The 57671-nt window shown below is 54.9% G+C and carries 39 protein-coding genes, 2 tRNA genes, 2 rRNA genes, 1 pseudogene and 1 riboswitch (1 of these 45 running past the window's edge); of the genes and pseudogenes, 4 read left to right on the forward strand and 40 right to left on the reverse strand.

All coding sequences use genetic code 11. From position 1 onward, the window contains the following. The 15 genes from HMPREF9623_RS02950 to HMPREF9623_RS10800 form a co-directional block, all read right to left on the reverse strand. Positions 1-73 (reverse strand) — tRNA-Ala (locus HMPREF9623_RS02950). A 6-nt stretch (positions 74-79) separates the two neighbouring features. Then, positions 80-197, reverse strand: a 5S ribosomal RNA gene (gene rrf / locus HMPREF9623_RS02955). A 60-nt stretch (positions 198-257) separates the two neighbouring features. Then, positions 258-1788, reverse strand: a 16S ribosomal RNA gene (locus tag HMPREF9623_RS02960). A gap of 713 nt (positions 1789-2501) precedes the next feature. Then, the gene (locus HMPREF9623_RS02970) at positions 2502-4736 is read right to left on the reverse strand and encodes a DNA gyrase/topoisomerase IV subunit A (RefSeq protein ID WP_009532406.1); all 2235 of its coding nucleotides are present in this window, start codon (positions 4734-4736) and stop codon (positions 2502-2504) included. Between the two features lie 18 nt (positions 4737-4754). Then, positions 4755-6686: a DNA gyrase/topoisomerase IV subunit B gene (locus HMPREF9623_RS02975; RefSeq protein WP_009532407.1), complete on the reverse strand. Its 1932-nt coding sequence runs from the start codon at positions 6684-6686 to the stop codon at positions 4755-4757. Positions 6687-6751: 65 nt separating this feature from the next. After that, positions 6752-6822: transfer RNA gene (locus tag HMPREF9623_RS02980), tRNA-Gly, on the reverse strand. A 22-nt stretch (positions 6823-6844) separates the two neighbouring features. Next, positions 6845-7279: a Fur family transcriptional regulator gene (locus tag HMPREF9623_RS02985; protein ID WP_009532408.1), complete on the reverse strand. Its 435-nt coding sequence runs from the start codon at positions 7277-7279 to the stop codon at positions 6845-6847. Positions 7280-7404: 125 nt separating this feature from the next. Continuing rightward, complete coding sequence (locus tag HMPREF9623_RS02990; protein ID WP_009532409.1) at positions 7405-9081, reverse strand: formate--tetrahydrofolate ligase; 1677 nt, start codon at positions 9079-9081, stop codon at positions 7405-7407. Positions 9082-9117: 36 nt separating this feature from the next. Continuing rightward, positions 9118-10365: a sodium/glutamate symporter gene (gltS, locus tag HMPREF9623_RS02995; protein WP_009532410.1), complete on the reverse strand. Its 1248-nt coding sequence runs from the start codon at positions 10363-10365 to the stop codon at positions 9118-9120. Between the two features lie 27 nt (positions 10366-10392). Continuing rightward, entirely contained in the window at positions 10393-11031 is a 639-nt protein-coding gene (locus HMPREF9623_RS03000; RefSeq protein ID WP_009532411.1) for a cyclodeaminase/cyclohydrolase family protein, read from the reverse strand. Further along, positions 11028-11981, reverse strand: a complete 954-nt coding sequence (gene ftcD, locus HMPREF9623_RS03005; RefSeq protein WP_009532412.1) for a glutamate formimidoyltransferase — start codon at positions 11979-11981, stop codon at positions 11028-11030. The genes HMPREF9623_RS03000 and ftcD overlap by 4 nt, the downstream gene beginning before the upstream one ends. Before the next feature lie 344 nt (positions 11982-12325). Next, positions 12326-13363, reverse strand: coding sequence for an ABC transporter substrate-binding protein (locus HMPREF9623_RS03010; RefSeq protein ID WP_009532413.1), 1038 nt, complete (start codon positions 13361-13363; stop codon positions 12326-12328). Then, positions 13360-14154 carry an ABC transporter permease gene (locus HMPREF9623_RS03015; RefSeq protein ID WP_009532414.1) on the reverse strand — a complete coding sequence of 265 codons (795 nt, stop codon included), beginning with the start codon at positions 14152-14154 and terminating at the stop codon, positions 13360-13362. The genes HMPREF9623_RS03010 and HMPREF9623_RS03015 overlap by 4 nt, the downstream gene beginning before the upstream one ends. After that, the gene (locus HMPREF9623_RS03020) at positions 14151-14918 is read right to left on the reverse strand and encodes an ABC transporter ATP-binding protein (RefSeq protein WP_009532415.1); all 768 of its coding nucleotides are present in this window, start codon (positions 14916-14918) and stop codon (positions 14151-14153) included. Before HMPREF9623_RS03020 ends, HMPREF9623_RS03015 begins: the two co-directional genes overlap by 4 nt. Positions 14919-14971: 53 nt before the next feature. Further along, positions 14972-15071: riboswitch (TPP riboswitch) on the reverse strand. 43 nt (positions 15072-15114) lie between these two features. Then, entirely contained in the window at positions 15115-16944 is a 1830-nt protein-coding gene (locus HMPREF9623_RS10800; RefSeq protein ID WP_009532416.1) for a L,D-transpeptidase, read from the reverse strand. A gap of 173 nt (positions 16945-17117) precedes the next feature. On the opposite strand from HMPREF9623_RS10800, the gene asnA reads away from it, so the two are divergent. Then, on the forward strand, positions 17118-18125 hold the full coding sequence (gene asnA, locus HMPREF9623_RS03030) for an aspartate--ammonia ligase (protein WP_009532417.1): 1008 nt from the start codon (positions 17118-17120) through the stop codon (positions 18123-18125). A 222-nt stretch (positions 18126-18347) separates the two neighbouring features. Here the strand turns inward: asnA and HMPREF9623_RS03035 are convergent, their stop codons facing one another. Beyond that, complete coding sequence (locus tag HMPREF9623_RS03035; protein WP_009532418.1) at positions 18348-19313, reverse strand: tRNA dihydrouridine synthase; 966 nt, start codon at positions 19311-19313, stop codon at positions 18348-18350. Between the two features lie 117 nt (positions 19314-19430). Between HMPREF9623_RS03035 and pap the strand changes: the two genes are divergently transcribed. After that, positions 19431-20912 (forward strand): polyphosphate:AMP phosphotransferase, encoded by a 1482-nt coding sequence (gene pap / locus HMPREF9623_RS03040; protein ID WP_009532419.1) that lies wholly within the window; start codon positions 19431-19433, stop codon positions 20910-20912. Between the two features lie 124 nt (positions 20913-21036). Here pap and pglZ read toward each other — a convergent pair whose 3' ends face one another. The 15 genes and pseudogenes from pglZ to HMPREF9623_RS03115 form a co-directional block, all read right to left on the reverse strand. Continuing rightward, entirely contained in the window at positions 21037-23640 is a 2604-nt protein-coding gene (pglZ, locus tag HMPREF9623_RS03045; RefSeq protein ID WP_009532420.1) for a BREX-1 system phosphatase PglZ type A, read from the reverse strand. Between the two features lie 10 nt (positions 23641-23650). Continuing rightward, a pseudogene (locus HMPREF9623_RS12145) lies at positions 23651-25093 on the reverse strand (RNA-binding domain-containing protein). A gap of 54 nt (positions 25094-25147) precedes the next feature. Beyond that, positions 25148-25936 (reverse strand): hypothetical protein, encoded by a 789-nt coding sequence (locus tag HMPREF9623_RS03055; RefSeq protein ID WP_009532423.1) that lies wholly within the window; start codon positions 25934-25936, stop codon positions 25148-25150. After that, on the reverse strand, positions 25923-26369 hold the full coding sequence (locus tag HMPREF9623_RS03060; RefSeq protein ID WP_009532424.1) for a hypothetical protein: 447 nt from the start codon (positions 26367-26369) through the stop codon (positions 25923-25925). Before HMPREF9623_RS03060 ends, HMPREF9623_RS03055 begins: the two co-directional genes overlap by 14 nt. 36 nt (positions 26370-26405) lie before the next feature. Next, entirely contained in the window at positions 26406-29879 is a 3474-nt protein-coding gene (gene pglX, locus HMPREF9623_RS03065; RefSeq protein ID WP_009532425.1) for a BREX-1 system adenine-specific DNA-methyltransferase PglX, read from the reverse strand. An 18-nt stretch (positions 29880-29897) separates the two neighbouring features. Beyond that, positions 29898-33440 carry a BREX system P-loop protein BrxC gene (gene brxC, locus HMPREF9623_RS03070; RefSeq protein WP_009532426.1) on the reverse strand — a complete coding sequence of 1181 codons (3543 nt, stop codon included), beginning with the start codon at positions 33438-33440 and terminating at the stop codon, positions 29898-29900. A 16-nt stretch (positions 33441-33456) separates the two neighbouring features. After that, complete coding sequence (locus HMPREF9623_RS03075; protein WP_009532427.1) at positions 33457-34017, reverse strand: DUF1788 domain-containing protein; 561 nt, start codon at positions 34015-34017, stop codon at positions 33457-33459. A 13-nt stretch (positions 34018-34030) separates the two neighbouring features. Next, on the reverse strand, positions 34031-34636 hold the full coding sequence (locus tag HMPREF9623_RS03080) for a DUF1819 family protein (protein ID WP_009532428.1): 606 nt from the start codon (positions 34634-34636) through the stop codon (positions 34031-34033). A 13-nt stretch (positions 34637-34649) separates the two neighbouring features. Then, entirely contained in the window at positions 34650-34865 is a 216-nt protein-coding gene (locus HMPREF9623_RS03085; RefSeq protein ID WP_009532429.1) for a helix-turn-helix domain-containing protein, read from the reverse strand. Between the two features lie 200 nt (positions 34866-35065). After that, a complete protein-coding gene (gene typA, locus HMPREF9623_RS03090; protein ID WP_009532430.1) occupies positions 35066-36904 on the reverse strand; it encodes a translational GTPase TypA in 1839 nt (612 codons plus the stop codon). A gap of 183 nt (positions 36905-37087) precedes the next feature. After that, positions 37088-37744 (reverse strand): L-2-amino-thiazoline-4-carboxylic acid hydrolase, encoded by a 657-nt coding sequence (locus HMPREF9623_RS03095; RefSeq protein ID WP_009532431.1) that lies wholly within the window; start codon positions 37742-37744, stop codon positions 37088-37090. A gap of 245 nt (positions 37745-37989) precedes the next feature. Continuing rightward, positions 37990-38637, reverse strand: a complete 648-nt coding sequence (locus HMPREF9623_RS03100; RefSeq protein WP_009532432.1) for a potassium channel family protein — start codon at positions 38635-38637, stop codon at positions 37990-37992. A gap of 11 nt (positions 38638-38648) precedes the next feature. Next, positions 38649-40034 (reverse strand): TrkH family potassium uptake protein, encoded by a 1386-nt coding sequence (locus tag HMPREF9623_RS03105; protein WP_009532433.1) that lies wholly within the window; start codon positions 40032-40034, stop codon positions 38649-38651. A gap of 332 nt (positions 40035-40366) precedes the next feature. Continuing rightward, positions 40367-41086, reverse strand: a complete 720-nt coding sequence (locus tag HMPREF9623_RS03110; RefSeq protein ID WP_009532434.1) for a hypothetical protein — start codon at positions 41084-41086, stop codon at positions 40367-40369. Between the two features lie 224 nt (positions 41087-41310). Continuing rightward, the gene (locus HMPREF9623_RS03115; RefSeq protein ID WP_009532435.1) at positions 41311-44043 is read right to left on the reverse strand and encodes a transglycosylase domain-containing protein; all 2733 of its coding nucleotides are present in this window, start codon (positions 44041-44043) and stop codon (positions 41311-41313) included. 196 nt (positions 44044-44239) lie between these two features. Between HMPREF9623_RS03115 and HMPREF9623_RS03120 the strand changes: the two genes are divergently transcribed. Then, a complete protein-coding gene (locus HMPREF9623_RS03120) occupies positions 44240-44905 on the forward strand; it encodes an IMPACT family protein (RefSeq protein ID WP_009532436.1) in 666 nt (221 codons plus the stop codon). A gap of 96 nt (positions 44906-45001) precedes the next feature. On the opposite strand, the gene HMPREF9623_RS03125 is transcribed toward HMPREF9623_RS03120, so the two are convergent. From HMPREF9623_RS03125 to HMPREF9623_RS03150, 7 genes are read right to left on the reverse strand one after another with little or no spacing between them, the layout of a single operon-like run. Then, positions 45002-46345 (reverse strand): tetratricopeptide repeat protein, encoded by a 1344-nt coding sequence (locus HMPREF9623_RS03125; protein WP_009532437.1) that lies wholly within the window; start codon positions 46343-46345, stop codon positions 45002-45004. Continuing rightward, a complete protein-coding gene (locus HMPREF9623_RS11635) occupies positions 46342-46488 on the reverse strand; it encodes a hypothetical protein (RefSeq protein ID WP_009532438.1) in 147 nt (48 codons plus the stop codon). Before HMPREF9623_RS11635 ends, HMPREF9623_RS03125 begins: the two co-directional genes overlap by 4 nt. Continuing rightward, on the reverse strand, positions 46485-47729 hold the full coding sequence (locus HMPREF9623_RS03130) for a bifunctional folylpolyglutamate synthase/dihydrofolate synthase (protein ID WP_009532439.1): 1245 nt from the start codon (positions 47727-47729) through the stop codon (positions 46485-46487). The genes HMPREF9623_RS11635 and HMPREF9623_RS03130 overlap by 4 nt, the downstream gene beginning before the upstream one ends. Positions 47730-47741: 12 nt before the next feature. Then, a complete protein-coding gene (locus tag HMPREF9623_RS03135) occupies positions 47742-50381 on the reverse strand; it encodes a valine--tRNA ligase (RefSeq protein ID WP_009532440.1) in 2640 nt (879 codons plus the stop codon). Between the two features lie 39 nt (positions 50382-50420). After that, positions 50421-51236, reverse strand: coding sequence for a hypothetical protein (locus tag HMPREF9623_RS03140; protein ID WP_009532441.1), 816 nt, complete (start codon positions 51234-51236; stop codon positions 50421-50423). Beyond that, the gene (locus HMPREF9623_RS03145) at positions 51227-52450 is read right to left on the reverse strand and encodes a DUF5716 family protein (protein WP_009532442.1); all 1224 of its coding nucleotides are present in this window, start codon (positions 52448-52450) and stop codon (positions 51227-51229) included. Before HMPREF9623_RS03145 ends, HMPREF9623_RS03140 begins: the two co-directional genes overlap by 10 nt. Continuing rightward, complete coding sequence (locus HMPREF9623_RS03150) at positions 52431-56042, reverse strand: DUF5717 family protein (protein ID WP_009532443.1); 3612 nt, start codon at positions 56040-56042, stop codon at positions 52431-52433. The genes HMPREF9623_RS03145 and HMPREF9623_RS03150 overlap by 20 nt, the downstream gene beginning before the upstream one ends. 94 nt (positions 56043-56136) lie before the next feature. Between HMPREF9623_RS03150 and HMPREF9623_RS03155 the strand changes: the two genes are divergently transcribed. Further along, positions 56137-56661, forward strand: coding sequence for a DUF4364 family protein (locus HMPREF9623_RS03155; protein ID WP_009532444.1), 525 nt, complete (start codon positions 56137-56139; stop codon positions 56659-56661). Here the strand turns inward: HMPREF9623_RS03155 and yihA are convergent. Further along, positions 56644-57267 (reverse strand): ribosome biogenesis GTP-binding protein YihA/YsxC, encoded by a 624-nt coding sequence (gene yihA, locus HMPREF9623_RS03160; RefSeq protein WP_408640644.1) that lies wholly within the window; start codon positions 57265-57267, stop codon positions 56644-56646. The two genes, HMPREF9623_RS03155 and yihA, sit on opposite strands and share 18 nt — an antisense overlap. Before the next feature lie 28 nt (positions 57268-57295). Continuing rightward, a protein-coding gene (gene lon / locus HMPREF9623_RS03165) for an endopeptidase La (RefSeq protein WP_009532446.1) crosses the window boundary here: on the reverse strand, positions 57296-57671 show its 3' end. 2057 nt of this gene lie beyond the right edge of the window; the window shows 376 of its 2433 coding nt (coding positions 2058-2433); the start codon falls outside the window, past its right edge — the gene reads right to left on this strand; the stop codon is at positions 57296-57298.

The raw sequence follows: 57671 nt of genomic DNA on the forward strand, positions 1-57671 counted from the left end.
TGGAGATGGAGAGATTCGAACTCTTGACCCCCTGCTTGCAAGGCAGGTGCTCTCCCAACTGAGCTACACCCCCATAATAATCCGGCGCCCGCCTATTCTCCCATACCGTTACCAGCATAGTACCTTCGGCCGTCTTCCTCTTAACCGTCGTGTTCGGGATGGGAACGGGTGTTTCAAGAAGACGCATCGACACCGGAAATCCGGTGAACCATTAATCAAAAACCAGACAGCACAAACAACCCTTACTCTTTCCTTAGAAAGGAGGTGATCCAGCCGCACCTTCCGATACGGCTACCTTGTTACGACTTCACCCCAGTTATCCGCCCCGCCTTCGGCAGCTCCCTCCCTAAGGTTGGGTCACTGACTTCGGGCGTTGCTGACTCCCATGGTGTGACGGGCGGTGTGTACAAGACCCGGGAACGTATTCACCGCGACATGCTGATTCGCGATTACTAGCAATTCCAGCTTCGTGCAGTCGAGTTGCAGACTGCAGTCCGAACTGAGACGTTATTTTTGAGCTTTGCTTAAACTCGCGTTCTCGCTTCTCTTTGTTAACGCCATTGTAGCACGTGTGTTGCCCAAATCATAAGGGGCATGATGATTTGACGTCATCCCCACCTTCCTCCCGGTTATCCCGGGCAGTCTCGCCGGAGTGCCCAGCTTTACCTGCTGGCTACCGGCAATAGGGGTTGCGCTCGTTGCGGGACTTAACCCAACATCTCACGACACGAGCTGACGACAACCATGCACCACCTGTCACTCCTGTCCCGAAGGAAAGCACCCATTACGGTGCGGTCAGAAGGATGTCAAGATTTGGTAAGGTTCTTCGCGTTGCTTCGAATTAAACCACATGCTCCACTGCTTGTGCGGGTCCCCGTCAATTCCTTTGAGTTTCATTCTTGCGAACGTACTCCCCAGGTGGAATACTTATTGCGTTTGCGACGGCACCGATGCCCTTCGGGCACCAACACCTAGTATTCATCGTTTACCGCGTGGACTACCAGGGTATCTAATCCTGTTTGCTCCCCACGCCTTCGAGCCTCAACGTCAGTTTTCGTCCAGCAGGCCGCCTTCGCCACCGGTGTTCTTCCTAATATCTACGCATTTCACCGCTACACTAGGAATTCCGCCTGCCCCTCCGATACTCAAGCCTTGCAGTTTCCAAAGCAGTCCCGCGGTTAAGCCGCGGGCTTTCACTTCAGACTTGCAGAGCCGTCTGCGCTCCCTTTACACCCAGTAAATCCGGATAACGCTTGCCCCCTACGTATTACCGCGGCTGCTGGCACGTAGTTAGCCGGGGCTTCTTACTCAGGTACCGTCATTTTCTTCCCTGCTGATAGAGCTTTACATACCGAAATACTTCTTCACTCACGCGGCGTCGCTGCATCAGGGTTTCCCCCATTGTGCAATATTCCCCACTGCTGCCTCCCGTAGGAGTTTGGGCCGTGTCTCAGTCCCAATGTGGCCGGTCATCCTCTCAGATCGGCTATCGATCGTCGCTTTGGTGGGCCGTTACCCCGCCAACTGGCTAATCGAACGCGGGTCCATCTCATACCACCGGAGTTTTTACCCCTGCACCATGCGGTGCTGTGGTCTTATGCGGTATTAACAGTCGTTTCCAGCTGTTATCCCCCTGTATGAGGCAGGTTACCCACGCGTTACTCACCCGTCCGCCACTCGAAATGAAGGCTTCCGCCCGAAGGTTTCCATCTCCATTTCTCGTTCGACTTGCATGTGTTAAGCACGCCGCCAGCGTTCATCCTGAGCCAGGATCGAACTCTCAAATTTAAGTTTGTTCGTTCCGGTCAAAATAACGTTGGTCTTTCTCAGTTATTTTACCCGTTATTACTTGGTTTGGTTCTTTTTTGAAATTCTTTTGGAAGCTCACGGACACATTCGAAAGATGTCCGCGAGCCCTCTGTTTTCACAGAGATTTCAGGGTTGTTTGTACTGTCTGATCTTTGATTTTCAAGGTTCTTGGCTCGCCCTCACGAGCAAGCTTGTGTACTATACCACCCCTGTAACCGAGCGTCAAGCGTTTTTCCAAACTTTTTCATTTTTATTTTTGAAAATCGTAAAATCGCATTTCCCCGTCCGTCTTTTTGAGCGTACGGATATCGCCGCAGCCATAATTCAGCCTGCGCTTTTCTTGCCCGCATCTATTATGTGAACCGATTATTCCGTTCCGATAATTCTGCCCAGCGCACCGATTTGTTCTATCCCGCGATCTCATCGGCGGAAAGAAAGAGAGGCCGGGAGGGCCCCCCTACCCGGCTATCTCCGATCTTCTTCCTTCTCTCTGCACCGAAGTCTTATTTCAGTTTTTCACCCTTCGTATCCCGGTGGCCGCTCCGTAACATGAAAGCCGAGCAGGCTACACCTAAATCTTATTTCCGTTTTCACCTTTCGTATCCCGGTGGCTGCGCCGTAACATAAAAGCCGGGCAGGGCTTCCCCGTCCCGGCTCTCTTTTCTCTTCTTCCTTCTCTCTGCACCGAAGCCTTATTTCAGTTTTTCACCCTTTGTATCCCGGTGGCTGTGCCGTATCTTCTCCGGATTGACCTTCTTCCCGTTAAAGACAAACTCCTCCATGGGCGGCAGCAGCAGTGCTCGCTGCACAAAGTCGCTGTCGCCGAGGCGCATACCGCGCACGCCGCGCGCGTTCTTCTTCATTCGCGGCGCTTCTTCGACGTTAAAACGGAGCGCAAAATCCCCCTCACTGAGAAGCAGTGCATCCTGCCGACCTTTGCCGAGCGCGAGAACTGCCACGAGGCTGTCCGTATCGCCGAGTTTGGTCGCAACCACAGTCTTATTCGCGGTCTCGAATTCCGCGCCGTCAACGAGTTTTACATAGCCCTCGCGGCTCACAAAGAACAGCGTGGTCGCGCGGAGACTCCCCGCAGCCGCGACCAGCAGAATTTCTTCCTTTCGCCCGTCGAAGCGACTCACATTGTCAATCGGCACGCCCTTGTCCTTTAACTTGCCGGCCGGGAGCTCGCGCACCTTGACCTGATGCAGAACTCCCGCACTGGTATAGAGCTGTATCCTGCCGCTCGTCATAATCGGGATAACCGCGCGGTACTCGCTTTCGATCTGCTCCCGATTCTTCTCATAGCTCGCAACATCCAGAAGTTTTGCATAACCGAAGCGATCCAGGAGGAAGATGACCTGCTCATCCTCCGGTGCTTTCTCTTCGACCACAGCCTCCTTGCTGTTCTCGAGTGCGGTGCGGCGCGGCACGGCATACTCTTTTTTGATTGCCTCGAGATCTTTGATGAGAAGCTTGTCAAGCTTCGCACGGCTCGAAAGATACCCCTCGTAGGTCTCAATCTTCTTCAAGGTCTCCGCGTGCTCTTTTTCAAGCGCCAGAATCTCGAGACCGATCAGCTTATAGAGACGCATGTCCAGAATTGCCTGTGCCTGGCGCTCCGTGAAATGAAGCTTCGTCGCGTCGCGGAGAAAACTCGGGTCCTTGAAATAGATGCGGCTCGCATCGCCCGCCGTGAGGCAGGCCTTCGCGTCCTCCAGTTTCTTGGCACCGCGGAGTATCGCAATGATCAAGTCGATGCAATCGCAGGCGGCGATCAGTCCCTCCTGCACCTCCTGCTTTAAGCGCTCCTTTTCGAGCAATGTCGCATACTTCTTCTCGGCGTTCTCATACTGAAACGCGAGGTAGTGCTTTAAAATGCCCTTTAGGTCGAGTGTCTCCGGTCTGCCGTCCGCAATCGCGAGCATGTTGACACCGAAGCTGTCCTCGAGCTTGGTCTTCTTATAGAGCATGTTCTTGACGCGCTCCAGATCTGCGTCGCGGCGAAGTTCCAGGACAATGCGGACGCCCTCCTTGGAACTCTGGTTCGAGATATCGACGACCTCCGAGAGCTTTTTGCTCTCCACAAGTGCCGCCACATCCGTTAGAAATTTATCGATGCCCGCGCCGACCATGGTATAGGGAATCTCGGTGATGACCAGCTTGTCGCGGTCGCTCCGCTTCTGCCCGAGCTCCACCTCAATGCGACCGCGCAGCTTGATTTTGCCGACACCGGTCCTGTAAATCAGCGGGAGCTCGCTCTGATTGGCGACAATGCCGCCGGTCGGAAAATCCGGTCCCTTTAAGAGGCCGAGCAACTTCTCGTATTTAAGCTCCGGATTTTTGATGTAGGCGATGCAGGCGTCGCAGACCTCCCCCAGGTTATGCGGCGGAATCGAGGTCGACATGCCGACCGCTATGCCCTCCGCGCCGTTCACGAGGAGGTTCGGAATGCGCACCGGCAAAACCTCCGGCTCTTTCTCGGTCTCGTCGTAGTTCGAGACAAAGCGGACGGTCTTATCGAGGTCGCGGAGATAGACTTCCTCCGCAAACTTCTGCAGCTTCGCCTCGGTGTAACGCATGGCCGCAGCGCCGTCGCCCTCGATTGAGCCGAAGTTGCCGTGACCGTCGACCAGCGGCATGCCGCGCTTAAAGGGCTGGCTCATCACGACCAGGGTCTCGTAGATTGAGCTGTCACCGTGCGGGTGATATTTACCCATCGTATCACCGACAATACGCGCCGACTTCCGGTGCGGCTTGTCGTGACTTAAGTGCAGTTCGCTCATATCGTAGAGCACGCGCCGCTGCACCGGCTTTAAACCGTCCCGCGCGTCGGGAATCGCGCGGGCGGTGATCACACTCATCGAGTAGTCGAGATAGCTCTTCTGCATCTCTTCCGAGTATTCGGTTCGAAGAATTTTCTCTGCCATGGTATTCCTCTCTCGCCGTTATGCGTCGATTTCCGCTTCGTCCGCGTGGTCGTGGATGAAGTCGCGCCGCGGTCCCACATTGCTGCCCATTAAGAGAGCCGTAACCTCGCTCGCGAGGCGCGCGTCCTCGATCTCGACCCGCTTTAACATGCGCTGTTCCGGGTTCAGCGTGGTCTCCCAGAGCTGCTCCGGGTTCATCTCGCCGAGACCCTTGTAGCGCTGCAGGGTGAAGCTCCCCTCTTTGTGCTTTGCCTTGAATTTTTCGAGCGCCTTGTCGTCGTAAATGTAGACGCCGTCCTTGTCCTTGCCGCGCGTCGGAACTGCCTTATAGAGCGGCGGCATTGCAATGTATACATGACCGTCGTAGATGAGTTCCGGCATGAAGCGGTAGAGGAAGGTTAAGAGCAGGGTGTCGATGTGGCTACCGTCGACATCGGCATCCGTCATCAGAATAATTTTGTCATAGCGGAGCTTCGTGATGTCAAAGTCGTTGCCGTAGCCTTCCGAAAAGCCGCAGCCGAAGCTGTTGATCATGGTCTTGATCTCCGCGTTCGCAAGTACCTTGTCAATCGAAGCCTTTTCGACATTCAGAATTTTACCGCGTATCGGGAGTATCGCCTGATACATGCGGTTTCGCGCGGTCTTTGCGGAGCCGCCTGCGGAATCACCCTCGACAATGAAAATCTCACACTTCGCGGGATCCCGCGACTCACAGTTCGCGAGTTTTCCGTTCGAGTCAAATGAAAAGCGCGGCTTTGCCAGGAGGTTGGTTCTCGCCTTCTCCTCCGCCCGCCGTATCTTTGCCGACTTTTCGGCGCAGGCAATGATGGCGCGAACCGTCTCTAAGTCGCGGTCAAAGTAGCGCGTGAGCTCATCGCCCGCAATCGTGGAGACCGCCTTCGTCGCATCCGCGCTCGCGAGCTTGGTCTTGGTCTGTCCCTCGAAAATCGGATCCGGGTGCTTGATGGCGACAATCGCTGTCATGCCGTTTCGCGTGTCCGCGCCGGTGAAGTTCGCGTCCTTCTCCTTTAAGAAGCCGAGCTCGCGCGCATAGGTGTTGATGAGCTGCGTGAAGCGCGTCTTAAAGCCCTGTAAGTGCGTGCCGCCCTCGGCCGTGTAGATGCTGTTGCAGAAGCCGAGCAGCTTCTCTTCAAAGGCATCCACAAACTGGATGGCGCACTCAAGTTCAATGTCCTCGAAGCGCCCCTTGATGTAAATCGGCTCGTGGACCGCTGTCTGCCCCTCGTTCAGCGCGCGGACATAGGCAATGAGCCCCTCGGGCTCGCGGAACACTTCCTGTTCCGCCTCGCCGGGGAGCTTGTTCTCGTAATAGATGGTGATGCCGGGATTTAAGTAAGCGGTCTCGTGGAGTCTCGACTTTAACCAGTCCGCACGGAAATGCGTCTTCTCAAAGATTTCCGGGTCCGGCAGGAAGTTAATTTCCGTGCCGCTCTCCGCCTGCTTTCCGACAATCGGCAGGAGCCCGTTTTTCAGCGCCGTGGTCGGCTCGCCCCGCGAATAGCTGTCCTCGTAAACCACGCCGCCGCGGCTGATGCGTACCCGCATCTTTTTCGAGAGCGCGTTCACGACCGAGGAGCCCACGCCGTGCAGACCGCCGCTCGTCTTATAGGCGCTGTTATCGAACTTTCCGCCCGCGTGCAGGGTCGTCATGACGACGCGCTCCGCCGAGACACCTTTCCTATGCATCTCGACCGGAATGCCACGGCCGTTGTCCCGGACGGTACAGGAACCGTCTTTCTCGAGGACAATGTGAATCTCGCTGCAGTAGCCCGCGAGGTGTTCATCGATCGCATTGTCCATGATCTCGTAAATCAGGTGGTTCAGCGCCTTCTGCCCGACGCCGCCGATGTACATGCCCGGACGCTTTCTGACCGCTTCGAGACCCTCCAGCACGGTGATGCTGTCCGCATTGTACTGTGTCTTTGCCATCTCTCCTCCTTAGCGCCGCGGAAACGGCGAAAAAAAGAGACCGAAGTCTCCCTTCGGTCCCATGCAGCAAGCGACGGGAATCGAACCCGCGTCCCAAGCTTGGGAAGCTTGTGTTCTACCATTGAACCACGCCTGCATACAAATCAGTATACCGGAATTCAAGAGGATTGTAAACCTTCTTTTTTCTTCCGGCACGCCTCGCAATAGCCGTAGAGCACCGTGCCCTCGCATTGCAATGAAAAGCCGTGACCGCGCATCAAATGCTCTCTGACCTCATCCATGAAGTCACAATCCATGTGGATAATTTTGCCGCAGCCGAGACACTTTAAGTGCAGGTGGTCCGCACAGTGCCGCCCCTCGACTTCGAGCTGATAGACAGCCTTCTCGCCCTTCTCCGCGACATATTTGAGAATCTTCTTTTCCTCGTACAGGCGGTCCAGATTGCGGTATACCGTCGTCGGGCTCACATTCAGGCCAATGCCCTGCAGATGATCCAGAATATCCGAAGCGCTCACGGTTCTGCCCGCCGAGGCCTCCAGATATTTCATGATTTCCTGTCTTGACTTTGTGCTGTATGTTCCGCTCCTCTTCATAGCCGCCCCCTTGCAGGAAGGATAGCACAGAACATTCGTTTTGTAAAGAGACGCCAACGGGCGGCAGCCCGGTTGCAATGCCGGTCCGCCGCCCGTTCATGTCTTACTTCAGGGCTTCTTCCGCGTCAGAAGAGACCTGTGATTTTTCCGTTCTCATCGACATCGATGTGCTCTGCCGCCGGTACCTTCGGGAGACCCGGCATGGTCATGATGTCACCTGTCTTCACGACAATGAAGCCCGCGCCCGCCGAGACCTTGACCTCGCGGACCGTAATCTTGAAGCCGCGCGGCGCACCGGTCAGATTCTTGTTGTCCGAGAAGCTGAACTGTGTCTTTGCCATGCAGACCGGATAGTGCCCAAAGCCGAGTTCCTCGAGGCGCTTCGCCTGCTTCTTTGCCTCGGCCGTGAGCACCACGCCGTCGCCGCGGTACACTTCGCGCACAATCTTGTTGAGTTTCTCCTCGAGGCTGTCGCTGTCCTCGTAGGCAAAGCGGAAGTGGTTGTCCGCCTTGTCCTCGCAGAGACGCATGACCTCGCGTGCGAGCGCCTCGCTGCCTTCGCCGCCCTTCGCCCAGACTTCGGAGAGCACGACATTGACGCCGAGCTTCTTGCACTCGTCCGCGATGCAGTTCAGCTCCTCCTCGGAGTCAAACGGGAAGCGGTTGATTGCAACCACGGTCGGAAGGCCGAAGACCTTCGTCATGTTCTCGACATGCTGCAAAAGGTTCGGAAGACCCTTCTTCAGTGCCTCGACATTCGGCGTATTGAGCTCTGCCTTGTCGACACCGCCGTGGTGCTTCAATGCGCGCACGGTTGCGACCACGACCGCACAATCCGGGCGCAGACCCGTCATGCGGCACTTGATATCAATGAACTTCTCTGCGCCGAGATCGGCACCGAAGCCCGCCTCCGTGACCGCGTAGTCGTTCAGGCGAAGTGCCAGTCTGGTCGCGAGCACGGAGTTGCAGCCGTGCGCAATGTTTGCGAACGGTCCGCCGTGAATGAAGGCCGGCGTGTGCTCTAAGGTCTGCACGAGGTTCGGCTTCAGCGCATCCTTTAAGAGCGCCGTGAGCGCACCCTCCGCGTGCAGGTCGCCCGCGGTCACCGGCTCATTATCCATGTTGTAGCCGATGATCATGCGCGCCAGTCTCTCCTTCAGATCCTTTAAGTCCTTCGCGAGGCAGAAGACCGCCATGATCTCGCTTGCGACCGTGATCTCGAAGCCGTCCTCGCGGACGCGGCCGTCGGTTCTCTTGCCGAGACCGTCGATGATGTTGCGGAGCTGACGGTCGTTCATATCGACCGCGCGCTTCCAGGTGATGCGCTTGTCATCGATGCGGAGCGCGTTGCCCTGGAAAATATGGTTGTCGATCAACGCCGCAAGGAGGTTATTTGCTGCGCCGATTGCATGGAAGTCGCCGGTAAAGTGAAGGTTAATCTCCTCCATCGGCACGACCTGCGCATAGCCGCCGCCCGCAGCGCCGCCCTTCACGCCGAAGACCGGACCGAGCGAGGGCTCGCGGAGTGCGACCGCAACGCTCTTACCGAGACGCTTTAAGCCGTCCGCAAGGCCGACGGAAGTCGTCGTCTTGCCCTCGCCCGCGGGCGTCGGGGTGATGGCCGTGACCAGCACAAGCTTGCCGTCCGGCTTACCCTCGGTGTCCTTTAAGAGCTGATAGCTCACCTTTGCCTTGTCCTTGCCGTACTGCTCCAGATATTTTTCATCGATGCTCTCGGCGCGGGCAATGTCTTCGATTCTGGCTGCCTGCGCCTCCTGCGCAATCTCAATATCTGTTTTCATACGCGTTCTCCTTTCGTCCCGCCCTGCGGGTCCCGTTTATTTTGCTGCAACATTATGGACAAAAAAGCGTATAAATGCAATGGTCTGCGGCTGGTAGATGATGTCCACCAGGAAAGCGCCGACAATCGGCACAATCATAAACGCGCGGTGCGACATGCCGTACTTCTCCGTGACTGCCGTCATGTTGACAATCGCCGAAGGTGTGGCACCGAGTCCGTGCCCGCAGAGTCCCGCGCACATCACGGCCGCATCGTAATTGCTGCCGAGCAGGCGGAACACAATGAAGTAAGCCGCAAAAATCATGAAAATGACCTGGCAGCAGACCACGAGCAACACGCCGCCGATTAATCCCGCGAGCTCCCAGAGCTTTAAGCTCATGAGCGCCATCGAGAGATAGAGCGACAGCATCACTTCGCCGATACCGTCTGTCAGCGCATAATCAAAGCTGAAAAACCGTAGCTTCTCGTTCAGGTTTCGCACAAGCACCGCGACAAACATCGCGCCGACATAGGTCGGGAACGACATGCCGATGGCAGCACCAATCAGCGCGGAAACCTTCGCGCCGACCGCCATGCAGACTAAGAGCACCGTGACGTTTTCCATGATGACACGGGCGCTCCGCGCCTCGCCGCTGCTCTTGTTGACCTCAAAGACATCGCTCCCCTGAAAGCTGTCCGCCTTGTCGGGCGTCAGCTTATGCCGGACAATCAGCTGACTGCCGAGCGGTCCGCCTATCATGACCGCCGTAATGAGACCGAAGGTTGCCGCCGCAGCGCCGACCAGCATCGCCTGATCGTAGCCCATCTCGGTGAACTGCGCCCCGTAAGACGCAGCAGCGCCGTGACCGCCTATCATCGAGATGGCACTGGATAACAGCGCATAGGGCGCGGGCAGGCCGATGGCCGTTCCGACCGCAATGCCGATTGCGTTCTGAATGACCGAAATCACGCCCGAAATCAGCCAGTAGACCACCAGCATGACGCCGCCGCGCTTTAAGAGCGAAAAACTCGCCGAGAGTCCGACTGTCGTGAAGAACGCCAGCATGAACGGACTCTGAAAGTAGGTGTCGAAACTCACCTGGAAACTCCCCGTCACATGGCCGAGGAAGGTTAAAAACATGAAGAGGAAACCGCCCACCACCGGTGCGGGAATGCAATAGTGGTTTAGTATCCGGACGCGGTTTTTCACCGCCGCTCCCAGAAGCAATAAGAGCGCCGCGAGCGCCAAGGTCGTAATCGCATCCGCCTCGATTTGGAGGGTGGAATTCAGGATCTGTATGCTCACAACTCCGCTCCTTTCGTTCGCGCAGTTTTAAATCTCTCTTGTCAGCTCGGAGAGCGCAAAGATTTCGCGCTCCGCCGCAATCGCCTGCTCCTCAAGCGCCGCAACGCGCGCGCTGTACTCGGCGACAAAGTCCTCATCCTCAATCGAGGCGAGATTAATCTTCACATTGAGGCCCGCGCCGATCACAGCGGTTCTCGCCGCCATCGCCGCGACGAGGCCGTCGGTCACGGCATTCGTATTGCCGCGCTCCACCACCGTCTTAGCGAGCGGGAAAATGCGCGCCGCGGTCTCCGCGACATGGCAGGGAACCTTGGCCGCGGACTTTAAGCCGTTCTGCATTGCGGCCTTCCGTGCCGCCTTCTCTTCGTCCGTGTTCTTCGGCAGCGCCATCGCCGCCATGAACTCGTTGAAGGAATCGGAGTCGCGGTCAATCTCCTCGACCAGCTCCTTCTTCAGTGCCTCGGCCGCCGCTGCGACCTCGCGCATCTCTGCCTCAACCTCGACATACTTCTTCTTGCCGACGGTCAGACCCGCGACCATGCCCGTGAGCGCCGCGGAGAGGGATCCGAAAAGTGCCGAGACCGAACCGCCGCCCGGCGCCGGGGCATCGGAAGCCGTGAGATCCACAAACGCGGCGACGCTCATTTCTTTCAGCTTTTCGCTCATGCCTCTTCCTCCTCATCCTCAAGAAGCCAGTTCTCCATGATCTGCTTCTTCGCGTCGAACTTCATCGGTCCGAACATGCAAGCCTGCAGGTAGTACTCCGCGCAGTCAATCAGGGACTGCATCGGCACGACACCGACAATCTCACTCTCGAGGACATTGACGCCGTAGCGGCGCGCCTCCATCTTGACTGCCTCAAATGCGCGGTAGATAGCTGTCTTCTCGTAGTTCACGAGGTTCATCGAAACCTGCGCCACGGTATCTTTGCCGGAGTAGTGATCCTTCAGCTCGACGCCGATGGCCTTGATGAAGTGGTAGCCGCCGCGGATATTCTTGACCGCGTCCGCAATGTGGTTTGCGATTTCCATATTGTCCGTGTCGAGGTTCACATTGTACGCAATGAGCGGCATTCTCGCGCCGATTGCGACGACACCTGCGGTCGGATGAATGTGATCCGGTCCGAAGTCCGGGGTCCAGAGCTCCTTGTCCTGCAGCTTCTCTGCCATGCCCTCGAACTGACCCTTGCGGATCTTTGCGAGGTTTGCTCTGTGCGGTGCGGTTGCGGAATCCTCATATAAGAAGACCGGAATGCCGAACTTCTCGCCGACTGCCTTTCCGACTTCCTTTGCGATTGCATCCGCCTCTGCGACGGTTGTATTGCGGCAGGGGATGAAGGGAACCACGTCGACAGCGCCCATACGCGGATGCTGTCCCTCGTGCTTGGTCATATCGATCAACTGCACAGCGACTTCAAACGAGTCGATGACTGCGTCGCGGAGCGCTTCCGGTTCGCCGACTGCGGTAATCACGCAGCGATTGTGGTTCACATCGGTCTGGCAATCCAGAAGCCGGACATTCTTTCTGTTCTTGAAGCACGCGGCAATTTTTGCCACCTTCTCCATGTCACGTCCTTCGCTGTAATTCGGCACAGTCTCAAGCAGTTTCTTTGCCATTTGTCTCCTCCTTTATCGGTTGGCAGCGACACCCTGCCGCCGCTCTTTTATTATACTCAGCTTTTTTGGTTTGTGCACATCTTTTTATTTAAGATTACAAAATAGACAATTCATCGACATTCTGTCCATTTTTAAGTGTCTCGAGCGGAAATCCATTAGAGAAACTGTATGCAATCCGCAGAAAACTGCCTTGCTTTCTACGCCTTGGCCTACAGCATTGCCTTGTCTCGGACAAACCCGAAAAAAGAGACCGTCCCGATCGGGGCGGTCTCTTCTTTTGTTTCGTGTTCTCTTTGCTTCCGGGCAACTTTTCCGCCCCACTCACCTTCGGCTACCCTGTTCTCTCAGTTTCCGCTCCCCGCCGGGAGCAGTTCCTTAAGTTCCGGCGCTCTCTGAATGAGGCCCTCCTGCTTCATCCAGTCGATGTTCTCCTGCCAGCAGCTCTCTGTCTGCGAGAGGAAGGGCGCACTGTCGCTCTCCATCTTCGGCAGCAGCACGGCCGCACTCTTCTTCTCGACATTCTCACTGAGCGGGAAGTTCTCGGCATTCTGCTTTTCGAGCAGCAGCTTCACAGCCGCGTCCGGGTCTGCCTTGAAATCCGCAAAGCCCTTCTTTGCCGCGCGCACAAATTTCTCCGCGAGCTCCGGCTTATCTTTCAGCACGCTGTCATTCGTAATCAGGCAGAGCTCGTAGTAATTCGGAACGCCGTACTCGGTCGGCGAGAAGTAGTTGAGCGAAAAGCCCTCTTCCTCAAGCTGCGGCACCTCGTGGTTCACGAGACAGCCTATGGTCGCATCCACCTGCCCTGTGGTCATGGAGCTCATGAGATCAAAGCCCACATTCTTTAAGGTGAGGGCGCTCGTATCCGCGCCGACCTTCCGCATGAGCACCGAAATCATGGCCTCGGAGAGCGGCGTCCCCGCATAGCCGACGGTCTTGCCCTCGAGGTCCTTCGGACTCAGAATATTTTTATCCTTCAGCGAGAGCACAATGTTCAGCGGGCTCTGGCAGACCGCACCGAGCGACTTCACCTTGACGCCCTGATCCGCGACCATCTGGATGATGTCCTGCTGATAGTAGAGTCCGAATTCCGCCTTGCCCGCCGAGACGAGCGAAATCGCATCGTTCTCGTTCGAGGGGAACTGCACATGGACATTGAGTCCTTCTTCGGCAAAGTAGCCCTTCTCGATTGCCTCATACAAAAAGGCGTGCACGGCATTCGGATACCAGTCGAGGACAATGTTCACATCCTCCGCTTTCTCCTGTCCCTTGGCCTGTTTCTCGGGCTTGCCGCCGCAGGCTGTGAGCGCCGTCAAAAGCGCAAGTCCGGTCACGGCAGCCGCTATGCGCCGCCAAATCTGTCCGCCAAACCGTTTCTTCATGAATCTCTCCTCCTTGTCTCTTCTCTGTCGCTGTCTTGATGATTTCGAAACCTGAGCGCTCTCGTCTCTATCTGCCGCGCAAGTGCCGTGAGCAGCATTGCCGCGACACTTAAGAGCACAATCGGCGCAAAAACGCCCGCGCCGTCGAGCTGTGTCATCATGCGGCGGGAGAAATAGCCGAGCCCCGCCTGGGCGCCGAGCCACTCGCCGATGGCCGCACCGATGACCGAGAGCGGTATTGCCATACGAATTGCCGTAAAAAAGGAAGGCAGCACAGCCGGGAGCTTTAACTTCCAAAAGAGCTGCCACCGCGTCGCACCGAGCGTCTGCATGAGTTCTGTCATCTCCGGCGGAATCGCGCGAAAACCGTCCGAGAGCGTGACCGCAATCGGGAAAAAGGTCATGAGCACGGCCGCGAGCACCTTGCTCCAGATACCGTAGCCGAGCCAGAGCACAAAGAGCGGCGCGAGCGCCGTGGTCGGAATGGTCTGTGAGGCGACAAGAAGCGGGTAGAGCGCCCGCTCCGCCGTTTTACTCTGATCCATGAGAATCGCGAGAAAAATTCCGAGCAGCAGCGAGAGCAGCAACGAAACGGCGACGACCGCCATAGTCGCCGGAAGGTGTACCAAGAGGAGCGGCTTCCGGAGCTCATAGATGCGGCGCAAGATCTGTGTCGGCGACGGCAAAATATAGGCCGCGTTCATGCGCCGCGCAAGCAGTTCCCAGGCGAGTAAAAACAGAGCCGTCAGCAAAAGGGAAGGCAACTGCCTCCGTATCGTCTTTCTGTTCATGCCGTCATCTCCCGCGCGAGAAGTTGTATCAGTTCCCGCTTTAAGTCGAGCGCCGCCGCCTGTCCGAGACTCTCCACGCTACGCGGATAAGAGAGCGGCACGCGAAATTCTCTAAGCGACCGCACTGGCCGCGATGTGATGACCAGAATGCGCTCCGAGAGAAAGATAGCCTCCTCGACATCGTGTGTCACAAACAGAATGGTCCGCTTCTCCTGCCGCCACCTCTCGAGGAGCCACTCCCGCATCGAGAGCCGGGTCATATAGTCGAGCGCCGAAAAGGGCTCATCTAAGAGAAGAAGTTTTGCGCCGGTCAGCAAGGTCCGCGCGAACGCCGCCCGCTGCCGCATACCGCCGGAGAGCGAGAGCGGGCTCTTGTCCGCCCAGCCTTGAAGCCCCACCGCTTCCAGTACAGCCTCGGCCTTCGCCCGCCGGGTCTCCCGGTCGAGCGACTTCTCGCCGAGTTCCAGCGGCAGCCCGACATTGTCCGCGACAGTCCGCCACGGAAACAAAAGGTCCTGTTGCGGCATGTACCCGCAGTAGCGCCTCTTCTCCGCAATCGGCACACCCTCCGCCAGGATGCTGCCGGACTCGGGCAAGAGAAGCCCGTTCATCAGGCGAAACAGGCTGCTCTTGCCCGCGCCGCTCGGCCCGAGAATCGAGACAAATTCCCCCGCTTCCACCCGAAACGAGAGCCTGTCCAGTAACAAAGGGCCGCTGCTCCCGGCATAGCGAAAACTCACTTCCGAAAATTCCAATGCTGTCATTGTTTCTCCTCAAGCTGTCCATACAAAAAAGGACAGAACTGCCCGATGGCATCTCTGTCCTTTCATGAGATTCCTACGTTGGCATTACCCAAATCAGGTTTTCGGGTTCCGGTCCTCCGGTCTCAGCTGCACACAGCACCCCGTCTCGTTTTCTGTTTTGATTTTAGTCACCCGCACGCAGGCTGTCAAGTCAGTCTCAGTGCACATAGACCGGCATGCCGACCGTAATTCGCTCGTAGAGCTGTTTTGCAAAGGCCGACGGGAGGTTAATGCAGCCGTGGCTGCCGTTCGACTGATAGATGTTGCCGCCGAACTTGCCGCGCCAGCTCGCATCGTGCAGCCCGATGCCGCCGTCAAACGGCATCCAGTAGCTCACAAACGCCGCATAGAGATTCTGGGACCCGCGAAGAATCCGATTCCGCTGCTTGTAAGCGATGCGGAAGTTACCGTAGTGCGTGGCTCTCTCCCGGGTCGGAAGGCCGGTCACGCAGGCGCTCTCCATCACCTTCCTGCCGTTTTCAAAGAGAATCACGCGCTGTTTCTCGATGCTGATGTCGATATAGTTCAGGCCGTGTCCCAGTTGGAACTCGGGATCGGCCGCGAGCACCGGGACAAAGAGATCGTCCTTCGCCATCACAATCTCACCGTTCAGAGACTTCGGCGTCTCCTTCACCGCGCTGCCGCCCTCGCTCTCATCGCCGCTGTTGCCCTCGGCAGTGAGGCTCTCGACCGTCTCGGTCTCGACCGGCGCCGCGCCGACCGCAATCGTATCGCCGTTGACGCTCTCGGTCTGAACCGTCTCTGCGGCGGTTTGGCTCTCCGCAGCCGTCGCCTCCGCGCCCGCCGCAGCCTGGGCGGGCGCCGGATCCGGATCCGGATTCTCGATGAAAATGCCGTCCCGGAGAGAAGCTGTCAGCACCGGACTCGCGGCATCCGCCGCTCTGTCTTCCTCGGATTTCAGCGTCGCGATGTACTCCGGCGCCTGGGTCTGCTGCGCCTCGGCCTCCTTTAGGAGCTGCTCGGCCTTCGCCTTGTCCTTCTCGCGCCGCGCCGCGCGCTTTGCGGCTTTCAGCTTCTTTGCATTGGCCGCAAGCCGCGCCGCCTTTTGCGCCTCGCTCTCCCGCGCCGGGCGGTTGATGCCGAGCTTTGCGCAGAGAATTTGCATCATACGTTCGCTGTCCACGACATAGTTCTCGCCGCCGTGTTCCGCGGAAAGTGCCGCGAGCTGCGGCTCAAACTGTCCCTGCAGTCCGTTCACATAGTCTTCGAGCGCCGCATAGTCAAGGCCTGTCGTGCCGTCCCGGGTCTCGCGGAGCCAGCTGTTCAGCGTCTCGCTGTCCAGCTGTACCGTTGCCTGCCCGATGAAGAAGGTGAAGTCGTGATTGACCAGCGCGTTTCGCGCGGCTGCCTTTTCGGCCAGGGTGGCATTGTCCGCGGTCACCGCGGGCTGCACCGCAAAGGTGTCGGTGAGGTCAAGCTCGCTCTGGTCGCTCTGCAGCGCCTCGACCACGGCATTCAGAATGTCCTCTTTGCTCGCGCTCCAGCCGGTCTCCGCCGACAAAACGGAATAGCCGGCATCCGCCGTATAGTCGGAGAGTTTGGCATCCTGCGCCGGAATCGAGACCTCAAAGAGCCCCTGCTCCTCGAGAAGTTTCTCGACCGCATCGCGGTGCACATCGACAGTTCTCTTGCTCAGAAGCTCATGCCGCTGAAAAATCGCGACCGGCCACGCGAACGAGGAGCCGTCTTTCAGCGCTTCCTTCCAGTTATCCCGGCTCTCGACCCCGAGCACATCCTTCCGGTGCAGAGAATAGCTCAGATCCTTGACGCGTATGCCGAGCGAGCCCTCGGTCGCCGCCGCCGTAATCAGTTCCTGCGCTCTCGTATAGGAAATCAGCGAGGCATCCTTTCCGTCCACTGTCGAATTCGGGTAAGTATGACCCGCAAAAAAAGCGGCCCCGGCCAGATAACAGACGCAAAGTGCTGCCGCGGCGCCACCCAGTATCTTCTTTTGTTTCCGTTCCATCTCTCTGCCCTTGCCTACCCTCCGTCTTCATAAAAATTTTATACTCTATTTTAACATTCGAAGCGTCTTTTGAGAAGCTATGACAACAAAAAACCTTGCACACCGCAGTGCAAAGTGCTATGCTGATACGAAATTTTTTCATGTTGTTGTTTCTTTCAGATTGGAGGCAAGGTATGGCACTCGTCATTCCGGAGCACTACGATCCTGTGCTCTCGGTCCGTGAGACCCAGGAGGCAATCAAATTTATCCGCGACCTGTTCCAGAAAGAGTTCGGTCGACAGATGAACCTGGAGCGCGTCTCCGCACCGCTCTTCGTGACCGAAAAAAGCGGCTTAAACGACAATCTAAACGGCGTGGAGCGCCCGGTCAATTTTGACCTGCTCTCTCTGCCGGGCGAGAACATCGAAGTGGTGCAGTCGCTCGCCAAGTGGAAGCGCCTTGCCTTAAAGCGCTACGGCTTCAAGCCGGGCGAGGGGCTCTACACAAACATGAACGCCATCCGCCGCGATGAAGAACCGGATAACCTCCACTCCTGCTATGTGGACCAGTGGGACTGGGAGCGCGTGATTCGCAAAGAGGACAGAAGCATCGAAGTGCTCGAGGACACCGTGCAGCGCATCTTCACGATTATCAAGCACATGCAGCATGAAGTCTGGTACAAGTACCCGGACGCCTGCTACCGCCTCCCGCGGGAAATCACCTTCATCGACGCAGAAGAACTTCTGAAGCGCTACCCGACGCTCACCCCGAAGGAGCGCGAAAATGCGATTGCGCGTGAGTGTGGCGCTGTCTTTGTGGAGCGCATCGGCGGCGCGCTCTCTAACGGCGAGCCCCACGACCTCCGCGCGCCGGACTACGACGACTGGAACTTAAACGGCGACATTCTCTTCTGGTTTGAGCCCCTGCAGTGTGCACTCGAGCTCTCGAGCATGGGTATCCGCGTCTCGCCGGAGAGCCTTGACGCGCAGTTAAAGCTCACGCACTGCGAGAACCGCCGCGTCCTCCCCTACCACAAGGCGCTCTTAAACGGCGAACTACCCTATACCATCGGCGGCGGCATCGGCCAGAGCCGCCTCTGCATGCTCTTACTCGGCAGAGCGCACATCGGCGAAGTCCAGGCGAGCATCTGGCCCGAGGAGATGATCGATACCTGCGCGGCCCACAACATCACCCTGCTGTAAAGCGCCGAACCCGCAGGCGTTTTCGGACTTGTATCCGCATCTAAGCCCGCGGCATAGACAAAAAATCCGCAGACAACCGAACTGTCTGCGGATTTTTTTGTCTTTCATCTGACGAATTTACGCCGTTTCAATCCCTTTATGCTGTTTCAATTCTTTCTCTACCGAATTGCGTCTTTTCAAAATTGAATCTTTTCGAATTTAACCCTTCCGGTCTTTTTTCGCTTAAAGCGTGAGCAGCTGCTCCGCCCGAACTTCGTATTCACTGAGGGTCTTACTCTTTTTGAGTTCCCGCACCGCTCTCTCGTGTTCCGGAAAGGCAAGTCCAAGATAGTCCCAAACCTCCTTCATGCGGCAGAGCGTCGCATTTTCATAGAGGAAACTCTTTCCGTAGCCGTCGAGAAGCGCCGCATGAAAAGCACGGCGCTGCCGCTTCTCTTCCTCTTCGCACGGCATTTCTTCACCGCGCAGGCGTCTCAGATAGCGCGCCGCAAGCATCGGATCCCGGAGGAGTCCCCGCCCGAGCATGATGTGGGAGACCGAAGGGAAACGCTCCCGTATGCGGTCAATATCCGCTTCGTCGATGAGATCGCCGTTATAGCCGAGCGGCATCGTTGTGCCGTCTGCCGCGAGCGCGAACGCATCGAGATGGACCGTCCCCCGGTAAAACTCCTTCTGCACGCGCGGGTGGACAATGAGCTCGGAGAGCGGGAAGTCGTTGTAGATTTCGAGAATCGCCGGAAACTCCGCCGGATCTTTTACGCCGAGCCGGGTCTTGACGCCGAGCTTCATGTCGGACGGGAGCTTCTCAAAGACGCACTCAAAAAACCGCCGGAGCGCCTCGCGTTCCGACAAAAAGCCGGAGCCCTTCTTCTTCGCCGTGACCGTGCCCGACGGACAGCCGAGGTTCAGATTGAGCTCGGTATAGCCGTAATCCCGCAGAATCCCCGCCGCAAAAAGGAAATCCTCCGCGTTGTTCGTTAAGAGCTGCGGAATCAGGTGTAACCCTGTATTGTTCTCCGGCAGAATGTCGCGCCGGTCCCGCTTCGTGATACCGGCACCCGCGTGTCCCGGCGAGATAAACGGCGAATAAAACCGCGCGACGCCGCCGTAGCACGCGGCGAGCGCATTCCGATAGACATAGCCCGTGATGCCCTCCATCGGCGCAAGCGAAAATATGATTTCTTTCATCCGGATACTCCCTCTTATGATATGCCCCACATTGTAACGGAGTTACGAAAAACGCGCAAGCCGATGGACAGCGCCGGAATCTGTGCTACACTGCCTGTAGAAAAGGAGGAAATCGCAATGCTCGAACAAGTGAATCTGAAACAGAAACTTGCCAAGGAAGACTATCAGGCTGTGATGCCCGCCCTGAAAGCGAGACTCGCCGCGCTGGATGCACCGCTCCGCGCCGCAAATCTCCCGGTCATTCTGATTTTTGAGGGCTGGTCCGCCGCCGGCAAGGGGCAGATGATCGGGCAGCTCATCAAAAATCTCGATCCGCGCTGGTTCACCGTCGTGAACACCCAGCCGCCGACCGAACTCGAACAGCGCTATCCTTACCTCTGCCGCCACTGGCACACCATTCCGGAGGCGGGCAAATTCTCGATCATGGACCGCTCTTGGTATCAGGAGGTCTCGGTCCGCGCGATTGCGGACAAACTCCCCGCGCACACCGTGGAAACCCGGCTCGCCGACATCCGCCGCTTTGAAAAAACACTCACGGACAACGGCTATCTGATTCTCAAATTTTTCCTCCACATCTCAAAGCGGGAGATGAAAGCTCGCCTTGAAACGCTCGCCGAAAACCCGGAGACTGCCTTCCGCGTCGTGAAATCCGACCGGAAGCAGGTAAAGCACTACGACGACTATTATGCTGCCTTTGACCGCATGCTTGCCGAGACCACGACCGCCGAAACGCCCTGGACCCTGGTCTCCGGCACGGACCGCCGCGCCGCGACCGTGCAGGTGTTCCGCACCGTGATCGATGCCATCTCCGAACGACTGAACCGCCCCACCCCGCCACAGACTATTACGCTGCCGAACGAGGACACTGCCGATGCAGCGCTCTGCCTCTCCGACATCGACTTAAGTCAAACGCTCACGCGGGAGGAGTACAAAAAATGCCTGAAAGCAGAGACCGCGCGGCTCGCCAAAAATCAGAATCTTCTCTATACCAGACGCATCCCGATGATTGTCGGTTTTGAGGGCTGGGACGCCGCGGGAAAGGGCGGCTGCATTAAGCGTCTCTCCTCACCGCTCGACGCCCGCGGCTACGCGGCGCTCCCGATTGCGAGCCCGACACCAGAAGAGAAAAAACGTCACTTCCTCTGGCGCTTCTACGAGCGGCTTCCGAAGAGCGGCCACATTGCGATTTTTGACCGCACCTGGTACGGTCGCGTCCTCGTCGAGCGGATTGAGGGCTTCTGCAGCGAGGCGGACTGGAGGCGCGCCTACGGGGAAATCAACGTCTTTGAGGCCTATCTGCAGCAAAGCGGCGCTCTGCTGGTGAAATTCTGGATTCATATCAGCAAGGAGGAACAGTTAAAGCGCTTCCGCGCCAGAGAGCGCACCCCCGAAAAACAGTGGAAAATCACCGCCGAGGACTGGAGAAACCGCGAGAAATGGCCGCGCTACGAGACTGCCGTCAACGACATGTTCCGTTACACCTCGACCGAAAACGCGCCCTGGCATGTGCTTGCCGGAAACGACAAATACTTCGCGCGAATTCAGGCGCTCCGCATTGTGAACGAGACGATAGAGGCGAGACTTAAGGAAAAGGGGTAAAAGACACTGACATATGCCACAAGAAAGTACCATTTTAAAAGGCGGGAGGCTCTGAGTGCGTCTCCCGCTTATCTTTGTGGCCAAGCGACAATGCGAATGTATCGCTTCCTAGGCTCGTAGCCTTTTAGAAGAACTTGAATTCATCGACCTCGGAAGCAATATCAATCTGGAATTCCTCGCGTTGCGGTAGCTGCAATCCGCTTTCATCTGTAATCACAAGGTAATAGATCTCCTTGTTGTCAAAGGACAGTGATTTCAGATTAAAGGTACAGCGGAACGTTCGCTCCTGCGCAGTATCGCTTGTTTTATCCGCGATGATGCGCGCAGTATCGCTTACCACCTTACCGGCGGAATCAGCAAAGTACAGCAAATAATTTGCCTTTTCACGATTGTCTCCCACAGCATCTTTCTGATAGAAGTTAAGAGAGAAAATCATGTTACTGATCTTGCGGTTTGCCGAAAGCAAACTCACCTCGACCGGCTTCGTATCAATCTTGGCGCGGTTTCTCTGATACTCCCTGCTGTCCGTGCGAATATAATGATAGTCAATCAGCGGAACGACCATTTCCTGCAAGCTGATACCGCCATGGACAAAATTCAGCCCGCCGCCGTTCATCTTGATGCGGACATTTTCACGAGGCGCAAACGCCGCGTAATCCGTCCTGCCATCCAGGAACTGAACCGGCATCAGATATTCCGGTTGTGCATCCTTCTCCATGATGGCATAGCGTCTGCCGTAATCTACTTCCTTACCGTTCCAGCTGTTCTTGGACACCTTATCGTCTTCCGTGAGAGGACTATATGTATAGAGGAATCCATGGTCAGCGGTAATCAGAATGCGTGTTCCGCTAAATTCATTGACAATGATTCGTACAAGATTCTTGATTTCCTCGATTGCCTCATCGCAAGCAGGGAACACAGAGCTATCCGAGGTATGGGACGCCTCATCAATCTTGTCATGATAGATATATACGACCTCCATGCCCTTTATGAGCGCCTGTCGGTCTGCACGTTTCAGTCCGATGATATTGCGGTATTGCAGTGCCACACTGGCCGGATTCGCCGCTCTCAGCAACTTGCCGCGGTTCGTGCTCTCCGTAGACTGACCGTCTGCCAGCACCGCAAGGCCGCCATTCGGTCTTGCCTGCACAGACAGCTTTTTATGCGGCAAAAGTGCCGCCATGCCATAAGGCGTAATCGTCGGGAAGATTCCGCACATACTGTCAAGCGTTACCTTACTCTGCGTCTCACGGCGGAGCTGTTCAGACAGGGATGCTGCCACCTCATAGCGCAGGGCATCCGAGATAATCACAAACACACGAGTATCGCAGTGCTGAATGTTGCTCAGATAAAACGCCGTATGTCGATTCACTTCTTCAATGTATCCGTGCTTCTTCAGCTCTTCGGCCGCAATATCTGACCAGTTGCTGCCGAGACCGTTCAGATACCATCCGGAATACAGCGCCTCGACCTTCTCCACCACATGCTTAAAGAGGTCATCCAGCAGATCGTTAGATACTTTCAAACTGCGCTGAAAACACAGATGGAACGCACGGTAATAGCTATCCATCCGATAATAATCGGTGGTATATTCCTTCCAGATGTCCTTCGCTTTTGCGGTATGGAAGCCCGCCGAATGTTCCAAGAAGAACGCCTGCATCTTCGCGATTTGCAGGAGTCCCTCGTAATAGCTGGACATGAAAGCATACCAGACCATTGTTCGGCGTTTTTCCACTGTCTGCGCAATCACATCCACCTGAATGATTTGGTCTTTGATTTCCGTCATCATCTTGGTGAGAATCACTTCATTGATGCACGGGAAGCACTCTGTATCTCGCAGATCCTCAACACTCAACTTGCTGAAACGCTGATAGAGCCGAGCCTCCGTTTCCACGATGCGTGCGACTTTATACAGGTCATGCAAATCGTCAGAATGTAGCCAATCGGAAACAAAGTCATAGCAAAAAGACTGATGTGGCGTGGAGATAAAGCTATCCAAGCCGTTCAGATACTCTCGGCGCAAGGTACGCGTAGCCGCAGTCAGAAGGATATGCGTTGCAAGCTGAGCAAGGTTCTGTTCTTCAGTGTTCTTATACCCGGTGGCCTGTGCGATCAACGCCCAAAAAGCCGCCTGTGCTCCATAGTTCACAATTCCCCGATAGATGGCGTTATTTTCAACATCCAGTCCAACTTTCAGGACGGCGCGAATGATACTGTTCGGACTAATATCCTTTACGCCACAGATGACTGCCATCACTGCCAGATGCATCTGTGCTGACATGCTTATGCTACCAGCCATAGCTGCAACCTTTGTGCGGCGATCCTTGGAATTAAAGAACTTGTGATACTGCTTGACCTGCTTGCGGAACATCTGCGAGGCGGGGAGTCCCATCTCATCCACCCAAATCGTATTCAAATCCGCTCGGAACGGCTCTCCGCTGTACAGCTCGATATTAAGAAGCCAGTTATCCTCCGGATGCTCAAAAGAAACCGGACAATAGACCAGGTAATTACTCGCTGTATCATCCATGAGCAACAACTTTTTGATTGCAAAACAGTTAGAACCGTTAAGCTTTACGAGCTTTGCATCATTTAGCGAGATCTCGTCAATCTGATTTTCAAACTCCCTGTCTTCGTCATACCAGAAGATGACACGACGCTTATAAAACTCCGGCAGAGGAGCCGTAAAACGTCGGTTCAAATCCTGTATTATCTTTTCGGCATCCATGCTGCTCCTCCTACTTCCTGATAACCCAATTTGACTTTCGTTTCGTTCCGTTTTGCATTAAAATACCTTTTTCCTGCAAAGAAATGAAAATCCGGGAGACCGTTCTTTTTGATACTCCAATCTGTTCCGCATAATATGCCTGCGTTGCAGATGGATTCTGTTCTATCGCATCCAGCAGGTTTTTCACTTGCTCCTGCTCTTTTGTTGCCAGAACATTAACGCCGCCATTAGTGCCATTGGCGTTAATGTTGGCGTTATTCGTGGCGTTATTTGCTGCATTCTGGTTTCGATAGATATTGATGCGCAAATCCACATCTCCGCCAATAAACTCTGGTGCTCGTAACCCAGCAGCTTTTACCTTGCCGATGATTCTCGGAATGCCGCTGCCCCAATGCTCAATCAGATTCATATAGGAAAAGGCATATGCCAGCGCTTCATTTCGGATTTTAGAATATCCTTCTTTCATACGCTCTATGGTCTGACCCATCGGTAGCTTTCCGGGAGAAGTGATTTTCAACCGGTCATCATATATCGCAACCTGTATCGTGCCGTGATCTAGATAGCTGCGATGCACCATGGCATTGATAATCAGCTCACGGATGGCATCCGGCGGAATTTCGTAGACATCCTGTCGATAAACGCCCTCAAATGTTGCACCCAAATGAATGTTCCGAAGAACAAACTGGTACGCTTCCTCAATCTACTTCCACAGCGGACCGTCATACTCACGCCGGTCAACAAAAACCTCTTTTGTCGTGCCCTTGAATACGCCACACTGCGTTGCAACATGAAGTTCTCCACATCCGGTCAAAATAGCGAATGCATTAGCGGGATAGTCTTTTCCGTCCCGTTCAATCAAAATGCCCCAGGAGCGCAGCTGCTGTCTGCAGACATCTTTGATAGACTCTTTTTGCTCGTCACTATGCGCATTCTTTATAGCCTGTGCCTTCATGGCTTTGCAAAGTTCTTCAATCTCCTCATCCGTAATCGATAACCCGGTACACAACCCCTGATCGAAGTGACGGTTACTGCCCTCGAACAATAGCTCCTTCATCATGTACTCGTCAGCCAGGCGGGTAGTACCTGCTACCCTGACATATACGCCGTTTTCTCTACCAAGAGCTTTGATGTAATAGGGGCGCTGTCTGCCCTCGGAAACTTCTAGGACGATTACAGTCTTCCCATCAATCGTCTGCGCTGTAACATCCGGAATGATAGCCGGTTCACAGCTGTCGGAGACTGCATTGGCGATGGCATCTATTTTCTTGAAAACATCTTCCTTACCGAATCCAACTACTTCTCTGGTTTTATCAGCAACTCCGAAGATGATTTTTCCGCCGGTTCCGTTTGCAAAGGCAACCACAGACTTCATATATTTGATGCTTTTCTCCGACAGGTCTTCTTTGAACTCTACGTTCTTAGATTCGCCTGCAAAAATTTCTGCTATGGTCATCCTGATACCCCGCTCTCCATTTCCTTTTGCACATCCTTTTGGATGATGTATGTCTCAATGAATAAGGGAGCCGATGAACTGAATCAACGCTGCCACTGCAACCCCAAATTCAGCAGTACCCTTTAACGCCTTCAAAGTTGATACCGCCACCTTCAGCATTCCTTTTTTAGGCTTTTCCATAACCGCTTCGGTCTCAATAACTTCGATGCACTCAGATACTGTCTGCCTATCTTCTTCGCAAAGATCTTGTGCTGTTGATTGGATATCTGCAATCAACTGCTTCAATTCATTAACATCCATACCCACATGATTTGTCGCTGTAACTGTTGCATTATCAGTCGCAATAATTGCCTGCCCCTTGTCCACGGTTACGTTGTAAACAACCCTATCATCCAGTCCCATATCAATTCCTACCTTTGTCAAATATCGCTCTATGTGACGAATCATGATCATAACGAAGCGCTGATTGAATCCTTTGATCTTGTCTTGGTACTTGTCAGAAGAAGAATATCCCATAGCCACTCCGCAGTAGATTGGGTTGTTTGTCTCAATCAGATAATTCAACACAGCATAAACATTGCGAACTTCTTCCTCGTCCGTATCCCCAGTGCCGAATAGTTTCCGTCCGTACGCACTTTGAACATCCTGAATTGTTTCTTCCAAATTCCAGTTACAAACTCCGCAATCCTTGATATAGTCTATGATGATTGGTACATTATTTATAAACCTGAGGAATTTTCCCAATACTTCCGGATAATCTTGATAATCTGCTTGAAGGAGTCGATTGCAGATACTGTTAAAATCATACTGCAACTTTTTAAGCTCTTTTTTATTCAACTTCATAGTTTTTCACTCCACAAAAAGGACAGTACGCACCTGTCATCTTTAGCAATGACTTGATTTTTGCTGTGCGTTTACAGCAAGGAAAAGTACATATTTCCAAGGCCTCTATTCCAGAACGAATAGGATCTTCTGTCTCATGATGAGGCTTTTTCTCCACCTTGAACTTGATCATGCTGTTCATTCTGTTATGGCGTTCCAAATTCTTGAAGGCATCATAAATGATGTCGTTGGCATAATTCGTTGCCATCTTAATTGCAAGTTCCAGAACATCATCTGTTATATAGCTGTCGCTGATCAACCCACAGCTTGGACAAAAAACATGTAACACACCATCATCCTGCAAATCATCCGGAGTTCCCTTAAAAAAGTTCCCGCAATGTTCACACTTTAAAAGAACATATCCTTCATCATCTGTAGGAACGGAAATGCTCATACAAACCTCATCATTCACAAATAAAACCCTTTCTGCTTACTTAATCTTCGCCAGCACGTCCGCAAACTTGGCATAGTTCACCTTCACTCCGTCGTCCAGATCAATCGGAATCATCTGATCGGCGAGGTGGTGGATTTTCTCCTCATAGGTTCGGATTTCTTCTGCCTGGGCTTCCAGCTTGATAAGCTGTTTAGTCAGCTTCACGCGGTCGCCGGTGGAAGCACCGTTGATGCGCTGCTGCAAATCGGCAATCGCCGTGCGGTAGCGGCTCTGCTGCTCATGCACATAGTCGGTGCGGATACGCGCAATGGTATCCGGCTGATAGCGGTGCATATAGGACAGCGCCTTGAAACCTCCCTTCTTGCCGCTGTCAAACAACCAGTAGATCGGGCGCTTCTGGTAAGTCTTCAGGTGGTCAGCATAGAAGTCACTAATGAAGTAATTGCGGATGACCTCTCTTGCGGAGCCTTTGCCTCCGAGAGCATTTGCAATAAACTTCAGGTTCTCCTCCAGCGGATTAGCACCATAGACCGTCTCCACCCACTTGATGAAGCAACCGGTGATGTCATCATCAAAATAATCGTCGTCGCAGATAGGGATAATGTTGTCCTTGTCCGGCATAAAGGTCTGATACTTGCTGCCGTCCCAAGCGCCACCGGCATAGGCAAGGCCGTCTACATCCAGCGAATACCGCCCGAACATGCAGCCGACAGCGTAGGAAATGAGGGAAACAACCTCGTCCCGCATGGTGCGGACATAGTTTGACCCCTTCATGCTCTCCGGCACAGCGTCCTTGGTGTCGAACACGCGGTGCACCGTCACATCCTTCTCCGCCACATCTGGCGTCAGCTCTTCCTGCAAACCATAGATGTCAATGAAGATGCGGTTCAGTTTTTCCTCGTTAGCTTTCAGCTGGAGGAAACGCGACTCGCAGTCAGCTTTCCATGCAGCATAAGCATCAGCAAGCTTTCCACGGCTCAGCATCGGATGCCGCTGGAAATCCCAGCTGATCTCGTAAGCATTCCAATCTTGCATTCCTTGGAGTATATTTTCTTTTACTATATCACTAATCACACCTTGTTCTGAAACAATTAATGGAAATGAGCCTAATTCAGAGGCTGAAAAATGTATGGAAGAAACAATCTTTTGAAAGACATCTCTTGCTACCACTGAGTTTAAACACCCCAACACATAGTTCTGATTTTTTCCTAATGAAAAGATTGCCGGACCTTCCACATTAATCAAAGTACCTTCTGGCATGTACCGCATAGAAAAAGGCTGGTTATAGGTTGTATGTGTCCATGTTAAGCCTTCGCAAAAATAAAACTCCTCAGCAACAATTCTTCCACCCGCGGCATTTTTATTCAGTTCTCGTATTTCAGCCCCATTATGCTGCCAATTTACTACATTTTCTATATTTCCATACCACTTTCTATATCCTCCACCTTTAACAATGGGGAACCACTTTTCATCACCAAAAGTATCTACCTTTGTATGAGACGTACAAAGCTTAGTGGATTCGATTTCATGCCATAATCTTAGGAATCGACTATTATCATTTGTTTGCATTCCTATCCTAGGATTTCCTATCTTAGACAATGGTTTGGCTTCTGTAATTATGGATCTATAGTCATCATTCAATTTATACATTACTTTTTCTCCGTCAAATGACGGAAAATAATCAGTACTGGAATAGAAGCATTTTGTGCCTCTAAATTTATCCTTACTCACAATACTCGAAACATCAAAATATCTTCCAACATACCCTTTTATCTTATACCTAACAATAGAATAAGTAGCTGTTCCAAAACCAGATTCAAAGGCATCGCTCCCCAATTCAATAAGTGAGGTGAACTCTGTATTTCCAATAACCTCACGTCTTAAGCCTTGAAAACTAGGATTGTATAGAAGAGATACAGGCGTTACAAGTCCAATGTATCCGCATTTTTTTGTGAATTTTAAACATCTCACAATAAATGCTCCAAAAAGGTCATACTTTGCTGTTGGATAGATATTCGCCAAATATTCTCTTAATTTAATAGCAAGTCCCTTGGCCGAAGCATACGGCGGATTTGTACACGTGATGCTATACTTCTGCGCCAGCATCTCCGCCACCTGAATCAGTGGCTTGATGATATTCAGTGCACTTTCCCGATGTATGCTGATATCTTCCTTAACTTCCGCAAGCCTTGCATAGAGAGCAGAGAAATCCACCTTTGTGACATTCAGAATAGAACCGTATTCCTTGGCATCGCGCAGCTCATCCATAAGGATGCTCATGCTTTTTTTGAGGTTTGCATCGCCGTTTACAAAGTACTCAAGGGTAAAGCTATCTACGTCGTTGCTCTCTACGATGGCGTACACATGGGGCTGTACCTTGCGAGAGAAGAAACGTCGGTCGTACTGCCTAGCCTTCATCATGACGGCAAAGTAAGAAAGCTGCGCCGCACGCTCATCGATGTCCAAACCGTAGAGGTTATGTTCCACGATCATAGATGCCGCCTCACGGGCGGAGTAGCCGTAGGCCTCGTAAATCTGCACCAAAACGTCGAACATCACGACCAAAATATGACCGCTGCCCACGCAGGGATCGATGACACGGATGTCCTCCGGCTTCAGCTGTACATACTCTGCGCGAATCTCCGCTAATTGCTTCTGCACCTCCGGCTCCTGCTCTGCTTCCTCCAAATAGTATTTCCAGCTCGCCTTCATTTTATCATTTGGATGCCCCTCTACCCAAAGGCGGCCTAGAGAGTTCTCCACCATATAATGGACGATCCAGTCCGGCGTGAAGAGCTGCGTTGCGGCAGGGATATTCTCCTTGCTGATCTTGATATTCTTCTTCAGGTCGGCGAACACCTTGTCCTTCAGCTCGGTGTTGTAATACTGATAAAGCCAGCCGATGATCTGCACCTGATCCGTCCAGTCCTCTTCAGGAATGAGCGCAATCATCTGCTCGATGGTGCTGCCTTCGCGGAGCAAATTGTCCGGAAACAGCAGCTCGGTGTAGTCCGCAATCTTCTGGAACATGCCGGGCAGAATAACAGAGAGCGCGTTGCATTGAGTAATCAGTAGATATTTATACAGTTCGTCGGTCTTATTCTCTTCCTTCAGAGCATAGACCTTCTCCATGTCCAGTCCATCAAACTCCAGATGAATTGCTTCGGTGATGATCTGAGGCTTGAAGTTGTTCTGCTCATCCGAAAATACGCGCACATGGGTAGGGAGATAGCCGTTGACCTCCATGTAGCGCAGGGCGCAAAAACGGTTAAACCAGGTATAGGCGGCTTCCTCCATAGCCTGCTGATAGCCGTCCTTCTTGATTTTGGTAATCAATGCCTGCCGCTGCTGCTTCTCCGTAGCGGTCAGAAGATGTCCATTAATCGTATCGGCGCTTGCATCTCCGCAAGCTTCTTCGGAAACGCCATATTGCAGCGCTTTCTGGCTCACACGGCTGATCAGCTCACGGCGTGCCCATACGGCATATTTTTTGATTGCATTCTTATCCATCGTGCTTGCTCCTTGCTTTTATTTCAGTTCAATTCCATCGCAGTTCTTCATAAGTGTCTTGAGTTGACCGCGCACCATCTCCACATAGGCATCCACATCGGCTTCTGTTTCCAAACGCTTCGTCGGGAAGACGATCTGACGGTTATATGTCTTGATGATTTTCTTGGCATACGGCTTCGGCGTTTCCGCAACGCCACCGGTATGGGGAGGAGTTACCGGCTTCGGCGCCGGTTTGGTAAGTGCCTCAATACGGCTGCAAGTGGTGTTCTGCTGCTGCAGCATCGGTGGAATCAAGCCGTCTAAAAGTGCCAAACTTTCCAATTCGTTGATGCGCTGCTGTTTCTCAGTATAGAAGGTATCTGCCGCAGCGCTGATATCTCTTGCGGCAACATTATCGCCCGCAGCTGTGTGGATTGCCTCTAAGCACTGGCGGACAATTTCCAACAGCTCCTCACGCTTTGTGGCGAGAAGACGGTTATGGCCCTCGCGGACAGTTGCCATCAGAGTGTTCAGCTCCGGGATGCACTTATAATTAAACTTGGTCTGCACCATAACGAGCAGGCGGATACGGTTGAGTGCCCTGTTAGCTTCTTCCTCGTGGGAGAGGTAGTCCAATTCGTTCTGCAAATCAGTAAGCATCTTGCTTGCTGCATCGAATACCTGTACCTGGCTCTTAAAAAATGCTTCAACATTCTGCATAGCATCCTTGTTATCGTAAAGGGCATTTTCCTTCTTGATGACAGCAGACACGAGCGCAACATTGTCCTTGCGCTGAGAAAGCACATCTTTCATGAGGCCGACGGCATCCTGCACAAGAGCCTTATCGGGATACTTCTTGCCCTCATAGCCCTTCAGCAGGTCTTCGTAATGAGTCTTCTGCTCGGTGAATTTATTGATGATAAAGTCAATCATGCCGTCCTCATCGTCCGGCACATTCATGACATCAAAGTAATCACGAAGGAACTCCTTCGCTTCTTTCAAATTTGCTACTGTCACGCTCTGGCGTTGGGAAACCATTGTCTTGCCGATTTCACTCTTTTTGCGCAGCATATCCGGAAGTTTCGAGTCGCGTGGCTGAATGGTGTTGCCGGCATACTTGACCGTAACCTTCTGGTCGTAGATCAGCATGGCAATCACAGCAGCGACATCAATTTCGCGCCAGCCGTAGGGAATCGCCTGATAACGGGACTGGATATCTGCCATGGATGTCGGCAGTATCTTCTTCGCCTGCATCTCCAGATATTCTTCTACCCTTGCCGCGGCAGACTGATTATGGCGCATTCCGTCCAAACGCTGCTGTCCGCCTCCGGTAAGAATCCGAACGATATCCTCATCACTTTCGGCATTCTGTGTAATCAGATCCAGTTCGCTGTACACATGAGCAACGAGATACTCAAGAGCCTGCTCAATCTTGCTCTTAGCATCGCCGCCCTTAAATGTCAGGCGCTCACCGTCCACGAAGAATTCTGCGCTTTCGATTGCCTTGCGGAGTGCATCCATTGCCGTCAGGTCATAGGCATTAGCCTCGTCCTGCTGGTCGCGGATGATGTCCTGAACAGATTTTGGCAGTTGGGCTACATTGCGTTGCTTGACATACTTACGAATCTTCATGGCATTTTCCAGAGACTCGTAGTATGGGGTATCGCCGAGAACAACAATGGCCTGACCAGAAGATTCCGTCATCAGACGCATATCGCTCTTTTCAATGGCATCCGTCGCCACTGTCAGGAAACGCAGCTTCATGCCTCCGGTCACAGCACCGACCGTCACTCCGTCAACCATCTGGTCAAAGGAGAAATCGTACTTACCGTAGCGGAATTTCTTAGAAGTGTAGATATCACCATATACGATTTGCGCAATACGCTCCACAATAGCAGCAGTATCGACAGGCGTATTTTTGATTTCACGCTGAACATCCTGTTCCTCGTCGGTCAGGAAATTATAAGTGTCTCCGGTGCGACCGATATAGTTCTGGCTGAGCAGTCGATCAAGTGACTTTCTGACGAACTCGCGTAGCGTGATTTTATCCGTGCGGATATCGTCTGCCATCAGGATCACGATATTGTCCAGATTAGACTTGATGTCATCCACATAGCGGATAAGGTACAGGAGCTTAAGCACACCCACGTCGTAGGCTTCAATGCCTGCGCCGCTTTCTGCTGCTTTCTGGCAGCGCTCGATTACGCGACGAATAGAACCATCAAGGAAGCTGTGCACCGTGTCATAGAAATGGAAGAACGGAACCAGCGTATACTCATCGTGGTTCTGAACCTTCTGCGCTGCTTCCTGGAAACCTGAGAGCATAGAACGCTCACCACCGGAGAAGTGTTTTCCAACACTGCCGTGTTTACGGATTTCTCCGAACACCTTCTGCATGATGATGAACTGATATGGCACAAAAGGATAGTCCTCTGCAAATTCCTGTGAACCACTGAATCCCTTAATATCCAGAATGGAATCCGTAAAGCTGAAGAGGTTTCTCAGTACGGAATCATTTTCGTTGTACAGTGCTTCCAGCTTCGGAGTAACCTCCGGCTTCTTCTTCAGGATACGCTTCTGGATGACTTCATCCACGGAAGACGAGGTAAGAGACAGACGGGTCTTGAAACGTGCCTGGATACGGGAGAACTCATCCGCGCGAACCTTGATGATTTCGTCGATGGCCTCCTGTCCGGTGCAAATCACCCACACGGAGCTTCCGCACTCGCTGCCGATCTTCTCGGTCAGAGACTGGAGATTAAGGAGCATATCTGTATCCGTGCCTACATACTGGCCGGCTTCGTCTACCATAAACAGAAGGCGAAAGTTTTTCGGCTTGCTGGCGATATATGCCTTGATATCATCCACTAACTGCGCGATGGAGAAATCAACAGCAGACTTGTCGCTGAACCAGTTCTGTGCATCTGCCTCAGACATACCGAGAACTTCCATCAGTGTCGGTACGATGAACTTGCCGTTGAAAGCAAATGCCTTGCGTTGCTCAACCCACGGCTTGCCTTTCTTCTCTTCAAATATGCGGCGGAACTCCTCAGTCTTGCCGCTTTGGTCTATATATTTTTCAAGCATTGCAACTTTCAAATTCTCGCCGTAGAATCCCAGATGGTTATAGAACATCTTGGCGAAAACACGCAGCACTGCCGTCTTGTCTTTGTTGATGGAACCCTCAATATCAATATTGAACAGGATCGTCTCTGTCTCATATCGGGTTGCATTATCGATAAGCATGAAGGTGGCGGGGTCATCCGCAAATTTCTCGCGGAAACGCTCGACTGTCTTCACACTGTCAATTTCTTTGTTTTCAAGCAGGTAGCTGAGCATCTTCAGGAAGTGAGATTTACCGCTTCCAAAGAAGCCGGAAATCCAGACACCCATATCCGAAGTGGGCGTAGTGAAAGAATCTCCATAGTAATTGAAAAATGAGATGAAGTGCTTCTTCAGCTCTTTCGTGATGACATATTCACGGACTTCCTGACTGATAACACCGGTCTCGTCCTGGTCAACCTTGATGACGCCATTTACCTTGCGGTTAATGTCATCATAAAACATATCGCGAATAATCACGTTCGTTCCCTCCTCTTCAGACAACATTGAATGCCCGGTAGTATGGGTTCGGCTGCAACTTATCAAACAGGCGCAGATAGTTTCCGTCAAACACACCCGGATACATTACCAAAATCGGAATCTCCGAGAAAAATGGCTGCATAGCTTCCAGCATTTTATGAACCCTCATAAATGGGAACACATCGCCAACTCCTGTCAGGAGCATGATATCATCGATTTTAGGCTGATACTTTTCGCGCATCTTGTCGATGAATTCATTTTCACCGATAGCAGAGTGAAGCTGTTCCAGAAGATATTCGCTTCCCTCGCTTTCTTCCATGTCCGGTATGCTGTCCAAAATATCAAGATCTTTACAAATCTCAATAAACAGCTTATAGAGGTTGCACTCGATGAGATTGCAGTCAAGACTTTGATCTGTAATGATTTGATTTAAGAAGTGAGTAACTGTCATTTCATCCTGCGGGTCATAGCAAAAGATTCGGATATTCACTTCATTTGATAATCCCTTGCCTTCAAGAAAATCTCTATCTTGTACAAGCTGTCTGAGCTTATCGAGGCGCCCATTCAAATTGTTCATATTCCTTGTCCTCCTAACTCAGACAATTGAATGCAATCAGTGCGGCATTGTCGTCGTTTGCCCGAATACGTTCTTCTAAAAGTGAACCTATCAAAACCGGATTCAGATGGTCTGCGCGGGTACTGTCCAGATACTCATTCTCCACCAATATACGAACGAGAACCTGCTTTATTTTCTGAACCGTTGCATCGCTCCAGGAAGCTACATTGTCATCCTGCTCAGTGAGGCGCATGAAAAATGTGTTTAAGTCTACCTTACCAAAAGAGGTGTCCAATATTCGGTACTTCTCTCCGATAACGGTTATCATAAAATCCCACACAAGACGGTTTTTCTTCATCATAGCGTAGAGACAAATCTGCTTCGCAGCATCTGCCGGCAGTTTTGCAATGGCCTCCATAAGGCAATCATCATTCATGGAATGCAGACGCTTAAGACACACTCCAGCCAGATTCTTTATTGATTTTTCTGTTGGGTACTGAAAGAGATTATCCTTTATGATAGCTTCCGTTGCTTCCTCGTCAGTAAGGCCAGCCGCAACAAGTTTTGCCATAGTGCGCATCTCATAAAAAAGGAACTGCTCTCTTGTCAGTGCGCCGTTGTATGGCGATGATAGTTTCATACTGTTTCCCTCATCACTTCACTCTTGTCTCAGGCAAAATCTCCATAATGTCATCAGCTGTGCAGTTCAAACAGCGGCATATCTTTATGATAACTTCCATGGATACTGTGTCATTCCGCGAAAGCTTGGCCAAAGTGTTTGCACTGATTCCAACCGCTTTTGCAAATTCTGTTTTACGCATTTCTTTATCAATTAACAATTTGAATAATCTGTTATAGCTCACATCCATGATGCATTCCTACTTGTCTTTCACACATAACTTCTCAATTCGCACATACATAGCAAATTATATCAAACAAGTGCTCACAAGTGAACATAAATATTGCTATTTGCAAATATATCTCTCAAGATAGCACATCTTTTTTTCAAACAATGTTCTTAGAAAAAAAGAAAAGGCAGCGACCTCACGGCCGCTGCCTTTTCTCCATATTACGAATTCTGCTTCTGCTTAATCATAGCGCGCTTACGGAGGGTCGGATCCAGAATCTTCTTTCGGATACGGAGGTTCTCCGGCGTGACCTCGAGGAGCTCATCGGTGTCGATGAACTCGAGGCACTGCTCAAGGCTCATGACCTTCGGCGTGACGAGCTTCAGTGCGTCGTCCGAGCCGGATGCACGGGTGTTGGTGAGTTTCTTCGTCTTGCAGACATTGACCTCGACATCCTCGGACTTACCGCTCTGGCCGATGACCATACCGGCATAGACCTTGACACCGGCGCCGATGAAGAGCTGTCCTCTCTCCTGCGCCTGGAAGAGGCCGTAGGCAACCGCCTCGCCGCTCTCGTAGGCGATGATAGAACCGGTCTTCCGGTAGAACATATCACCCTTATAAGGACCGTAGCCCTCGAACTCGGTGTTCAGGATGCCGTTGCCCTTCGTGTCGGTCAGGAACTCGCCGCGATATCCGATCAGGCCGCGCGACGGGATATTGAACTCAAGGCGCGTAAAGTTGCCGTGAATCGGCGTCATGCCGATCAGTTCGCCCTTTCTCGAGGTCAGCTTCTGGATGACCGCACCGGTAAACTCGTCCGGCACATCGACAAAGGCAATCTCCATCGGCTCCTGTCTCTTGTCGCGCTCGTCATAGTGATAGATGACCTCTGCCTTCGAGACCGCGAACTCAAAGCCCTCGCGGCGCATGTTCTCGATTAAGACCGAGAGGTGCAGCTCACCGCGGCCGCTCACCTTGAAGCAGTCCGGCGTGAGTTCTTCGACGCGGAGCGAGACATCGGTATTCAGCTCGCGGAACAGACGGTCGCGCAGATGGCGGGACGTGATGTACTGGCCCTCCTGACCGGCGAGCGGGCTGTCGTTGACCATGAAATTCATCGAGATGGTCGGCTCGGAAATCTTCTGGAACGGAATGGACTCCGGGGACTCGGGGCTCGTGATGGTGTCGCCGATATGTAAGTCGGAGATGCCGGAAACCGCGACAATCGAACCGAACTCCGCTTCCTTCACCTCGACGCGGTTTAAGCCTTCGTACTCATAGAGCTTGCCGATTTTCACGCGGCGCAGCTTATCCGGCTCGTGGTGGTTCACAATCGCAACTTCCTGGTTCACGCGAATCGAACCGTTGTCCACCTTGCCCACGCCGATGCGGCCCACATACTCGTTGTAGTCAATCGTGCTGATCAGAATCTGGGTCGGCGCTTCCGGATCGCCCTCCGGCGCCGGAATGTGGTTGATGATGGCCTCAAACAGCGGCTTCATATCCGCATTGTCGCTGTCCATCGAGGTTCTTGCCCAGCCGCCGCGCGCCGACGCAAAGATGAACGGGCACTCCAGCTGCTGATCCGTCGCGTCGAGATCCATGAGGAGCTCCAGCACTTCGTCCACAACCTCGTCCGGACGCGCCTCCGGGCGGTCACACTTGTTCACACAGACGACGACATCGAGCGAGAGCTCCAGCGCCTTCTTTAACACAAAGCGGGTCTGCGGCATGGTGCCCTCGAACGCATCGACCACGAGGACCACGCCGTTCACCATCTTTAAGACGCGCTCCACCTCGCCGCCGAAATCGGCGTGTCCCGGGGTGTCGATGATGTTGATCTTGACGCCGTCATAGTTTACCGCTGTATTCTTGGAGAGAATCGTGATGCCGCGCTCTCTCTCAATATCGTTGGAATCCATGACGCGATCCACAACCTCCTGATTGGCGCGGAACACGCCGCTCTGCCGCAACAGCTGGTCCACGAGCGTCGTCTTGCCGTGGTCAACGTGGGCGATGATTGCGACGTTTCTCACATCCGTTCTCGTACTTCTCATTGAAAAATTCCTCTCTCTTTCTGCCTGAGCAAATCAAAACGCAATATAGTATTTTACTATGCTTTGCGAGGTATGGCAAGCGCGTAAGGGAAAAGGGCGCGGAAATGAATCCATGTCACATCATTGCGTTTTTTGTCACGAATACTATATATGTTTTGTGACTTGAAGTGACATGCGGCGTTCTTACTTACCTGTTTTATGAATCGTCCGGCGGAGCGGCAACTGCGGTATCCGTTTTGTGATGCGGAGTTTAAAATCGCACAGTGCATCCCCGTGCCCCAGGGTCCCGGTTCTCTCCCAGGAGAGCTTTCGGTGCATGTTCCCGTAGCAGATATCATCCGTGTCGCAAAAGCCCTTCACGAGCTCCGGACAGCCGTAGCGCACACAGCTGTCTTGGTAGGGGCATTTCACCATATCAAAGTGCATCCCGGTCTTTGATAAAAATCGGTTTTCGGTTAAGAAGCCTGCTTCCGGGACACAGTGTTTCAGCGCTGTGTCAAAGAAGAGCTTCGGAACCAGTCTGTATAAGCCCGGAATTTTCAATACCGTTCGAATCACGGGTGCCGCGCGCTCGGCGAGCCTTCGGTAGTAATCCGTCACAAACGCTGCGGCCTCCTCACGCCCCATCCCTGCATCCAGCAAGGCATGAAACAAGGCGATAGACGGATAAATGCGCTCCCGCTTCTGCCAGGAATATGCCCGGGGCTCGTCCTTATTTTCTTCGAGGAGCGCAGCATAGCGCCTCTCCGCATTCGTAAGGATTTCCCGCGCCTTTTCTTCGCCGTATTTCTCTTTTATTTGCGGAACCATATTGCGCAGATACTTGGGCTGCTTTGTCATATCGATTCCTTCTTTCGCTTGTTTTCTATCCTGTTTTTACCGAAACTCCTTCATCTGTTTCGATATTTTCTCATCTGCCAACAGACTTTCCACCAAATGTCAAACGCCCCCTTTTCCCTCCTCGCAATTTTGTCAATACCTCATAATCGCGTCTTTCATACAATTTATTCCATTTCTACCGTCACAGGGTTTAATGGGTATTCTATTCTTATGTCGCCACATGAAAATGTATGAATGTAATTTTATTACTGCCACTTTCTGAGATCTTTTTTCTCCATTGCAACCAGCAATACTTCATCCTGTCGTAGCGGCTCTTCGGGATTCCCGAACCTCCACTTTTTCCCCTCTGCTTTTAGGGCAACCACGTTCATCATGTGATTTTTTCGAAGTTGAAGTTCTATCAACGTTTTGCCAATCCACTCTTCTCGCACTTTTAGTTCCACCACATACAGGTTGTCATCAATTTCCCAGAAATCCTTAAATGAGGATGAAAGCAAAATCCTTGCAGATCGCATACCTCCCTCTCCCTCCGGATCAAGAATCTTATCCACACCGATTTTACGAAGAATCGAAGCCGTTCTGTCGGTCGATGCTTTTGCAACGATGAGAGGAACCCCCTGCTCCTTTGCAACCGCAACCGACATAATGGCTGCGGCGATATTTGTTCCCGTACATGAAACGACAATGTCCATATTCTTCAACCCAAGCGCCACAACTTCTTCTTCGTTCTCCATGTTTGCCTGTACAACAGACGTGCATTTCCCCGAAAAATCATTCACTACCTTTTCATCACTGTCCACGGCCAGAACATCCGCCCCCATAAGATATAAATTTTCAGCCAGACTTCTCCCGTATTTTCCGAGTCCCAGTACCGCTATCGATTTTTTCATCATTTTAATTCCCTTTACCCCACATAAAACATTCCCTTGGAATGCCTGATTGCATTGCCTGCTTTTACATCTCCCACAAAGAAACATGCCATCGAAATCGGTCCGATTCTACCGAGATACATCGATACAATGACCACAATTCTTCCGAGCGCGCCAAGCTTCGGTGTAAGCGCTCTTGACAATCCAACCGTACCAAGTGCACTTGTAATCTCGTAGCAGGCATCCGTCAATCCGATATTCTCAACTGCCATCAAAAGCACGGTCATCGTGAGTAAGACCGAAGCGCTTACCGCTACAATGGCCGCGGCTTTTCTCATCATCTCTGCCGATACGCTTCTATGAAAAATCACTGTCTCTTTTCTTCCGTTAATATAGGAATATGCATTCATGAAAACCAGAAAAGCAGTAACCGTCTTAACGCCGCCTGCGGTTCCTATCGGAGAGCCTCCGATAAACATTAAAATGTATCCTATCAAACAAGAAATCTCTGTCAGTTTTTCCTGCGGTACCGACGCAAATCCCGCAGTTCTGAAACTTACAGATTGAAACAAGCTGTTGCAGAATTTGTCCCACAAATTCATATCTCCGATGGTTCCCGGATTGTTAAATTCTGCCGCCATGATTCCGACAGCACCGGTAATAATCAGTATTGCGGTGACAAGAAGTACCAATTTCGTATGCTCCGGAAACCGTCTCACCGTTGTGACCGGTCCCAAACGATGACGGAAGCCCTGCTTGATGCCATCGACTACATCAAACCACACAACGAAGCCGATTCCACCCAGAATAATGAGTAGCATGGTGGTAAACATGAGGAAAGGCGAATCCCTGAACTCCATCATACTGTTTGGGCCTGTGACATCCATCCCCGCATTACAAAATGCAGAAACAGACTGAAAACAAGCTGCCCACAAACCTTTCAAAATACCGTACCTCGGTATAAACCTGCTTGCATAGAATAAGGCGCCCATACCTTCAAGCAAAAAAGTCCCTTTAAATATTCGCAACAGGAATGCCAAGTGTCCCCTATTTCGCTCAATATTCAGCGCACCACCCAGCAGTTTCCGATCTCCGAGCGTAAATTTCTTTTTCCCCATCAACATAAACAACGCCCCGACCGCAACGACACCGAGTCCTCCGATTTGTATCAGCAACAGAATGACCATCTGCCCGAAAAGGCTCCAGTGCGCATATGTGTCCACAACCACAAGCCCGGTCACACACACAGATGTCGTTGCCGTAAACAGCGCTGTCAAAATCCCTGTACTCTCTCCCTCCGCTGTCGCAAACGGAAGCATCAACAGAAGCGTTCCCAAGATAATGGCTAACAGAAAACTCAAGGGAATCAAGCGTTCAGGTGCGATTCTCATTTGCCTGCGTTTTATCAATTTTTTTATCATAGACTCTCTCTTTTTAACATTCATCTTATGAAACAACTACTGACAACCCATCCTTATTATACGCACACCTTCCTTCCCTGTCACTGTCTTCACTCCACAGCAGCCTTTCCACATTTCCCTTCGCTTTCCCGGATATAAAAGAGAGAGGCTCCCGCCTCTCTCTTTTCGCCGCACTCAGCGCACAGCCTTCACAAGCCGCAACATCTCTTGTTCCGTCAGTGGATGGGCCTCTGCTTCGACGGAATACGAATAGCCGTCTCTCGTCCATGTCGCGAGAAACCGGCGCCCGTTTTCACCGCGAAGCGTGACATTTATGCCGTCAACGCGCTTTTCTACGGAAGTTCTGTTCCGAGCTCCAGTTTTTCTGTATCCAGTACCTCGGCGCTGCCGTCCGCTTTCCTCTGGACGGTCCGCAGGCAAAAACTTCTGTCGGCATTCGGGACTGCTCTGTTGCCGCAGAGAAGCGTATAGCTGTTCTCCGGCTCGCCCGCGCCGCCGATGTACGCAATCGGTTCGTAGACGCTGCCCACCTTGCCGGTGAGCGCTGCCTCAAACACCTCCTGTACCGCGGGATTTACCTGCGGGGCACTGTCGCCGCTGTTATACTTCCACGCCGCCGTCATTCCGGCCGCTGCAGCGGGCAGCAACTCTCTGGTCCCGCGGAGTTCCGCCTTGCCGTCCAAATCCTCATAGACATTCACCAAGAGATATGAAGGCTCGGCATCCGGCACCACCGCCGTGCCCTTGCAGAGATAAGCGTAATTCGTCCCTGCGATCGGCTGCGAGCCAAGCACGGCAAGCACCTCGTACTTGTAGCCTGTCATCCCCTCCACAGCCGCAGTAAAGGCCTTCATCGCGTCGGCATTATCCTCCGGCAAAAGGCTCCCCTGGTTGGCGCTCCAGCCGCCCGTCAGGATATCATCCCTTTCTCTCGTCTCTGTTTCCGCACTGCTCTCCGCAGCCGCGGCCGTGCTCGCCTGTGCCTTTCCCTGTCCGCAAGCTGCGAGCATCACACTCAACATAACCGCCGCCGTCATCAGTCTCTTCTTCATCTCTGTCGCATCCTTTCTTGCTTTTCCCGCAGGACTTTTCCTGTTCTCACCCTATCAGACGGTTTCCGTCTCTCCAAGGTCACAGTTTCTCAGTTTTTTTTATTTTGCCCAGTCTTTTTTTCTTTTTCCGGAACAAGCCGCGAAAACAAAACGGATGTCACCTCCCGCGAAAAGGGCGGTGACATCCGTTCGTGCAGTAAAAAACCGATTTCTTGGTTCCTGTCTCAGCTTTTCTTTTTCTTTCGCGGTGTGACCTTCGGCGCTTTCTTTTTCGGCGCTGCGGTGCTCTCCTTCTCTTTCTTCGGTTGCACCTTGCCGCTGCCCTTCTTATCCTCCGCCGTGCTCTCATCCGTCTTCTTCGTGTCGCCCGGTTTCAGACCCGGAATGCCGATTTCATCGTCCGGCGTGAGCGTGCGGGACGGCGGGAAGATGACAGCGGATGTGTGAATGTTACAGCGTCTCTGCGGTGTCAGGCGGGAGTCATCCGTCTCGACCTCCGAATCCGGCACCACCATCACGACGCGGCTCGTAGTCGGGCAGTACGGCGTCGGCAGGAGCCCCGTGACAGCGCAGACCGACATGGTCGTGTGCTTGTCGCACATCTCGGTCGGAATCGTGCCGCGCGCAAAGAATTCGGTGTAGACCGCATCGCCGCGCGGGTCGTTGCTGCAGACCCCCTTGACCGGGAGTTTGCCGGACTTCCGGCAGATGTCGGCGGTCACAATGCTGTCCGGCATCACAAAGCCCGGATCCGGCTTGCCCTGATGCACCTGCTCCATAATCTTCCGCCAGATGTCCTTGTGGAAGGAGTTGCCGCCGTTGCCGTCCGTGAGCGGCTGGTTGTCGTCGCAACCGCCCCAGATGCCCGCCGTATAGTAGGGCGTGAAGCCCACAAACCAGACGTCCACGTTGTTGCTCGTGGTGCCGGACTTGCCGGCGCTGCTCATGTTCGAGGGCTTGGCGCGCGTGCTCGTCGTATTGACATTGATGCCGCTGCTCGCAAATTTGCGGTTCGGCAGCATGGACTGCTGCAGCGCATCCGTCAGCAGAAAAGCGGTCGAATCCTTGATCACGCGGTGCTGCTCCGGGTTATTCTCGAGGAGCACTTTGCCGTTGTGATCCAGAATTTTGGTGTAGAACACCGGCTTCGTGTAGACACCCTGGTTTGCGATTGCCGCAAAGGCCGCCGTGAGCTCCAGGTTGTTGACGCCCTTGGTGAGGCCGCCGAGCGCCATGGCCGGGTTATAGTCCGAGTCCGTGAGGCTCGTGATGCCGAACTTCTTGCTGTACTCCGCGCCGAGCTGCGGACTCACGGTTTCCATGAGGCAGCGCACCGCAACAATGTTCATCGAGTACATAATGCCATCGCGGATGCTGGACCAGCCGAGATAGTTGTCGTCGCCGTACCAGTTCCGGAACTGCTTGCCGTTTGCCTCATAGGGGCCGTCGTAGTAGACGGAGCCGAGCGTCTGCCCGCAGGCATCGATGGCCGGCGCAAACGCGGACAAGACCTTGAAGGTCGAACCCGGCTGCCGGTAGGAATCCGTCGCGCGGTTTAAGGAGAGCGAGACGGTCTTCTCGCCGCGGCCGCCCGAGAGCGCCTTTACCTGTCCCGTGCTCTGCTCCATCAGCACAAACGAATCCTGCGGCTCGAGGATGATGTGCAGGCTCTCGCCGACAATCTGATCCTCGGCGGGATTCACGACGCTCGCCCGGAAAGCCTCGGCATCTGCCTTCGCCTCGGCATCCGTCCGGTACAGACCGTCAAAGTCTTTCCCCTTGTTGGCGAGCACGTTGCGCTCGCTGTAATTCTGCACCTCGCCGTTTGCGCGCTTCACCGAGAGGCGGTATTCGAGCGCGTACTTGGTGACCGCATAGTTCGCGGGGTTATTGATCTCGCCGTCCACAATCGCCTGTAGCGCAGGGTCCTGGGTCGTGTAAATCGAGAGACCGCCGCTGTAGAGGAGGTTATGCGCCTGCGTGTCGGTATAGCCGAACTTGTCCTTCAGATCCTGCTGCACCTGGCTCACAAGTTCGTCGGTAAAGTAGCTGTAGGTGTGGGTCGCCTTCTCCTTGGAAACCAGGTCGGCGTTCTCAATGCGGTCGTAGACATTGTCCGCGAGTGCCGCCTCCTGCTCCTCCTTGGTGATGTAACCCTGCCGCAGCATATAGCGGAGTATCACCTTCCGCTTCTCCTCGTTTGCCTGCCGTCCCGTAATGGGGTTTAAGCGCGAGGGGTTCTGGGTGATGCCGGCGAGCACGGTGCACTCCGAGAGCGTCAAATCCTTGACCTCTTTGTTGAAGTAGCGCCGCGAAGCCACTTTTACGCCGAGTGCATTGCTACCGAGGTTGATGGTATTCAGGTAGTTCGTCAGAATAACTTCCTTGCTCATGATGCGCTCGAGCTTCATCGCAAGGTACTGCTCCTGAATTTTTCGGGTCAGTTTCTCGCCGAAGCTCTTTTCCCGGCCGCCGTTGAAGAGATTGTTTTTGATGAGCTGCTGGGTGATGGTCGAGCCGCCGCCCGAACTCGAAGTCCCGCGAATCACACCGACAACCGCGCGCATAATGGAGCGCGTGTCGACGCCGTTGTGCTGCCAGAACCTCTCGTCCTCGATCGCGACAAAGGCGTTAATCAGGTTCTTCGGCAATTCCTCATAAGTCGCCTCTTCGCGGTTCGAGCCCGCCATGACCAAAGTCTCCACCTGATTTCCTGTCGCATCGTAGACCGAAGTCGCAAAGCCCATCGGGGCAATGCTGTCCGGCTTGAGCTCCGGCGCCGAGTCCACAATGCCGCGGATCGCGCCGAGCACAAAGGACACCGCGAGCGCGGCAACCAAGAGCAACAGCATGAGCACCACGCGGACTGCCGTGAGAGAGATCAGATTTTTCAGTTTGCTCCGGTGCGCGTCCCTGTCCTGCAACGCGCGCTCCACGGAATTTCTTCCAAAATCCACTGCGCACTCCTTTGAAAAAATTTTGAGAGTTCACCCTAGTATATCATGAGTCACCCCTGAACTCCAGTAATCCCCCGCCGGCTTCCCGCAGGGCCTTTGCCGCTCTCCTTGCATTTTGGCTGTCCGCAATGCTATGCTAGGATTTCAGCAAAATATTCCTGTCACAGCGTCCTAAGACAGAACGAGGAGGTCCTTCATGCCCGAGTGCCGGTATACCCTACTAAGGAGCGGCAGAGCCGAACTGGAAGAAAAGAAATCGCGCTTCCTGGCGCAGAGTTTCTTTGTGCGGAGCGAGGCAGAGGTCGCGGAAATCCTGACTGCCGTCCGGAAAGAACACTACGACGCCCGGCATGTCTGCTCTGCCTATGTGCTCTTTGGCAATCCGCCGCTTGAAAAGTCCTCCGACGACGGCGAACCCGCAAAGACCGCGGGGCTCCCGATGTTAGACCTGCTCCGCGCGGCTTCGCTCTGCAATACACTCGTCACGGTGACCCGCTACTTCGGCGGCATCAAGCTCGGCACCGGCGGCCTGGTCCGCGCCTATACGGCGGCGGCCAAAGGCGCTCTTGAACAGGCGGTCATCGCGGAATTGTTGCCTGCCGTGCGACTCTCTCTGACCGTCGACTACGGTCTCTACGGAAAAGTGTCCCGCCTCGCCGAGGACTGTGCGGGCACTGTGCTCTCCCTCGACTTTCTCGCAGAAGTATCCCTCTGCCTCCTCTTTCGGGCAGAGGACAGCGCGCGCTTTCTCGCCGCGCTGACCGAGCTCTCGGGCGGCAGCCTGACACCCGACAGCGCTGAAACCCTGACCTGTGTCGAGCGGGACGGAAAGCTCACGCCCATACAGCTTAGCGCCTGCTGAAAACACGCCCCCGCAAGCAAAGACCCGAACCCTCCGAAGGGTTCGGGTCTTTTGTTCTGTTTGTTCCTTTTCTCTGTTTGTTCTTTACACAGCGTTTTACTGCGTTTTCTCGCTCTCCGCCTGTCTCGCGAGTTCTGTGCCCGGGAAGCGCGATATGACTTCCGCAAAAAAGGTATTCGCGTTTTCCGTGTCTCCGAGCGCCTTGTAGGCCATAGCCTTCCGGAAGAGCGCCGGCTCGTAATTCTGATTGATCGCGAGCGACTTGTCGTAGAGATCGATGGCCGCCCGGTAATTGCCCGCCTGGAACTGCACTTCGGCGCGGCTGTAGAGGCTTAGGTACCCCTCGCTGTTCATTTTTCCGGCGACCGACTGATAAATCTGCTGCACCGAGACGCCGCTGCCGTCGTCGATGTCGGTGAGCTGAGACACATCGAGGGTCGCGTAGAGCTCGGCCGCATGCGCATAGTCGTTATTCCGGAAGTCGTTCAGAATGCCCGCGAGCTTCTGGTACTGCGAGAGCTTGCTGTTTTCGCCCTCGGTCAGCATGTCGACCTGACTCTGCAGCGCGCTCTTCTCCTCCTCCGCGCTGCTGTGGTTCACCTCGACATCGCGGAGCGCGCTGTTTGCGGAGGCGAGCTTCCGGTCCATCTCCCGGAGCTCGGCGTTATGACTCGAATTCAGCTCGGCCCGCTTGGTCGGCATATAGAGAAAAATCACTGCCGCCGCACCGATTAACAGGCCGATGGCAATGTTCAGACCAGTCTGCCAGCCCGTGCTCTCGCGGTATGTCGAGGGAATCAGAACCTCGTCGTCCGACATTTCCCGGTGCGAATAGGTTCTGGAGCCGTTATCGATTTCCTCTCTGGGCTTATCCTGCTTTTTCTGGATGCGCCGCTTCTCCTGCTCGGCGGCATCCGCATAGCGCACCGCCGTCTGGTTCATGCGGTCGGTTTTCCGCACCAGTTTGAGATAATGATCCGCCCGCTTATAATCGCCCGCCTCGATATAGAGGAGCGAGAGCAGGAGCCCCGCCCGCACATAGTTCGGATGCTGGGCGACGATACCGGCGAGCTGATGAATCGCCGTGTCGTAATTGCCGTTTTTCGCTGCCTCAAGTGCCACATTGTAGCGCTCAATCATCTTCGAGAATGAAGCGAGCTGCCCGCCGCGCCGTCTGACATCGTCGAGATAAAAGACCGCGCGGTTGTTTTCGGTTCGGAGGTCAATGCTGATGACCCACTGCACGAGCGCATCGCCGACCTCTCCCATCTCATAGAAAATGAGTCCCAGGAGATTTCTGGCATCCGTCAGATCTTTGTTGAGCTCCAGGGCGCGCTTTAAGTACGGCACCGCCCCGGATAAATCCCTCTGTCTCGCGAGCTGCAGGCCGCGATTGTAGCAGCTGTTGGCCGCCCGAACGCTGCGCTCCAGTACATTCATGCTTCTGTCTCTCCGCTCCGCTTTAAGAGCTCCATCAAAATATCCTTCATATCCGTGAGATCGCTCCGCACAATCGCATCTTCCACCGCCGAAATCTCAAGGCTCGAGCGGTAGTTCCGGATCTCCTCGTCAAAATTAATCATTTGCTTTCCTCCGCCAAAATTTCACCTGCCAGATAGAGCGAGCCCGCAATGAATAAAATCGCATCCTCCGCCTGCTCCCCTCTCGCCTGCCGGAGGGCTTCCCCGACACTCCCGTATGTCTTCACCGCAACGGCCCCTTTGTTGCGGTAGATGTCCGCGAGTGTGTGCACCTCCGTTCCGCGCGAAGTGTGAAGCGGTGCGAGGTAAATGCAGGCCGGATGCAGGACTTTCACAAAGGTCTCCGCAATCGCAGCGAGTTCCTTATCCTGCACGGACGAAGTCAACAGGAGCGGCTTCTTGCCGCGCTTTGCCGCAAGCGCTGCCCCGGCCTCCGCCATCCGCAGCACGCCGTCCGCATTGTGCGCGCCGTCCAGAAACACATCGGGATGTATTTCCTGCATGCGGGCCGTCCAGACTGTCGCGCGGACGGCCTCCGGAAAGGAGACGGCCGCCGTACGTCGCCGTGCGTCCCCTGTCTCGCCTTCCGAAAAGACCTGAAATGCCTTCGCGGCGAGCGCCGCATTTTCCCGCTGATACGGAGCCGGCAGAAAAGCAAAGCGCGTGTCCGTCCGGTCAGGCGCGACCGGATAGGCGGGTGCCTGCATCTCCCGCGCCTTCGCCGCAATGATGTCCGCGACCGAAGGCACGGCGTCCAGATAGACCACCGGGACCTTTTTCTTGATGATGCCCGCCTTTTCCGCCGCAATTTTCTCTACCGTGTCGCCGAGATACTGCATGTGATCCAGGCTTATGCTGGTCAGCACGGTGAGGCAGGGCGCGCAGCTGTTGGTCGCGTCGAGCCTTCCGCCGAGTCCGGTCTCAAGTACAACAACTTCACAACCCGCCTCCCGGAAGAGCAGCATGGCCATGTAGTAGAGATACTCAAAGTAGGCGGGAAAGTTCCGGCCGGCCCGTACCTCTGCCTCCCCTTGGCGCTTCACCGTCTCCGCGGCTGCCCGAAAGACTTCCGAAGAGACCATCTTCCCGTCGATTAAGATGCGCTCCCGTATATCCACGAGATGCGGCGAGACAAAGGTGCCGACACGGTACCCCGCGCGGCGCAGTGCCTCCGTCAGATAGGCGCAGACAGAACCCTTGCCGTTGGTCCCCGCGACATGAATGACCCGGAACGCGCGGTCCGGCGCGCCGAGCGCATCTAAAAATGCCCTGACTTCCGGTACGGAAGTCTTCTTCTCGCCCCACATGGGCAAATCATCGGGGCAACGCCTCTCTTCCGCCATCGTTTTCCCTCGTTATGCGCCGAGCATCTTTCTCTGCTCGCGCACCTTTTCCAGCATTTCCTCGTACTTTTTCCGCTTCTTCTGCTCGGCAGCGACCTTGTCGGCCGGTGCCTTCGCGAGGAACTTTTCGTTCCGGAGCATACCGTCCGCACGGGCAATCTCGCTCTCAAGCCGCGCCTCTTCCCTGGCGAGGCGCTCCTTCTCCTTCTCGACATCGACGAGATCCGCAAACGGAATGTAAATCATAGCGCCCGGGATGACGGCCGAGACCGCATCCTCCCGAATGCCGGTCTTGTCCTTCTGCAGCTTCACCTCCGAAGCGCGGCCGAGCACGCGGAAGAAATCCTCCGCGCGGCGGAAGCTGTCGAGCACAGCCTCGTCCTCGGAGACCACAAAGACCTCCGCCTGCTGTCCCGGCGCGACATTCATCGACGTGCGGATGCGGCGGATTTCACGGACCGCGTCTTTGACACGCTCCACTTCGGCTGCATCCTCCGGGAACACGAAACGCGTTTCTTCGACCGGCCAGGGCGAAACCATAATGCTGTCCTCTTCGTTTAAGCTCAGGAACACTTCCTCGGTGATGAAAGGCATAAACGGATGCAACAGCTTCAGCGCGCGGCTTAAGACCTCGCGGAGCGTCCAGAGCGCCGCCTCGCGGGTCGGATCCTCCTTGTTCCAGAGGCGCGGCTTCACCATCTCGATGTACCAGTCGCAGAACTCCTCCCAGATAAAGTCATAGACCTTCTGGAGGGCAATGCCGAGCTCGAACTTCTCGAGGTTCTCGGTAACTTCTTTGGTGAGACGGTTCAGCTGATGCAGCACCCAGCGATCCTGCGGAAGAAGCGCCGATGCCGCGGGCTCCGCCGGCATGGTCTCGCCGAGATTCATCTCGATAAAGCGCGCCGCGTTCCAGATCTTATTCGCAAAGTTTCGCGCGGCTTCCACTCTCTCCCAGTAGAAGCGCATGTCGTTGCCCGGCGCATTGCCCGTCATCAGGGTGAGGCGCAGTGCATCCGCGCCGTAGCGGTCAATGACTTCGAGCGGATCGATGCCGTTGCCGAGCGACTTGGACATCTTTCTGCCCTCCGCGTCGCGCACCAGACCGTGAATCAACACCGTGTGGAACGGCAGCTTGCCGGTCTGTTCGATGCCGGAGAAGACCATGCGGATGACCCAGAAGAAGATGATGTCATAGCCGGTCACGAGCACATCGGTCGGGTAGAAGTAGCGATACTCCGGCGTATCCTTCGGCCAGCCGAGGGTCGAGAACGGCCAGAGTGCCGAACTGAACCAGGTGTCGAGCGTATCCTCTTCCTGCCGGAAGCTGTGGCCGCCGCAGTGCGGGCAGGTATGCGGCATCTCGCGCGCCACGATCACTTCGCCGCACTTGTCGCAGTAATAAGCCGGAATCCGGTGCCCCCACCAGAGCTGGCGGGAAATGCACCAGTCGTGAATGCCCTCGAGCCAGTTTAAGTAAGTCTTGCCGTAGCTCTCCGGCACAAACTTGAGCTCACCGCTCTTCAGCGCCGCAATCGCCGGCTTTGCCATCTCCTCCATCTTCACAAACCACTGAGGCTTGATCATCGGCTCAATGACAGTCTTGCAGCGGTCATGCACGCCGACCGCGTGGCTGTGCGGCACGACCTTCACGAGGAGCCCCGCTGCCTCGAGGTCCTTGACCATCGCTTTCCGCGCCTCGTAGCGGTCCATCCCGTCATAGGGCGAACCCGGGCAGCGAATCGTCGCATCGTCGTTTAAAATCGTGATTTCCGACAGGTTGTGGCGCTTGCCGACCTCAAAGTCGTTCGGGTCGTGCGCCGGCGTGATCTTCACGCAGCCGGTTCCGAATTCGGGATCCACATAGCTGTCCGCGATGACCGGAATCTCGCGGTCCGTAAGCGGAAGCTTTAACATCTTGCCGACCAGCGCCGTGTAGCGCGCATCGTCCGGGTTCACCGCGACGGCGGTATCGCCGAGCAGGGTCTCCGGTCTCGTGGTCGCAATTTCGACAAAGGCGCCGTCTTCGCCGACAATCGGATACTTGATGTGCCAGAAGAAGCCGTCCTTGTCGACGTGCTCGACTTCCGCGTCGGAAATCGTGGTCTGACAGACCGGGCACCAGTTGATGATGCGGCTGCCGCGGTAGATGTAGCCCTTCTCATAGAGGCGCAGGAAGACCTCCTTCACGGCCTCCGAGCAGCCCTCGTCCATCGTAAAGCGCTCTCTGTCCCAGTCCGCGGAGGAGCCGAGTTTCTTTAACTGGTTGATGATGCGGTTGCCGTATTCATCCTTCCACGCCCAGCACTCCTCGAGGAACTTCTCTCTGCCAAGCTCCTCCTTGTCTCTGCCCTCTTTTTTGAGCTTTTCGATGACCTTGACTTCGGTCGCGATTGCCGCGTGATCCGTGCCCGGCTGCCAGAGGGCGGAATAGCCCTGCATTCTCCGGAAGCGAATCAGGATGTCCTGCATCGTATTGTCGAGCGCATGGCCCATGTGCAGCTGTCCCGTGATATTCGGCGGCGGCATGACAATGCAGAACGCCTTCTTCTTTTCATCCACCTCGGCGTGGAAATAGCCGCGATCCATCCATCTCTGATACAGCTTATCCTCAATCTCCGAGGGCGTATAAGTCTTCGGCAGTATTTTCATATTCAGTCCTCTCTGCGTTTGTCTCATCCGGGCCGGTCTTCAGACCATGCTCCGGTATTCTTCCCGCCACTGCGCAATGATTTTTTCTTCGCGCGCACGGCGCTTTGTCTCATTCTGTTCGGCAAAAATGTCTGCGACTTCTTTTGCCTCTCTGCCCGTTGCGCCGCGCGATGTCACTTCGCGCAGCTGTTCCTCCCAACGCGCTTTCTCGCTGTCCCGCATCTCCGGCAGTTCCCGCCGGAAACGCGCCTTCAGTGTCTCGTCCGTCTCGGTCTCCGCGAGGAAATACATGCGCTTGATGGTATTTCTGTCCCGCCCGAGCGCATAGGCCTCCTGAAAACAGTCGAACGCGCGCTCCGAGAGAAAGAGATTCGCGAGCGCCGCACCCTCGCGGTCCAGAAGGCGACTCTTCGTGGCGCGGTCCAGCTTGTCGTCCGCGAGCGCTCTCTCATAGGCGCCGACCGCTTTCCCGTATTTCCGGAGCGAGAAAAAGAGGTCGCCCCGCTTTAACTCGGCTCTCTCCCGGGGAAGCGCGAGATATTCCTTCGCGTCCTGCAAAAACATGCTCTGCTGTCTCGGGCTCGCATAACCGCTCCGCGCGAGAAAGCGCGCGAGTATCTCTTCGCTCCGCGCATTCTCCCCTCGGTAGCTCCGGAGTTCCCGCGCGAGCGCGGGCTGCAGCGCGCCCCGCTCCACAAAGGCAAAAAACGCCTCTCCGACAAAGCCCTCGAGAAACAGCGGCGGATACTTGAGAATCAGATAGGAGAGTTCTTCCGCGGTCTCCGCGTGAATGCCCAGATTCTCGAGATAAAGCCGCTCTCTCGGATTGTTCTTGCCAACCAGTATTACTCCCACAGTTCCACCTCCTGCGCAAGCACTTCGCCGCTCGGCGGATAAATCTCTCCGAACCCGGCGTCGCGAAGCTTCAGCGAAACGGTGCGCTCATCCCCGAAACGGAATGCGCAATCGACATAACAGCTCTTCTCCTCCCGCGCCGGCAAAAAGCCGAGCGGCACGCTGAGGGTCTGCGCCGCGCCGCGCGGGCCGGCGCTGACTGTGAGCAACAGTTCTTTTCTGTCTTCGGGGAGCAGCCGAAAGCTGCCGCCCGCCGTGAGCAGTGATTCACCCGCCTCGATGAGCACCAGCTCTCGCTCTTCGCCGTACTGTTTCACCGGAAGCGAAATCTGCGCGGCCGCCCGGCCCGCACAGATCAGACGCGGCGCTATGCCGCTGTTCTCCGAAAGACGGCAGGCCTCGACCGCGCCGCGCGCAAACAGCTCCTTCTCCTGGTACAGCTTCCGCTGTCCCTTGCAGATGGCGCGCTGAAAGCCCTCCGACCAGCTCATGCGGTTAAAGCCCTCGCCGGTCAGAATCACACTTGCGAAATGGCGATTCCGGAGAAGCCGCTCAGCACTGACCGTCAGCACCTGGTCGGCCATGCGCTCTCCCTGCGGCGTCGAGAGCATGCGAAGCGTAAAGGCATCGCGAAGCTTTCGCTGTTCCGCATAGAGACAGCTTCTTCCCTTTTCTTTCTTTTCACGCGCCATATAAAAACAGAGCGACTTCTCCGCGAGGTCAAAGAGTCCCACCTCGCCCGCGGCGAGCAGGGCCGGTTCCGCCGAGATAAAGGCGAGAAAGCTCTCCTCTCGACTTACGAGGCGCGTTCTCTCCGCCGGAAAGCCGAACTGCGGCAACAGCGCCGCGAGCTCCCGCACAAACGCGAGCCGGTAATCCGGCAACACAATGACCGTGCGGAGTTCTTCCGCTTTTTCATCTCCGAGCACCTGCTTCCGCGCGAGCTTTAAAAACCGCGCCAGCAGTTCCACAGCGCGGTATTCGGTATCCTCCGCCACCAGAAGCCCGTCCCGCTCGCTCTCGGCGAGCAGCCCCTGTACCATGCTGCCCCGTCCCGCGAGCGCCTTTTCATAGGCCTCCGCATCGATATACCAGCGGTCTTCCCGCTTGTCGCGGCAGAGCTCCGTGCGAAGCAAGAGCTTTTGTTCCCGCCCGTCGGAAACAAACAGGAGGTTCGCATCCGTGTTCGATAGATCAATTCCCAGATACTGCATCGACCTCGGCTCCTCTCTGCGTCATCAGAGACGCCATACTGTCCGCACCGAAGGAGAAGAGCTCGCTTCTCGCCTCGCGCGCAGCGGCATAGGCAGAGAGCTCTGCCTTAAGTTCCTCTTCCGCGCCGCCGAGCAACTCGCCGAAGCGGTTCAGCCGGGCATAGGCGCTGCCGCGCGAAATGCGCTCCGTGCTCTCGCGGAGCACCGTGCGCCGCACAACCTCGCCGCTCTCGGCGTCGAGAACGCGGTACTCCTCGGTCTCGCCCGAAAAGAGCACACTGCTCCTGAGGTAAATTCTGCCGAAGAGCTCCGTGCAGTCCGCGCGGCGAAAAGCCGTCTCACCGGGCAACACGCGGCTCTCCACAATGTAGCGTTTGCCTTCCTCTCCCCGGAACGAAAAGAGGGATCTCTCGAGCAGCGCATCCGGCAACCGTACCTTTCCGGCGAGCTGTTTGCTCTCCGGCAGGAAAATATCCTGCTCGGCGAGCATCTGTAAAAAGCGTTCGGCCAGCGTTTTTTCCCGCGCGCCGAGCGCATCGAGCGACACATAATAGTGTAGCAGCGCACAGGCATAAAGACGCGGTACTTTGGTCATCTGTTCCGCGTAGTCCTCCATGGCTCGCGCCTGATCGGACGTGAGCGGGATGTCCGAGAGCAGATATTCGCCCGCGCAAACCGTGAAATACGCTTCCGCGAGTTCCCGCTCCACGGCGCCCCGCTGTTCGCAGCAGGCAAAGACCCAGCGGATCTCGCTGCGGTCGCCGAGGAAAAGCTGGCCCGCGAGCACGCGCGTCGGCAAATCCGCGGGCTCTGCGCCCTGCTCTGTCACGGCGTGCAGGAGAGAGCGCATCTCGCCGATGCCGCCGTTATAGTGCGCCGCGAGATATCCGAGGATCGCCCGGTCAGCTTTTCCGGCGCGGAATACCGCGAGTGCCAGTTTGCGGAACAACTCATCCGACGGCGCCTTGTCCGCCTGCACGAGGTAAGAGACCAGTCTTGCCAGGGCATCCGGCTCGAGTTCCCGCGGCAGATATTCCTGCAGAAGCTCATAGGCCTCCTGCCATTTTTCCCGCTGCACCAGCAGCGAAAAAATCTCGGCCCGCTCTTTCTCGGTAAAATCCGCCTTGTCACTGCGCTGCAGATAGCCCTCGCAGCGCGACTTATTCGCGAGCAGCGCCGCGCGTATCCGGCCCTTGCAGCTCTCGGCGAGCGGCATATGTTCGAGGCCGAAGCGCAGCGTGCGCACGCCCTCGTCGTCCAGGTTTTCGTTTGCCTCGCTCGCGCGCTGCAGGAGTTCGTCGAGCTTCCGCAGCAACACGGCGGGCTGTTCCGGCTGAAGTGCCTCGCACTGCGCGAGATACTGCGGCAAATCAAAGAGCACTTTCCGCTCCAGCCCTTTCGGCGCGCGGCGATTGCCCGCGCTGTCCTCGGTGAGGAGCAGCGCCTGCGGCGAATAAATTGGCAAATAGGCCTCACCCGCCAGAAAGTCCGCCGTTTCCTCTTCTTCGAGTTCCGGATAGACCGCGACGAGGCGGCGATCCTCCGCCCGCGGCGCTGCGACATACTGTGTCTGCAGGATGCGCGGCAGCACGGCGGCGAGTTTTTCATCTATCATGCCGTTCCAGAGCAACGCCTCATAAATCGGCGCGAGGCTCCGGCTCACCTCACCGGCGAGCAGCTTCCGAAGTCCGAAGTCCTCAATCTCGCGGCGATATTCCCGCCAGATTTCCGGCTCTTCGAGTCGGCGCTCACAGACTTTGCGGTAGAGCTTTACCAGGCTCTCCTCGCCGAGCGTATTGTCAAATAAAAAGTATAAGAGCAGCTCGTGCGGCAAGGGTTCCGCCGCATCCTCTGGCATACTCGCAAGCAACGCCTCATAGAGTCCCGGAATCCGAAGATCCTGGCGCACTGCCTCGCAGTACCAGCCATAGGCTGTGCGGTCCGTCGCCCTGCGCCGCAGCGCACTGCGCACAAAGACTTCGAGTAACTCCCGCTGCGGCAGTTTTTCATAGACCGCGCGCAACACACGGAGTGTCTCGCCGGGCTGCTGCGCCGTCGTCTCGGTTGCAAGGGCTACAACCCGCCGCGCGACTGTCTTTGTCATTGCCTGTTCCCGGAGGAGAAAGCGAAGAGCCGCGAGCGAAACCGGCGTGAGGTCCGTGAGCGCCTCCCGCCGCTCCCGAAACGCGCGCGCGAGGAGCGCATAGAGATACACACTCCGGCTGCCCTGCCGGTAACAGTGCTTTAAGAGCTTTTCCCACTTTGCGGCGCGCGCCGTCGGGTATTCGGGCACGAGGAGTAGAAGCACCGGCAGCAATTCTGCCTTGCCTTCCCGCACAATCTCGCGCTCAACGCGCTCGGCAGTCCGATTCTTCCGGTGCTCATCGCCGGAGAGGAGACTCTTTAAGCTGTCCGCAAGGTACATTTTCAGACGCTCCGTTCCCGCGACACGGATGCCGGAGAATGTTCCGTCGAGCGCATCGAGATACTGCTGCGCGCGCGCCGTATTGCCGCGTGCGGCGAGTAGCTCCGCTGTATAGAGCGCCGATCGCTGTGCGTCGATTTCCTTCTCGTGCTCCGCTTCCCGGAGCGCTGCCTCCGCCTCGCCGAGCTGCTCCCTTCTTCCGGTCAGCAAAAACAGCGCGTGGGCGTGGCGGTAGTGCAACATGTGACGCCCCTCGCGCAATTCCGTCGCCTGGTTCTGCGGCGCAAACCCGCGGCGTTCCGCAGCGCCCGCTTTCAGAGAAATCGGCACTACTTGTTCGGTCTCCCCGCTCCGGAACAGAAGCGCGCCGAAATTCTTGCCCTCATGCAGCGCTGACCGGTCTATGTCAAAGCGATAGCTGTACGGCGCACCGCACAGCTTCTCCGGCGCAATCCGGCGCTGCGGTGTCAAGAGAAAGGCCGCCTGCGCTTCGACCGTCACCGGCAAGAGCAGCGTATCCCGGCTCTCCAAAAAGACATGGCCGCTCCGCGCCGCTCTCGGTAGCGTCGTGACTTTCGCAGTCGCGCGGAAGCTGTCGCCCTGTCTCGCGCCGAGTGCCTCCAGGAAAGCGTCCATGCCGCATGCCGCATCGCGGCTCTTTGCGAAGGCGCGATAGAGCGCGCTCCGCTCCGGATCTCGCAGGAAGGGCGCGCGCCAAAATTCCCGGTACGCAAAAATGCGAAGCGCCGCCTCCCGGTCTGTCTTCGCAACTTTTGCAAAATCCTCTGTGGTTTTCAGGCGCTCCAAGAGTTCCGAGCCCTGCTGGTCCGTCACAGTGAAACAATACGGTACTGTCTTCTCACCGCCGTCCGTCACCAGAAGCAACCGACCGGTGAGTTCATCTCCCACTTCCAAGTAACGCGCGTCCACCGTGAGTCGTATCCGGTTTTTGACGCCGCCGAAACTGTCTGTCAGCACCCGAACGCGAATATCATCCGAGTACGCAAGTCCCTTCAGCTGTATCCCATTGTCGCTGTCCGCATGAAACTCTGCGCTGAGCATCTCCCCGCGCCGCACAGAGAGACGTAAGTTCTCCGGACGCACGGAAAGCACAGGCACTTCTGAGTTCAGTACGCCCCGCGCAAGTCGGTTGATTCTTTCTCTCATCGCCTTCCTCTGTGCCTCCATTTATCGCAAGATATTTTAGCACACTTCCCCTTGCTTGCAAAGCTTGCTATACTTGCCGGGATTGGAGGTACACATGCTGTCCGAACCCATGACACTATATAAGCTCATGATACTCTATCTGTTAAAGCGGGTGAATGTCGCGCTGAGCGAAAATATGATCTCGGAATTCTTTCTGTCGCGCGAATACACCGGCTATTTTACCCTGAAGCAGGCACTCTCGGAACTCGGTGAATCCGGCCTGATTCAGCTGCACCGCACCCGGAACGCGAGCCGCTATTCGGTCACCGAAGAGGGTGTGCAGACGCTCTCCTTCTTCGGCAAGCGCCTCTCGCCCGAAATTCTCGCCGACATCGACCGCTTTCTCCGGGAAAATCGCTTCCAAATCCGGAACGAACTCAGCGTACACGCCGACTACTACCCCGCCGGGCAGACGGGCTACCGCGTGCACTGCGAGGTGACCGAGGGCAAGAACTCCCTCTTTTCGGTCGAGCTCACCGCGCCGGAGGAGGCGCAGGCCATCGAGATGTGCCGCCGCTTTTCCCTCTGTTCCGGGGAAGTGTACCGCCTGCTGCTCAAAGAATTACTGCAGGCGGACTGACGCCTGCTTTGCCATCTCCGCAACGAGACGCAGCAGTTCCTCTCTCCCCTGTTTCGTGACCGAGGAAAAGAGAATCAGCGGCGTCTCTTTCGGTGCGCCCAAAGTCTCGCGAAGCAGCTTCTTCTGCTTTTCGAGCTGGCTCCGCTTTAACTTGTCCGCCTTGGTGCCGACCAGCACGGCCGGCAGGCCCTGATCTATGATCCAGTTGTACATCAGGACATCGTTCTCCGAAGGCGCGTGGCGGAGGTCGAGGAGCAGGAAGACCGCACGGAGCTGCTTGTCCTCATGTAAATAGCGCTCTATCATCTTGCCCCAGCTCGCCTTGACCGCCTCGCTCGCGCTCGCATAGCCGTAGCCCGGCAAATCGACAAAGTAGACTGCGCCGTTCACGCGGTAAAAGTTGATGGTCTGGGTCTTGCCGGGCTGGGCCGAAGTGCGCGCGAGCGCCTTGCGGTTCACAAGCGCATTTAAAAGGCTTGACTTTCCCACATTCGACTTCCCGGCAAACGCAAATTCCGGGAGAACGCTCTCCGGCAGCGCGCTCGTCACACCGAGCACAAACTGCAACACCGCATCCTTAATCTGACTGTTGCCGTCTTCGCCGATTAAGGGGCGGTACACCGCCGGCGGAACTTCAATTCCTTTCTTCTTCACCCTCTCCTTCTTCACGCTCGGCCGCTTTTTCCCAAAGGCACCTGCCACTGAGGGGCGTACTGTTGTCGCTTTCTTCTCCATCTGTCTCTTCTCCCCGTCCTGTCAGCGCAAGCGCTGCAAGTTCCCGAAACTCTCTGATATAGTACAACTTTAATCCTGCCGTAACTTCCTTCGGCAGCGCTGTAATCTCCGCGCGATTTTCGTACGGCAGTGCGAGCGCCGTGAAGCGCTCCCGTCTCGCCGCAAGTAACTTCTCTTTCAGACCGCCGACCGGCAGAATATGGCCGCGCAGCGTGATTTCGCCTGTCACCGCGAGATCGGCGCGCACCGTCTCGTGCCGGAAGGCCGAGAGCAGC

It is taken from the genome of Stomatobaculum longum, assembly GCA_000242235.1.
Classification (GTDB): Bacteria; Bacillota; Clostridia; order Lachnospirales; family Lachnospiraceae; genus Moryella; species Moryella longum.

Bases quoted from the DNA above. Each gene is read 5' to 3' on its own strand.
- HMPREF9623_RS03110 (WP_009532434.1), bottom strand. From the start codon at position 41,086: ATGAAGAAGAGACTGATGACGGCGGCGGTTATGTTGAGTGTGATGCTC.
- HMPREF9623_RS02970 (WP_009532406.1), bottom strand. From the start codon at position 4,736: ATGGCAGAGAAAATTCTTCGAACCGAATACTCGGAAGAGATGCAGAAG.
- pglZ (WP_009532420.1), bottom strand. From the start codon at position 23,640: ATGGATGCCGAAAAGATAATACAGGATTTGAACCGACGTTTTACGGCT.
- HMPREF9623_RS03095 (WP_009532431.1), bottom strand. From the start codon at position 37,744: ATGACAAAGCAGCCCAAGTATCTGCGCAATATGGTTCCGCAAATAAAA.
- HMPREF9623_RS03020 (WP_009532415.1), bottom strand. From the start codon at position 14,918: ATGACAGCATTGGAATTTTCGGAAGTGAGTTTTCGCTATGCCGGGAGC.
- HMPREF9623_RS03135 (WP_009532440.1), bottom strand. From the start codon at position 50,381: ATGAAAATACTGCCGAAGACTTATACGCCCTCGGAGATTGAGGATAAG.
- HMPREF9623_RS03075 (WP_009532427.1), bottom strand. From the start codon at position 34,017: ATGAACAATTTGAATGGGCGCCTCGATAAGCTCAGACAGCTTGTACAA.
- HMPREF9623_RS03125 (WP_009532437.1), bottom strand. From the start codon at position 46,345: ATGAATGTACTGGAGCGCAGCGTTCGGGCGGCCAACAGCTGCTACAAT.
- HMPREF9623_RS03035 (WP_009532418.1), bottom strand. From the start codon at position 19,313: ATGAAAGAAATCATATTTTCGCTTGCGCCGATGGAGGGCATCACGGGC.
- HMPREF9623_RS03055 (WP_009532423.1), bottom strand. From the start codon at position 25,936: ATGAAGTTGAATAAAAAAGAGCTTAAAAAGTTGCAGTATGATTTTAAC.
- HMPREF9623_RS03130 (WP_009532439.1), bottom strand. From the start codon at position 47,729: ATGGCGGAAGAGAGGCGTTGCCCCGATGATTTGCCCATGTGGGGCGAG.
- HMPREF9623_RS11635 (WP_009532438.1), bottom strand. From the start codon at position 46,488: ATGATTAATTTTGACGAGGAGATCCGGAACTACCGCTCGAGCCTTGAG.
- pglX (WP_009532425.1), bottom strand. From the start codon at position 29,879: ATGGATAAGAATGCAATCAAAAAATATGCCGTATGGGCACGCCGTGAG.
- HMPREF9623_RS03010 (WP_009532413.1), bottom strand. From the start codon at position 13,363: ATGAAGAAACGGTTTGGCGGACAGATTTGGCGGCGCATAGCGGCTGCC.
- pap (WP_009532419.1), top strand. From the start codon at position 19,431: ATGCTCGAACAAGTGAATCTGAAACAGAAACTTGCCAAGGAAGACTAT.
- HMPREF9623_RS03120 (WP_009532436.1), top strand. From the start codon at position 44,240: ATGCCCGAGTGCCGGTATACCCTACTAAGGAGCGGCAGAGCCGAACTG.
- ftcD (WP_009532412.1), bottom strand. From the start codon at position 11,981: ATGGCAAAGAAACTGCTTGAGACTGTGCCGAATTACAGCGAAGGACGT.
- HMPREF9623_RS03105 (WP_009532433.1), bottom strand. From the start codon at position 40,034: ATGATAAAAAAATTGATAAAACGCAGGCAAATGAGAATCGCACCTGAA.
- HMPREF9623_RS03155 (WP_009532444.1), top strand. From the start codon at position 56,137: ATGCTGTCCGAACCCATGACACTATATAAGCTCATGATACTCTATCTG.
- HMPREF9623_RS10800 (WP_009532416.1), bottom strand. From the start codon at position 16,944: ATGGAACGGAAACAAAAGAAGATACTGGGTGGCGCCGCGGCAGCACTT.
- HMPREF9623_RS03015 (WP_009532414.1), bottom strand. From the start codon at position 14,154: ATGAACAGAAAGACGATACGGAGGCAGTTGCCTTCCCTTTTGCTGACG.
- HMPREF9623_RS03000 (WP_009532411.1), bottom strand. From the start codon at position 11,031: ATGAGCGAAAAGCTGAAAGAAATGAGCGTCGCCGCGTTTGTGGATCTC.
- HMPREF9623_RS02985 (WP_009532408.1), bottom strand. From the start codon at position 7,279: ATGAAGAGGAGCGGAACATACAGCACAAAGTCAAGACAGGAAATCATG.
- HMPREF9623_RS03145 (WP_009532442.1), bottom strand. From the start codon at position 52,450: ATGCAGTATCTGGGAATTGATCTATCGAACACGGATGCGAACCTCCTG.
- typA (WP_009532430.1), bottom strand. From the start codon at position 36,904: ATGAGAAGTACGAGAACGGATGTGAGAAACGTCGCAATCATCGCCCAC.
- HMPREF9623_RS02975 (WP_009532407.1), bottom strand. From the start codon at position 6,686: ATGGCAAAGACACAGTACAATGCGGACAGCATCACCGTGCTGGAGGGT.
- HMPREF9623_RS03080 (WP_009532428.1), bottom strand. From the start codon at position 34,636: ATGAAACTATCATCGCCATACAACGGCGCACTGACAAGAGAGCAGTTC.
- HMPREF9623_RS03085 (WP_009532429.1), bottom strand. From the start codon at position 34,865: ATGGATGTGAGCTATAACAGATTATTCAAATTGTTAATTGATAAAGAA.
- HMPREF9623_RS03100 (WP_009532432.1), bottom strand. From the start codon at position 38,637: ATGATGAAAAAATCGATAGCGGTACTGGGACTCGGAAAATACGGGAGA.
- asnA (WP_009532417.1), top strand. From the start codon at position 17,118: ATGGCACTCGTCATTCCGGAGCACTACGATCCTGTGCTCTCGGTCCGT.
- HMPREF9623_RS02990 (WP_009532409.1), bottom strand. From the start codon at position 9,081: ATGAAAACAGATATTGAGATTGCGCAGGAGGCGCAGGCAGCCAGAATC.
- HMPREF9623_RS03150 (WP_009532443.1), bottom strand. From the start codon at position 56,042: ATGAGAGAAAGAATCAACCGACTTGCGCGGGGCGTACTGAACTCAGAA.
- HMPREF9623_RS03060 (WP_009532424.1), bottom strand. From the start codon at position 26,369: ATGAGCATTTCCGTTCCTACAGATGATGAAGGATATGTTCTTTTAAAG.